Here is a 57671-nt window from a genome sequence, read left to right on the forward strand (position 1 = left end):
TTCTTTATCTTTGACATGGGCTGGCTTGCTTGTGCTTTAGTTGTGGTAAACCAAAGATATGGGCGCCAGCCCAACTTTACGAAACGAGCATTTATGCCCCTAGCCGCAAATGTTCATGCAACAACGCCAATCCATTCTGCTAAATCTGTCTCCGAAGAATAATCCTGAGCAGGTACGCATCGGCGTTCTGATTTCTGCAACCTGATGTTCACCCCATCAATCCTCCGCCCAGATGCCGGTCTTCAGTGTCCAATCATAGTCGGTGTATTTCCGTTTCATGTTCTTATTGTCTTCGGTGAGGATACCGTACTCAACGAGGAAGTCGTCTATACCGTCGTGATCACGAAAATCACCTTTAAACCAGGAGAAGAGCGGACTGGTGTAGAGTATTTTCTTTCCACCTTCTTCTTTTATTTCACTGTGTTTGGCGAGGTATTTACGGACACGGTCATCGACCTGTTCGTTAAAGGTTTCCGGCTCATAGACTTCTACCGGCGGGCAATCAGCAGCTCCGCAATTAAGTGCAAAATGAACCCGGGAGTCTCCTCCTTTAATCTTGAACGTTCGTTCAAATTTATTGGGAAAAAACTGAGGAATGAAGCCCAGCCCGAACCTGTTCTCGCCACCACGGATGATCCCGTGCTCCATCTCGTTGGGGCTAAAGAGATGACCAGCGACGGTATAGCTCGGTGTGCTGAAAAACGAACTTGAATCATCGAACAGTTCCGGATTACGGGTGAGCAGGTACTGTACCATTCCGTTGTACGTATTTACCCAAAAAGCCAGCTTTTTATCCCGGGTATCCAGTGCAGACAGCAAGTCGGCCGGCTCTAGTGCCCCCAGTTGATCAACCAGTGCGGTGGCATCCTGCCCGGCCTTGATGGTTTCCAGTATTTCTTCGCTGAGTGCGTTGGGCATCGGGCCGTTATAATCCGCCGGAGGAAAGTCATCCGCTGGTTGGTAGCGGCCGCAGGAAGTAATAGATAAAACGAAAAGCAGGAGTACTGGAAAAAAGCGCATGGATAGATATAATTTCCTCTTTAACAATTCCGGATAGTTTTTTGTGCTATCGTATGGAGACAAACCGAAGTAAACAGTAGGCATCAAACGGCCAATCGTAGCCTGCCGACAACTCACTTCATGCGAATTCACCGGAACACCACTACAACAAAACTACCTGTTCAGACACTCAACCAGATTTTCAAATCAATGTTTCAGAGCGGTTAAGATTAAACGGGTGCAAACCAGATTGTCGCGATTGCTCCTCCCCTACGTAGCGATGTGGGGTGGCTGGGAGGGGGTTGAGCGACAATCTACATTGCGCCCGATTAAACCTACCACTCTTGTATTTGGGCGGTAACGGCTCTGAGGTCGATATAGGTAATCGCTTCAACTTCGTGCAAAGCCTCCAGGTCAACCGGAAGAACGATTCGAAACCGGGAACCGGGAACAATCTCTGCAGCTGCCTCAAGAGGAATCATTGGTGGCGCACAAACCGGCAGCTCAATCTCTTCTCCGGTTCGTATATCCCGTACAAGTGCGGATCCGAATGATGGGTCAATCCCCTCGAGTGTACGCGGGAAAACCGGGCCTTCGAATATCGTCAGGTCACCATCTATGTTTCCCGGCAGCGAGAGCGATTTGGTTTGACTTACTTCCAACGAACCGATGGAACCGTTGCTTCCTCCTGCATCAAACGTACGGATGTAATTGACGGGAAGAGAGAGCAGCTCAAAACGGTCACTCTCTGCGATGTCCACTTCAATTGAGATACTCGCCATAGATTCCTGCTTCGTACATGAAGCGAGCGCAATGGTACAAAGCAGCAGGAAAGAAAGGAGCAATCTGCAAGACATCATAATAGAGATTCTTTAATCGTAAAGTTATCTATTCCTGCTGCCGAATGGGACCCGAATCGGGTTAAAGTAAGCTTAAAAGCTTCTCTTCGGATGCTTCCCGGGGCCACACACAGGCTATACCTCGTGCTTCAAGGGCTGCTCCGGTACTGGGGCCGATGGCAATCACTCTGGCTCCGGGTGCAAGAGGTTGATGATCCACGTAAGCAGCCACATTCAACGGACTGGTGAAGATGTACACGTCGGCGTTTACGGGCGCGGCCGCAGGTGCAGGCATGTTGTTGTAACAGACCGCGTCGAGCACCGTGATCTCGTCCGCAATAGCTTTCTGAACGCTCAGGCGGGATTGCCTGGCGCGGGGAAAGAAAACGCGCTGCCCTGCAGCGACCTCAAGAAAGGCCTCGGCAGTGCGGGCGGGGTTTCCGTCGCCGGAAAAATCAACACGACCTGCCGCTTTTCCCAGGTAGAGTGCCGTACCGCCGCCAATGGCGGCGAGCTTTGTTTCCGACGGAGGCACAATACCATCGCGCAGGGCAAATTCTACCGCACGAGGACTGTAGAAAAACCACCAGTCAGCATCCGTGGGCGGAGTGTAGGCGACAGGGGCGAAAGTCAGAAATGACCGGCTGATGATGGCATTACCTGTTTCTTCCGCCCAGCGGAGGAGCGGACTGTCTGGCTTTAACTTACGGGAGATGAATACGGTCATTGATGTTGTAAACGATGGACAGAAGTATCCGGTCAAAGGTAAGTCTTTCCGGTACGAACGTGCTGCTCAGCCACACTATGCACCTGCGACCGCGCCGCCAATACTGAAGACATAGTTTTGTGATCTCCCACCCGATTCAGCGCTCACAACCACCTGCAACTCATGCTGGTACAAAAAGCGTTACCATACCACTAAAGCAAGTCCTATCTTCGCAGCCGAATTGGTTCGATAGTTAAGATGGTTTTCTGCCCCCTAAGGGTCAATCTGCCACTACACTACCGGACCAAATTACCAACGAACCAACGAACGAAGCATGTCCGCCCCGAAGACCTACACCGCCAAAGACGTCGAAGCCAAATGGTACGCCCACTGGATAGAGAAAAACTATTTCCACAGTGAGCCCGATGAGCGTGAGCCTTTCACCATCGTCATCCCGCCGCCCAACGTAACCGGCGTGCTGCACATGGGCCACATGCTGAACAACACCATTCAGGACATCCTGATTCGTAAGGCCCGCCTCGACGGGAAAAACGCCTGCTGGGTACCCGGAACTGACCACGCAAGTATCGCCACCGAAGCCAAAGTTGTGCGTAAGCTGCGCGAGCAGGGCATCAAAAAGTCTGATCTGACGCGTGATGAATTCATGAAACACGCCTTCGCCTGGAAAGAGGAATACGGCGGTATCATCCTGAAGCAATTGCAGGAGCTTGGCGCGAGCTGCGACTGGGAGCGCACCCGCTTCACGATGGAGCCGGAGCTCTACAAGGCCGTCATCAAGGTGTTCGTCAACCTGTATAAAAAGGGCAAACTGTACCGCGGCCTGCGCATGACCAACTGGGATCCTGCCGCTCAAACAGTACTCTCTAACGAGGAAGTGATCCATACCGAGGAGAACAAAAACCTCTACCACGTCCGCTACAAAGTAGCGGGTACCGACGACGAGTACATCGTTGTTGCCACCAGCCGCCCGGAAACCATCCCGGCCGATACCGCACTCGCTGTTCACCCCGACGATCCGCGTTACACTAAGTACCACGGCCGTAAAGTGATCGTTCCGATTGCCAACCGTGAAATCCCCGTCATTGCCGACGACTACGTTGCGCTGGACTTCGGAACGGGCGCCCTTAAGGTTACCCCGGCCCACGACATGAACGATAACGCTTTGGGCGAGAAATACGGCCTCGAAGTTATCGACCTGCTCAACGCCGACGGAACCATGAACGAGAACGCCATCGAGTTTGTCGGCATGGACCGCGACGATGCCCGTGTTGAGTTCGTAAAACTGCTCAAGAAAACCGGCGATCTGCTGGAAACCAAGCAGTACCGCACCAGCGTTGGCCGCTCCGAACGGACCAACGCCGTGGTAGAGCCGCGCCTCACCCTGCAGTGGTTCCTCAAAATGGACGACATGGCCGCTACGGCCCTCGGTGCCGTGGAGTCCGGCGAGGTAAAGTTCCACCCCGAGAATATGGTCAACATGTACCGCTCGTGGCTGAAGGAAGAAAACGTCCGCGACTGGTGCATCAGCCGCCAACTGTGGTGGGGCCAGCGCATCCCGGCCTGGTACTACAACGAAGAAATTTTCGTCGCCGAAACGGCCGAAGAAGCCCTGCTGGAAGCCCAGCACAAGTTCCCGCTCGAAAACCTGACGATGGATGACCTGACGCAGGACGGTGACGTACTCGACACCTGGTTCTCCAGCTGGCTCTGGCCAATGTCCGTTTTCGACGGCTTCAAAGACACTAAAGAACTGGAGTACTACTACCCCACCAACGACCTCGTTACGGGCTGGGACATCATGTTCTTCTGGGTGGCTCGTATGGTGATGGCCGGCTACGAATTCAGCGAAGAATTACTCGGCGAAGAGTTTGTGAAGAAGAACGGAAAGATGCCGTTCAGGAACGTCTACTTCACGGGTATGGTCCGCGACGAGAAGCGCCGCAAAATGTCTAAGTCGCTGGGCAACAGCCCCGATGCACTCGAGTTGTTGAAAAACTACGGTGCCGACGGTGTTCGCTTCGGGATGCTTTCCAGCGCCGCAGCCGGCAACGATATCGTCTTCGATGCGCCCATCGATCCCAAGACCAAGGTCGCCCTCAACGAATCGGAGCTATGTAATCAGGGTAAGAAATTCTGTAACAAGATCTTCAACGCCAACCGCCTCATCCAGAGTTTCGAGGTGGCCGACGTTGTGCCCAACCCGACCGCAACCCTCGCGGCGAAGTGGCTCGAGGCAAAATTGAACCATACCATCGTTGAAGTGGACCGTATGATTGCGGAGTACCGCGTCAGCGAAGCGATGATGACGCTCTACAAATTTATCTGGGGTGATTTCTGCTCCTGGTACCTCGAGGCCATCAAGCCCGGTGAAGGCGAGGCCATCAGCCAGCAAACCTACGAAGCAACCATCTCCGCTTTTGAGCGCATGATGACGCTCCTGCACCCCTTCATGCCCTTCATTACCGAAGAGGTTTGGCACGACCTGCGCGACCGCGCCGAGGGCGATGATTGTGTTGTTTCCAGCTGGCCTAAAGCCGCTGAATACGACGCCGACATCGTTAAATCCTTCACTCTGCTGCAGGACACTGTTTCGAGCATCCGCGACATTCGCAACCAGCGCAAGGTGGGCAAGCGTGAACCACTCGCCTTTTTTGTTAGCCAGAGTGCCGACAGCGAGAAGCTTCTGGGCGCGACCGCAGGTGCAGTGGAGTTCCTCAAAAAGGCCGGCGCACTGAGTTCGGTCGAACTGACGACCGAGGCTCCGGCCAACGCCCTGCCCTTCCTTATCGGCAACGACAAAGCCTACGTTGTCCTCAACGAAGCCATTGACTTCGAAGCCGAGAACGCCAAGATCAACGAAGAGATCAAGCGCCTCGAAGGCCAGCTGAAAGGCGTGACCAAGAAGCTCGCCAATGAGCGGTTTGTTGCCAACGCTCCCGAAGCCGTTGTAACCCTGGAAAAGAAAAAACAGGCAGACTGGACCGCTAAAATCGAAAGTCTTAAAGCAATGTTGGTATAAACCCAACCGGTGCCAAAGCCGCTTGCGCGCAACGGCTTTGGCACCACTACCCGAACGGGGGCAGTTGCTGCCCCTATGCCGTTCGGACCGCCGGTTTACTCTGAGGGCATCTCGCGCTGGCGCAGGTGCTCGTCAAAAAACGTAATAGTTCGTTCCCACGCCAGTTTAGCTGCGGCTTCATCGTAACGCGGCGTGGTATCGTTGTGAAAGCCGTGATTGGCACCGGGGTAAACGTGTGCCGTGTAATTCTTATCGTTGGCCTTTAACGCGGCCTCGTAATCCGGCCAACCCTTATTGACCCGCTCATCCAATTCACCGTATTGAATCAGTAACGGGGCCTGGATAGCCGGTACATCTTCGGCTGGGGGCTGGCTGCCGTAAAAGGGAACGGCTGCGCCCAGCTCCGGTAACCGGACTGCCATCTGGTTAGAGATGGCTCCGCCGAAGCAAAAGCCGACAACGCCAACCTGGCCGGTACACTCCGGGTGATGGCGCAGGAACTCGTAGGCAGCAATGAAGTCTTCCAGCATTTCAGCCCGGTCACGCTTGCGTTGCATGGCCCGCCCCTCGTCATCGTTGCCGGGGTAACCGCCCAGAGGCGTAAGGGCATCGGGACCAAACGAGATGAAGTTGGCGACCGCTGCGCGTCGCACCACATCTTCGATGTAAGGGTTCAGCCCTCTGTTCTCGTGGACAACGATGATGCCAGGTAATTTGTTGGTGGCGTTCACCGGGCGGGCCAGAAGGCCCCGCATGGTGATTCCCGTCGCCGGGGTTGTGTATTCAACCGTATCCGCATCCAAGCGGGGATCATCGGCCCGCACCTGAATCTTGTTTTCGTAATCGGGTAAAAGGTGGTTGAGCAACCCAGACACCGTCAGCCCGCCAACCGCATAAACGGAAAGCTGTTTAACGAAGCCGCGCCGGTCCAGTTGGTTGTGGGCGTATTTGTCGTAAAGGTCGAAGACTTCCTGCGGAATTGGAGGCATGGTAGGATGGTTTGCAATTAGTTGAGGACCGTAAGTTAAGGCGTATCGGGCAGCCTTTTCAACTCTCCCGGCACCTGCGGCCGCGCCAAATAGAAAAGCCGCCACCAGACATTGTCCGGTAGCGGCTTTTCGTTGCTGAAGCAAAATGCTTATTCGGGCTTAGCACAAGACTTCGTCTTGTCTGCGCAGCAGGCGTCCGGCTTGGGCTTGCAGCATGCGGCAAGTGCTTCCTGCGCTTTGGGGCGGGCGGGCACGTCGTCGGCGTTGTAGCCAGTATTGGCGATCGCCTGACGCAGGGTGGCTGCATCGAGGACATCGTCGTCGTACTTGATTTTGACCTTCTTGGTTACCAGGTCGAGTTCAACCTTCTTTACGCCTTCAAGCGCGCCGAGGCTCTCTTCGATGTTGGTTTTGCACATCCCGCAGATGGCATTGGTCTGGATTACGATTTTCTTGGGGGGAGCCGCCATGGCGATGAAGCCGAAAAGAGCGACGAAAAGAAAAAGATTACGCATTAGTTAAGATTTATAATGTGAAGATAATAAAATGAAACATGTCAGAGAAGACTCCGGCGTGGTTTAAGTTTCTCTTAACCCACACGTTCTCAGAGACATGGAATTATTCCAACGTCCAACGGACGCCGACATAAGCTCTGCGCTGGAAGAGTGGTTGGTACACCTGGGTCGCATCAAAGTAGCCATCGAACGGAGACCAAGCACCGATGATCGCATCGCGTTGGGTACGATTGGTCAGGTTTTCGCCTCCGGCGTAGAACTCGGTTTTGGCGTTAGCGACGTAAGTCAGGTTGATGCCAAGCATGCCGAAGGCCGGCGACCGCTGCGGATGGGCAACGTAGATGTCGTCAGGAATCTCATCGAAGTCGATCAGCCGCTGTTCACCCGTCCAGTGGTAGTTCAGGTGAGCCTTGAACCGGGCTCCGTCGTAACCGAGGGTCGCAAGGGCACGGTGTTTGGGCGTAAGGGGAGCTTCGCGCAACCCTTCACCATCGTACGTCTGCCGCACATCGTTGTATTTGTACGCCAGTTTAATGTCGATCAGCGGGAGGATTTCGTAGTTTCCACTCACCATAAAGCTGTTGGCAAAGCTCTTGCCATCCAACTGGTAAATGCGCAAAGTTTCGATGTCCTGCTCAGCATCAACGATCAGTTGGTTCTGGAAGTCGGTCCGAAAAAGGTCAACGATGATCTGGCCCTCACGCCCGCCAAGGAAGAAGTCCTGCGTAAAGTTGACGCCATAGTTCCAGGCAGTTTCCAGACCTCGAAAGCCCGGGTTATCGGCATCCATTGCTTCTGCCCCGACGATACGATCGGTGACCGTCCGGCTGCTGGGCAGCCAGTTGAGGTTATCGACCAGCAGGTTCGGAGAGCGCCAGCCCCGGCCCATACTCAGGCGTACAGCAGACCGTTCGGTGGGGTTGTACTTCACGTTCAGGCGCGGGCTCAGTTGCGTCCCCCCCAGATTATGGTGGTCGGCACGAAGGCCCAGAATTACGGTCAGAGCCTTGAAGTCTCGTCCTTCCCGTGACTCTTCCCAGTTATAAGTGTATTCACCATGGGCACCAATGGTGTTTTCGGACCGGCTGTAATCGGTTTCATCGAAAACTTCAACAAAATCGTCTACGCGGGCAGTACCGCCAAAGCTCAGGCGGTGGTTATCATTTGCAATTCGCGTATGGTAGAGCGCATTGAAGTAACCTGATTTCTGCTCGCCTTCGTGCAGCTTCAGTCCGTAGCGGTTATTGAGTTCGTGGTAGCTACCACTATAGATGAACCCGATGCTCTGCCAGGGCTTGTTAAAACCGTAGTAACCGGTCTTCCCCCACGCTTCGATACGGCGATTGTCCTGATCGATGAGATAAGGATCGAGAACGTCCTGCCCGTGATCGTGAACGTCTTGCTGACCGCCGGTGCGGCGGTCGCGGGCACCGAGAATATTCCACTGGCCTTCCCAGTTATCGGTGCTTTGGCGGAATAACCGGACCAGACCAACGGCCGTGCGGCGATCGGGCATGTCCTTGAAGCGGTCGAAATCGTGGTCGTGCTTGTTCTCAGTAAAACTACCGTGGGCCGATCCGCCGAGCCACAGTGTTTTCCCGATTTTGGTGTTCCCCATCAGGTTTACCTCTCCCCTGCCCTGGCTACTGCCAAAAAGGTTCACGTACGCTTTGGGGCCGTGCGGTGGTTTGATCAACTCGGTATTGATCTGCCCGGTCAGGCCGTTTGCTCCGGATTCAAGGCTGCCACTTCCCTTGCCGATCTGGATTCCTTCGACCCACGGGCCGGGAATGAGATCGAGGGCAAACGGGCTCGCCAGGCCATCCAGCATCGGTCGTTTTTCGAGGGTCAGCATGGTATAGTTACCGCGCAAACCAAGCATCTGGATTTCGCGGCGACCGGTGAGTGGATCGCCGTAAGTCAGATCGACCACGGGGCTGTTCTCGAAGCTCTCGGCGAGGCTGCAGCAAGGTGCTTTACGCAGCTCCTTACTGTTGATCGACTCGATGTTGCGGTCGTTGAGCAGGCTGGCGGCGCGTCCGCCATCGCGGGCGGTTACTTCCACCTGGCCCAGCGACGTACCTTCCTCGGTCAGTACAATCGTCAGGGGAAAAGTGAGCGTATCGGTCATGAACTCGCGGGTTGCGAAGCCCAGGTAACTGATACGAAAAGTATTCTGTCCGTCCTCGTCGGCCAGGGTGAAGTTTCCTTCGGTATCGACGGTTGTTCCGCCGCCACCGATCCACTGTACGGTAGCGCCCGTGAGGGGATAATCGTCGGAATCGAAGACCTGACCCTGAATTTGGCCGTAAAGATCAGAGGATGGCAGTAAGGTTAATATGAAAAACGCGGTAAGCACGGGTAGTGCGTGCCTCCTTTTCAGGCGCGGCCGCAGGTGCAACAATGGTTGAAATAGCATTAATTGTAATGATTTAGCGATGTTGAAAAACACAGGTTTCCGCCCGGCCGAAAGGCCGGGGAACTACAGCCCTGAGGCTGCCAAAAATTCGCTAAATCAAAAAAGTCTGGTGGGCGACCAGTAAATCCCTCCCTGAGCGTCTGTCGGGCGGGTCGGGGCCACGGATCGGGCGTGTTTTAGCCACAACCTGCGCTGCGAGCGGGAGGTAAGCCGGCCACGAGGGCATGAGCCCGGCGGAGGGAACAATGCTGTAATCGCCAACGGTTTCGAGTAAAAAGTCGGCGTCGAGCGCAGCAACGACAACCTCGCTGGAGCCGCATTTGTGCTCAGACAGTTCTGGCGTCTGGCATTCTTTGGTTGCCAGACAACAAGCCATTCGATGGTGATCGTGCTCAGTTATCTTAGCAGAATGCGCCTCACAGTCGTGATCTCTCCCAGGCAGGCTGAGTTCAGATTCTCCGATGCAAGCACAGTACACCCGTTGCAACGGCAAGCCAATGCTGACTACCAGGAGGTAGAGCGTTAGCCATGGAGTTAACCGCCTTGTGAATTTACGGATGTGCACGTTGCAAATTTAAGGACTTACAGGTTAGAGTACAAGTCTTCTTACGCTAACGCCTTGTTAACGGCCTTTGTTGAACTTCCATTCCGGGTAAATACCCAAACCTTTGGGTGTGAAGGAATTCCAGGTTCCCCTGTGCTGGTCGGGAGCGCACTTTGCACCTGCGTTCGCGCCGCCTACTTCATTGCTTCAATCTCCAGCCGTCGTTTCTCCAGCCGTTCGGTGATCGTCCTGATCGTTTCCGTTTGCCCGGGAAATTCCAGAGTAAGAACGTCCCTGGCTTTCTGTAACGAAGCCAGTGCTTTGTCCTTCTCGCCCGTGAAATGGTAGATTTCCGCCAGGGTTTCGTAGATGTAGTAACGGTTCTCCTCCTCGAGCGAAACGATGTGCTCGGCGAACAGCACGGCTTTATCCATCGACAGCTTATTGAAGTTCAGGTAACTGACCGCCCGGTAGTATTCTTCCTGATCGTCTGAAAGCGGAGCAGCAGCCAGGCTGTCGATGAAGGCTTTGTTGTCTTCCTCCAACGATGTCTCGATCGGTACACTTACCTGAACGTCGGTCCAGGAGAGGTACATTTCGGCAGCGCCGGGCGTAAGGTCGAGTTCCACCGACCAGGCCTCGTAGAAGCGGCCCGGGTTGGTAACCGGGACGCATACCCGAACCTCCTTTTCCGGATCATAATCGGGGGAATCAGGCATCACGGAGTTTCGGCTCAGGATGATCGTCCACTCCTTTTTGGTTGGGATGACGTAGAGTCCGTACCTGCTTGCCGGGGCAAACTGCCCGGCGATCGTCACGTCCTGATTGATGGTGATGAACGTTCCTCCCGCCCCGGTGTGCCAGAGTTCGTCGTAAGGAACGAGGCCTCCGAATATTTTTCGCCCCCGGGCCATCGGCCGGGTTGTTTCAATGGTGACTTCGGCGTTCCCTACCTGCTGGCGTACCGTGGTTCTCATGCTGTACGGTCCGTAGGAATGCTGAGCGGTAAGACTGGCTCCGGCAATGAGGAGCAGGATGATGGTGTGTAGTATCGTTTTCATAATTATGGAAATATTGACACGTTCTACCCTCCTATTTACAGGCAGGGAGGTATAGTTGCGGCAGATTTAAATTGAAGTTTCGTGGGCAGTATTGCCCGGGAATTGCACCAAGGAACTGTGTGGACGAATCACTTCCACGGCCCACCTTGGGTTACATTGATGATCTTCTCTCCTTCCAGACGAAATAACCCGCCGGAGCAACCGATCCATAAATTGCCCCTGCTGTCTTCCAGCATACTTTGAATTCCTTTGAAGGGGATGGCGCTGCTCCCCTGCTCCGGTTTGAAGTTGGTGAATTGCTCTCCGTCGTATTTGTAGAGCCCGTCGGCGAGGGTGCTGATCCAGACGTTGCCGGATTTATCGGCGTAGGTGCTGTAGACGTCGTTTTCGCTCAGGCCGGGGTAGTCGGGGAAATAGGTGAATTGCTTGCCGTCGTAGCGGCTAAGACCGCCACCACCGAAGCGCTTTGCGGGGTCCGGATGGTCCTTCTGGGAGACGCGGGTGCCGAACCAAAGGTTCCCATTCCGGTCTTCGGTCACTGATGTTGCGCTGTTAGAAAGCAACCCTTCCTTTTTGGTGAAGTGTGTGAATTTCTCTCCGTCGTATTTTGTCGCTCCGTAGGCATCTACGGTAAACCAGACGTTGCCTTTGCTGTCGATCATGCTGACGGAGGTCCAGTCTTTCGTATCCTGGTTCCATACCGTATCTACTTCGGGTTTGGGCAGTTCAAATTTGCTGAAGGTGGAGCCGTCGTAGCGAAATATACCACCCCAGGTACCTATCCAGAAGTCTCCGGACTCCTCGATCAGGACGTTGCTGACCCGGTTGACGTCGGGGCCATAGTTTCCAGCGAAGTTACTGAAGGTCTCAAACGTATCTCCGTCGTACTTCACCAGGCCGCTTTCGGTACCGAACCAATAATTGCCCGCTTTGTCCTCGGTAATGCTCGCAACCCGGTTATCGGGCAGGCCATCGAATTCTGTGAGGTAGGTCAGTTTTTCACCATCGTAGCGGGCAACGCCCTTCGCGATGGTTCCGAACCAGAGGTCGCCCTTGCTGTCTTCGAAGATGTCTACGACGTAATTGGCCACTTGAGTAGGCTGCTTTGCATTCAGGCCAAGGTCGAACAATTCCTCCGTGTCGTCTTCGGCTTTGGCCGAAGCCTCGGGCGACTTATTCTGACTGCTGCAGGAGGGCTGCAGCAGAAGACCGCAGAGCAGCAGGGTAAGACATGGTATTCTTACTTTCATAGGTTGTTGATTTGAGTTAGGTCTCACCCCGTCATCCTTTGGCGGGTACGGTCGCGCGCTGCGCGAGTCGCAGGCGGAGTGATTGGCAGGTATGTTCGAGTACACGGCTATAGCCCGCTAGCAGCCCGCGGCTACGCCCAGGAACCACCCGACGGAGGTCTCGGTGATGGAGCGAACAGGCATTTTACTGTCGGGCGCGGGTTTGAAACCTCCCCACAGTGCAGCGGGCAGGTTTTTGCGGTTCATACCGGGGAGGGCTATGATTGGTTTTTCCCAGACCTGACCGGTTTTACTGCGCATGATACTTCCGTCTATTCCCAGGGCGTAGAGCCTCTCGGTGGTTGGCAACAACTTTGAGATGGTCCAGGGAGAATAGACAAAAGCCCAGCTTTTGCCGTCGTCGTCGCTGGCCAGAATCCCGTCCCTCCGGGCCGCGAAGAGCCTTCCGTTGAATTCGGTAATACTATTGACCTGTACCAGATCACCCGTCTGGTACCAGGTAGTTCCGTAGTCAAAAGAACGGTAAATGCCGTTATCGGTACCTGCGATCAGGATGTCGCCGTGAAAGTGCAGCGCCCTGACTGATCCGCCCATAAAATTGAAGACGAAGCTGTTCCAGTGCAGGCCCTGATCGCGTGAGGTAAAGACCCGGCCATGATAAGTACCGATCACGATCAGATCGCCCTTAGCGGCGATGGAGTTGATGTCGATCCGTTTGGGTAATCCTTGGTTACGGGCTTCCCACCTTTGCGCTCCGGCAGGAAGGACGAAGAAACCGTGGATGTCCGTACCGAGTAAAACCATGCCATTGTGCTCCAGCATTGCACCTGCGCCCGCGCCTTCCGGAAGGCCTTCGGCAAACGGAACCCAGCTCTCGCCCTGGTCCGTGCTCCGGTAAATGTTCGGCGGATCGGCCGGAGGCGTTGTATCGGGAGCAACAGCAAAGGCGGTCAGGCAGAGCAGAAAAGAGAAGATGTACATGCTTGTTTATTTTGGTATCCGCAAGGTATGGCCACCTTCAGTCCGGGCCTGAAAATAAATGTAAAAGGATGTAAAGGCCTGGTAAAAGTAAAGTTACGCCGTTTTCTACGTCGTACTTTTGCGTGTATGAACAAGTGGTTACTTCGCCTTTCCCGGGCAACAGGCCTTATGCTGGTCCTCCTGACGCTAACGAGTGCGTTGTGGCCGGCACCCCCTGCCACCAGGGATCAGAAGACGTCGCTCGCGCTACGGCAGATCGGGCACAACTACCTTTCGCTTTTAGGGGATTCAACGACCCGCATCCCCGCAGTTGAGGAAAACGAAGACGGAACCCTACTACTGCGACTCGAACAAAAAATAGCCTACGACACCCTCAACCGGATCGCACGAAGCGTGCTGGCCGACTACGACATACGCGCCGATTACACCCTGAGCCTCGAAGATTGCAGCTCCGGAGAGGTGTTCCTCGGGAGCCTCTGGCCCGGTGTCCGGGACGATGAATACACCGACGACAGCGAGCGGGCGTGTATGGGACGCGACCAGGAAAACCGTTGCGCGAACATCATCCTTGCTTTTGCAACTAAGCAGGAGGCAGGTACGCCCTTCCTCACCTGGTTCCTGGGCGGGCTTGGGGTTCTACTGTTCTTTGCAGGCCGGTTGTCTCCCGCGCCTCCACACGTTACAACGCCAGCACCGGAACCAGACCTTGTGCCGGAACAACCTGGCCAGCTACGGCTCGGCGAAGATTGTACCTTCGATGAAACCGCCCACCTGCTGACCATCGGAACCGTACAGCACGAACTCACTTACCGCGAAGCAAAACTGTTTGGTTTCTTCGCCAACCGTCCCAACGAAATTCTCGCCCGTGCCGACATCAACGAAGCTGTTTGGGGAGAAGAAGGCATCATCACCGGCCGAAGCCTCGATGTTTTCGTTTCCCGGCTGCGCAAAAAACTGGCAACAACCGAGCACATCGAAATCAAAACCGTGCACGGCGTCGGGTACCGTCTGCTGGTGGGCTGACCGGCAAACCAACGCACGAATTTCGGTCTCACTACTGCAGATAACACGTAAGGATACTCATTACTCCCGGTACGGTTTCAGCACCTGAATCCTCCCTTCCTCGTCGTAGGTTATTTCTGCCATTTTAACGCTGCGCAGGTGGGTAACGCCTTCGGAAAGAACGGAATCATGGTAAAACAGCCACCACTTACCGTTCCATTCTGCGATCGAGTGATGGGTCGTCCAACCAACAACCGGTTCGAGGATCCGGCCGGCGTAGGTGAACGGGCCGTAGGGGCTGTCTCCGATGGCGTAACAGAGAAAGTGGGTATCTCCGGTGGAATAGCTGAAGTAGTACTTCCCGTTGTACTTGTGCAGCCAGCTGGCTTCGAAGAAGCGACGGTCGGTGTCGCCTTCCAGTAGTAAATCACCGTTTTCGTCTACGATGTCTACGTACCGTAGCGGTTCGGCGTGCTCCAGCATGTCGTCGGTCAGGCGGGCAACGTAGGGGCGTAATGCGGGTTCGTTGGGGGCCGGCAGTTCGTTTCCAGCGTCCCACTTGTGGTTGCGGTACTGCTGCAACTGACCACCCCAGATACCACCAACGTAGATGTAATAACTGCCGTCATCGTCTTTGAACACCGCAGGATCTATGCTGTAGCTTCCTTTCATGTAGTGCGGTTCGGCTTTAAACGGCCCAACCGGGCTGTCGCCTACCGCTACCCCGATGCGGAACATCTGGTCGTGGTCGCGTGCGGGGAAATAAAAATAGTATTTGCCATTTTTTTCGGCACAATCCGGCGCCCACATCTGGCGGGTTGCCCACGGAACGTCCTTTACGTGGAGGGCAACGCCTTCGTCTTTTGCAACCAGGTTTTCGTTTACACTCAGCACGTGGTAGTCCTCCATCCCGAAGTGGTCACCGTTGTCGTTGAAGGGGATTCCCGCATCGATGTCGTGACTGGGATAAATGTAAAGTTTGCCACCAAACACGTGTGCTGAGGGGTCAGCGGTATAAATGTGCGTGACGAGCGGCTGAGAGATCGCCCGTTGAGCAAGTTCTTTGAAGTTAAGTTCGTTGGTCATTTTTTGTTGTTGTGGCGCGGACGCAGGTGCAGTACCGGTTTTTTGGAAGCCAGGTAGTTGCAGCGAGCCGGGGCAAGAGCTATTAAGATCCAACTCTCCGCCGGAGCAACGGGGTGCTCCAACCCAACTGTGAACCTGCGGCCGCGCCCATATGAATTCGTTTATGCTGCGTTTTCTCCCCTGCGGACAAGCAAATCACTTTCGATCTGCGTCTCCATCCTCTTATCGATCTCGTAGAAGAACAGCAAGCCACAACCGATCAGGAAGGGGATGGAGCAAAAGACGGAAACCAGCATCCGGATACCGGCAAGAGTTTCCGGAGCCTGCAGCGCCAGGTCTTTGGCGTAGCCGTAATAAGACAGCAAGCCCGCCACCAGCGCGCCGCCGATGCTGAGGCCCACCTTCAGGCCAAAAATCATGGCCGAAAAAATGATCGCCGTTGCCCGACGATTATTCTTCCATTCCGAGTAATCCGCCACATCGGCGATCATCGCCCACAAAATTGGTACGGTAACACCGTAAGCCAGTCCGTGCCCGATTTGCAACAGAAATACGCCCGTAACCGCCGTTGCCGGCATCGGCAGGTGCGCCAGCAGGAAAAGAGTGGACAGGAATAGAAAACTGCCGAACACGTTGCGCTTCCCGTATTTGTCGGCCAGCCCTTTGGAGAAGAAAATACCGATGATCTGGCAAATGATGCTCGTTGCGTTGTAGAGACTGAAGGTCGAAGAAGCCGGGTCCTCCACCGAGAATAAGTTGGCGAAGCCAACGCTGTCCAGAAAGGCGCTCATCGCTGCTTTGTCCATAAACTGCTCGAAGTAGTAGATGTAAGAACCTCCCTTCAGGGCGAGAGACACGAAAATGAGCGTGGTCAGGATCAGCATAATTACCCAGGGGCGGTTCCCGAAGAGATCCTTCAGGTCATTGATTACGCTGGACTCTTGCTCCGGTTTCGGGATCACGCGTTCCTTAGTGGTCAGGAAGGTGATCAACAGGCAAACGACACCAACCACAGCAAGTACCATCATTACTTTTTCGAAGCCGACGGCTTTGTCGCCGTCGCCCGCCCACAGCACGATGGGGTAAACGAGTACCTGGATGATGAACTGGGCCACCATCACCGCCACGAAGCGGTAGCTGGAGAGGCTGTTCCGCTCAGACATACTCCCCGTCAGTACGCCACTCAGCGCTGAATACGGCAGGTTGTTGGCCGAGTAGATCATTACCAGCAAGAGGTAGGTCACGCCGGCGTACCAAAGTTTGCCCGAAGGCGCAAAGTCGGGCGTTGCGAATGTGGCCATAACGATCGCCCCGAAGGGAACCGCCGTCCATAGAATCCACGGCCGGAACTTGCCCCAGCGCGTCCGGGTGCGGTCGGCAATGGCGCCCATTACCGGCGTAAATACAGCACCGCCAATGATGCCGGCCCAGAAGATGATGAAGGCCGCCCAGCCCGCTTCGATGCCGTACACATCGGTATAAAAGAAGGCGATGAAGGTAACCAGCGTCTGAAAGACGAGGTTGGCGGCAAGGTCGCCAAGGGCATAACCGACTTTCTCGGTTACGCTTAGTTTATGATTTATCGTTGACATGATCGGTGGTGGAAAGTGAAAAATAAACAGACGGCTGCAGCGTAGCCGTGCTTTACGAAACTCCGTTTTACTCGCTTCGCAGTGACATTACCCGGTGGTAGGCGGGCTTGGGTTCGTACTCGCGGTCGAACAGCAGCGGATAATTCGTTCTTCCCTTTATGGGCCAGCCGTTCAGCCAGGAATGACCGTCGTTGACACCCCAGAAGGTGATCCGCTCAATTTTATCGGCGTGGCTGAGGTATAATTCAAAAAGATCCTCGTACCGATCGGCGAGGACTGTTTGCATACTGTCGGTCAATCCGTCCGGGAAAGGGTTCATGAACGGGCTGTTCTCGAAATTCTGGCTTACTTCGGCGCCCACCAGATCCCAGGGGTTGGGCAGCACCGTTACGTCCAGTTCGGTCATCGAGACGGGCAGCCCCGCTGCTGCGTAAGCTGCAATAGATTGCTCGATGGTATCGAGCGTCGGGCCGCTGATGCTGTAATGGGCCTGCATCCCTATTCCGTCGACCCGACCTCCTGCTGCGCGGATTTTTTTGATCATCCGGATGGCGCCTTCCCGCTTATCCGCGTTCCACATGTTGTAGTCGTTGTAGTAGAGTTTGGTATCCGGGCCTGCGGCCTCGGCGGCCATCTTGAAGGCTTCGGCCAGGTAGTCCTCGCCAATAACTTTATAAAAGTAACTCTCCCGCAGGGTTCCGTCTTCGTTCAGTGCTTCGTTCACTACGTCCCAACCGTCGATGCGGCCCCGGTACCGCCCGGCAACCGAATCGATATGGGTTTTCATTTCGGCCAACAAGGCCTCGCGGTCATTTATTTCTCTGACGTATTCGCTGAGCTGGCTGTGCCATACCAACGCGTGGCCAACGATAAACATACCGTTGTCTTCGCCAAATTGTACGTAATCATCGGAGTCTTTCCACTCAAACTTACCTGGTTCGGGGTTAATCACCTCCCACTTCATGATGTTTTCGGGGGTGATCGTATTGTATTCCCGCATCAGCAGGTTCTTGCCCCGCATCCCAACGTTGTCGATGTGTTTAGGCGCAATCGCCGCACCAATCAGAAAGTCATCCGCGTAAGCACTTTTCAGGGTTGGCGTCTCCTTTTCGGGCGCGGCCGCAGGTGCATTGGGGGTGGAAGAAGAGCAGTGAAAGAGACTGAATGCCAGTGCTCCCAGGGCCCATAATTTTATGGTTTGCATGATCAATTTTTATTACCTGAGTCAAAAGATTGAGCCAAAGTAATTCGATTGATTTAATGCAATTGATTGCAGCGAAAAGAGAATTTTACGCCGGACGATGCGGAGCCAAAACAGCAGACAGCAGACTACCCTTCCGCCCCCTACCAATCTTCGGCGAAAGCCTTATTGAAGATTGCTTCGTTGATCTGATCGGTAATGTCTTCAATGGCTTCATCCTGAATAGACGCCAGGGTCTGAGTAGCCGGGAAGTCGTAATAATTCGAGAAGTTTTGTTTCCAGCCTTCGTCAGACTCATCCCGGAGGTTCTTGTACTCGATGGCGACAACAATGGTAAGACGGTTGAGTTTTGCAAAAGCTGCCGTCTCATCGCTCGGGCTCGCGCCCTCTGCCGATACTCGAAAATCTACCAATGTGCCTTTCACCTCAATGTCGGGCGCATCTTCTGTTATCTGTAACCGAGCCTGATCGCGGATCTTGTCGCGCAGCGCCTCCGTCATATCTATATACAAGGTAGGCGGAGCCCCCAGGGCGTTGTCTATGTACAGCGGCACGTACGCTTTCTCAACCCCGGTAGGGATCGAGATTCCACTGAGGGTATAACAGCCCGTCAGAGATACAGCAATCAACAAAGAGAATAAAAGGAATCTTGGCATAAGAAAGAGGAGGCTGATTAGAGGGGCGAAATTACTGAATGTACGCTTACCCCATTAAGGACACTATTCTCAGCTCCTTTAGTTGCCTCCGGCTTTCTTATGCATGGTAAGAACAGCGAATCAGGTCTTGCTTAGGCTGCGCTGGCTTTGAGGTTTTCCATATCCCGTACTAAAATACGGCCCCGGTTGAAGTAGATGAGGTTTTCCTTACGCAGTTCGTTGAGTACCAGCGTTACCGTCTGCCGGCTGGTGCAGGTAATGTTGGCGATGTCCTGGTGCGTAAGGCTGTGCTTGAGCAACATCTCGTAGCCAACCTGACGGCCGCGCTTCTGAACTACTTCGTAAAGGAAGTTAACGATGCGGCTGCGCGCATCTTTGAAGATCAGGTTCTCCAGTTTGTTTTCTGCAGCCATCATGCGCTGGCCGAAGAGCTGAAGCAACTGCTGGCTCACCGTGGTGTTCTGCGCCAGGATTTGCTGGAAGTCAGCAATGCGGATGGTGTAAAAATGCACCTCTTCCTTCAAGGATTGTGCCGTTTCGTTGCGCGTTTTTTCGCCAACGAGGGCCAATTCACCGAAAATAGCTTCCGGGTGGATTAGCTGCTTAATCACTTCCTTACCCTCGCTGCTATGGGTACTGATTTTTATGGCCCCTTTGCAAAGCAGGTAAATGTGCTCACTTGCCTCTCCTGGCTGGTAAATTACTGAGTAACGCGCCTTCTTGCGAAATTCCATTGCATCAGCTAATCTCTTCTTCTCCGACTCGGTGAGCGCGTCGAAAAGTGAGAATTGTTCCAACAGGTTAATTTTTGTAGCAGTAGTCATCTATAAAACCAATTTTGTGTCCCTAATAACAGATCAGATTCGGCCAAACAAGATTATTACACCCTATTCCTTGGCCGTTCTGTTGTCAGGACACCAAAATGAACTACTCCCCCCTACAAAGACGATAAAAAATTTCGGGCATCTGTTTTGTCGCCGGCAGTACGTTGGCAATCAACGTGTCCTTCAGGCACCCGGTTTGGACGCTTTAGCCACTCCTTTTTCGGGGAGCCATACCGCCTTGAAAGGGAGTTGATTCCTACTCCCCGCCCAACCTGTTTTCTCCACCAGAGTTCATCATCAAAGCAACCCGCTGTAGCGCTAAGATGCTGAGTGCGTCTTTAATACGCCCGTCCATGGTCATCCTGATCGCCTCAGTAAGTGGTATTCTGCGCAGGGTAAGTTCTTCGGTTTCTTCCGGCTCAGCGGCCTCCTGGGTGAGCCCCTTAGCCAGGTAAGCGACGCCGTACTCATCGGTCACCGAATTACTGAGGTGAAAGTCCATCAATTTAATCCATTCTTTGGCCACCAGACCGGTTTCTTCCTTTAGTTCCCGCTTGGCGGTGTCTAGTGTATCGGTTCCGACGGGGCATCCGCCTTCCGGAATTTCCCATTCGTAGGTATCCAGTGCATAACGGTACTGCCCTACCAGCCAGGTGTAGCCCTTTTCGTCGACGGGAACAATCCCGATAGCGTGATTTTTGAATTTTACGAGGCCGTACACTCCTGGGTTCCCCGCAGGGTTCAAGACTTCATGGTGTTCCACTCTTATCCAGGGGTTCTCGTACGGGACGGAGGCGCTAAGTTTCTTCCAGGGGTTTTCCGGCATATTATTCTTTTGTTCGTTGACCTACCTGACACACGGTAATCGTTTTTTGTTGCCTCACGTCACGTTTTCAGGCGCGGGCGCAGGTGCAAAAAATTGCTTTTTCAGCAAGGTGACGAAGCAACTCCGTCCCGGAAAACCAGTATTTATTGCGGATCGGGGAAAACTGGTAGGTTCGAAAAAGATCAGGTCTGGAAATTTGTGGCATCCCAATCAAAACCTATCCCATGTTCCGTTTGCTATTGCTTTGTCTGATCACTTCTCCCCTCTCCGCACAGATTATGGTGGACTGTGGTGAGACCTTCCACGACCCCGGCGGCGCTGCCGCCAATTACTCCGCATACGACTTTCAGTCCTACGAAATCTGCCCGACCAGCGGCTCCGCTGGTGATGTGGTAACGATCACCTTCACCGAAATCGATTTTGCGCCCGGCGCGGGCATCGATGTATATATCGGTGGCGATTTCATGGGCCCCATCCCCAGCGTCAACGGGCAAACCATTCGTTCCACGGCAGCCGATGGCTGCATTGCCATTGACTTTTACGAATTCGACGGCAACAGTGCCCCGGGTTTTACCGCCACGGTTTCCTGCGGACCGGGCAACGACTGCATCCAACCAACAACCTTATTTCGCGAAAGCAGAACAGCCTCTACCGCCACCATCGACTGGGAAGAGAACGGAACAGCCTCCGTATGGGACGTAGCCGTGCGCGCCTCCGGCGCTGCTTTCGACGAGGTCCCAACTACAACCGGTGCCGCAAAACCCTACACAGCAACGGGGCTGGTCACCGGGCAGACCTATGATTTCTACGTCCGTGCAAATTGTGGCAACGGAGAACTGAGTGTATGGACCGGGCCGTTCCGGTTTTCTCCCCTACCTCCGGCTCCCGACAACGATGAGTGCCTGCAAGCTACAGTCGTTCCTGTTGCTGCGGACGACAACTGCGCGGGTTCCGTTGCCGGTACCCTTACCAGTGCCACTCCTTCAGCCGCAGTAGTCAGCGATTGTGGCCCCAATGGCCAGGCGGATGTATGGTACGCGTTCTCCCCCTCCGGTTCCTCGGTCTTTGTGTCGGTCGCCACCTCAGGCGGCGGCGAGGGAGGAGGAAGGCCTCCGGAAGTCGAAATCTTCTCGGGCGCCTGCGGCGGCCTTGTATCCATTGCCTGCGGCAACGAAAGCCGGCTGACCGGCCTCACCAGCGGAGACACCTACTATATCCGGGTCTACGAAGCGCCGGGCGAAGAGATTGATTTCAACGTCTGCGTCTACGCACAACCGGAACCACCAACCAACGATGAGTGTTCCTCCCCAACCCTCTTAACGCCCTCTGCAACTTCTATCTGTAGTGGTCTTACTTCCGCTACTACCGCCGGAGCCACCAACACCCTGTCCGGGTGTGGCCTGATGGAGGCAGGCCCTGCCGATGACGACGTTTGGTTTACGTTTACCGCCACATCACCAACACAACTGCTCTACCTCGAGAATATCGTACCCGATGCCGGCTTCGATGATGATATGGGCTACGAAGTACTTTCGGGTGCCTGCGGCAGCCTCACTTCCGTCATCTGCAATACGTTCTTCAGCTACGATAATACGCCCATCTCACTAAGCGGCCTGACCACCGGCGCCCCTTACCTGTTACGGATCTATACCGACAATCCGGCGTACACCGTGGCCTTCGATATCTGCCTCGCCACCCCGCCGGTAAACGATGATTGCGGAGGTGCCCTTACGTTGCCGGTCAACAACAACGGTCTTTGCACCAGCGTCCTCGCCCAAACCACCCAGGGGGCTACCCGGTCGGGACCAGACTGTGGTACTGCCCGCGCCGACAACGACCTCTGGTATACCTTTACCGCTACCCATACCACGCATTTGTTGCAGGCACTGAACGTCGACAACCCCAACAGTAATTTCTTTCCTAACCTTTATTACGAGCTTAGCGAAGGGACCGATTGTGGCACGCGTATGGTAATTGAATGTGTAATCCTGACCAACACCGTCCGCAAGGAACTGACCGACCTTACCATCGGAGGGACCTATTTCCTCCGTATTTTCACCCGGTTCAGCTCGGATATTGCGGAGTTTGACCTCTGCCTTTCTTCTCCTCCCAATAACGACGACTGCGACGGGGCCTACCCCGCCGCCGTCAACCCCGACCTGAGTAACACGATCATCACTTCCGGTTCAACTCAGGGCGCAACGATGTCGCTGGCCGACCCGGCTTCTTTTTGCAGCACTTCGGCTAGCGATGACGACGTGTGGTTCTCCTTCACGGCACTCGCCGAGACCCACCTGGTCAACCTGCTCAACGTAGCCATCGCCTTCAATACCTACGATACCGACACGGACGCCATCGTCCGACTGTACGGCGGCGATTGCTCCGCGCCCACCGGCATTGCCTGTGACTTCATCGACAGCGATACCGACGAAGCGGTATTCGAGAACCTCACCCCCGGCGCGAGGTATTTTCTGACCGTTGAATCCCTCAGCTTCGACAATGAACTCTCCTTTGACCTCAGCATACGGACCGATCCGCTGCTGCTGCCCATACAATTGCTTTCCTTCAGCGGGCAGGCGATGGACAAATACAACCAACTAGAGTGGCGCACAGCCAGCGAAGAAAACACAGCGTGGCACATACTCCAGCGGAGCAATGATGGTGTTTCTGATTGGTACGAGGTGGCGCGAACGCAGGCTGCAGGGTATAGTAATGAGGAGCAGCGTTATCAAATCGTGGATCCGGCCCCGCCCGTCGTCAGTTTCTACCGTTTGGTGAGTAAAGACTACGACGGCAGTACGCAGCAGAGCGGGCTCTTGCGGCTGGAGCAGCAAATCTCTGCTGAAGCCGGTGTGCTTACGGCCTTCCCCAATCCCGCCGGCAGCACCCTCAACCTCAGCGTGACGCCGACGCAGGCAGGAACGTTGAACATCAGCATTTTCGACCTGACCGGCCGGGTGGTTGCCGAAACCAACCAAGCGGTGAGCCATGATGAAATTTCCCTTGCCGTAGACCTGACCGGCTTGGAGCCCGGAGCTTTCCTGATCGCCGTAACCGACGCTGGTGGAATGCGACAAACCACCCGTATAGTAAAGCAGTAAAATAACTTATTGAGTAATGATGGATCACGGGGGAGAAAAACAGCCTTCAGGAACTTTGCCCTGCACCTGCGACCGCGCCCGGATGTAAAATGTGATTTTCACAAAAGCAGTAGCAGGTTGATTCATTCAGCGCAGCCCTCCGGCCGGTAAACACAAAAACAGATCACCCGCGGGGAAACACCTTGCAGCTCATGGCCTTAAGCTTCGGCGAAAACCGATAAAACATCGATTTTTGACGCCTGTCCTTACCCGGGAGGACAGGCGCTTTTATTTGCGTGCTCACCGACAAGAAAATAAAAACCTTCCCCATAGAGCTTTATTTACGATTGCTAACCCTATCTTTCCGACCGCTAAGTGAACACTTTGTGCCCTGACAAGCTTTACAATGTACGTCTTTAGCGCCTTGCTACGACTCCACCACACTTATCTATTCGTAGCCTGGCTCATCCTCAGCCTTAACCAATACAAATAAACTTATGGTAACCACCGTTTCTCCAACGCCCAACGAAGAACAAATGGCGATGATTCGCCAAAGTGCCCGCGATTTTGCGGAATCCCGTATTCGTCCTAACGTGATGGATTGGGATGAGCGCGAGCACTTCCCCCGTGAGCTCTTCACCGAAATGGGCGACTACGGCTTCATGGGCGTCCTTGTTCCCGAAGAGTACGGCGGCACCGGCCTCGGCTACGCAGAGTACATCACGATCATTGATGAAATTTCGCAGGTGTGCGGTTCTATCGGTCTGAGCGTTGCTGCTCACAACTCTCTTTGCACCAACCACATTCTGACTTTCGGAAGCGAGGAGCAGAAGAAGAAGTACCTGCCCAAACTCGCCACCGGCGAGCACGTAGGTGCCTGGGGGCTGACCGAGCCGAACACCGGCTCAGACGCCGGCCGGATGCGCACCGTAGCCGAAAAACAGGAGGACGGCAGCTACATCCTCAACGGAGCTAAAAACTTCATCACTCACGGCCTGAGCGGAGAAGTTGCCGTTGTCATCGTTCGTACCGGAGAGCTACTCGACAGCCACGGGATGACCGCTTTCATCGTTGAACGTGGAGACAAAGGATTCCGTGGCGGCAAAAAAGAGACCAAACTTGGCATGCGTGCCAGTGAAACCGCCGAATTGATCTTCGAAGACTGCCACCTGCCCGCCGACCGTATTCTGGGAGAAGTGGGTGAAGGGTTCATCCAATCCATGAAAATCCTCGACGGTGGCCGTATCAGTATTGCTGCCCTTAGCCTGGGTATCGCCCGCGGTGCCTTCAACGCAGCGTTGGCTTACAGCAAGGAGCGCGAACAGTTTGGCAAAGCCATCAGCCGTTTCCAGGCGATAAGCTTCAAACTTGCCGATATGGCTACCGAACTGGAAGCCAGTGAGCTACTGATCCGTGAGGCAGGCCGCCTCAAGGACGCGCACCTGCCGGTTACCAAAGTATCCGCAATGGCAAAGCTGTTTGCCAGTGAAGTAGCGGTACGTTGCGCAAATGAAGGTGTCCAGATATTCGGAGGGTATGGCTTCACCAAAGAATTTCCTGCCGAAAAATTCTACCGCGACTGTAAGCTCCTCACCATTGGTGAAGGGACTTCTGAAATCCAGAAGTTAGTGATCAGCAGAGCTTTGCTGAAGTAATTCTAAAGACGGCAAGAGTTACCGGGGCAGCTGAAATAGCGCTATTTGCCACAGAATTAATAACCCCTGTCTCCGTAACTCTTGCCACTTTTGCAACTCTTGTTTCAACTCTTTGTATCTTGCCGCGGTATGTCAAGCTATCCGGTTTTAGATGTTTTAAAGGTTTTGCGGTTTCCCAATCTCGTTGTGGTTGCCGCTACCCAGCTATTGGTATTTTACCGTGTCCTTCTTCCTGCATTTCAGCAGGAAGGTATCGCCACCGTACTTTCCCCCTGGAAGCTTTTTGAAATGATCACCATAACTCTGCTAATCACAGCATCGGGTTATCTCATCAATGATTTACAAGACGAAACCACCGACGGCATTAACCGGCCGGGTGCAAACCCGGTAGCCAGGCTCGGGCGTCCTACCGTAATGTGGTTCTACGGGGTTTCTATTTTGGTTGCTTTCATGATCAGCCAACTCCTCGCCTACCGCCTCGGTGAGCTTCATCTTCTATGGATATTCCCCTTAGCTGTAGGGATGTTGTCTATCTACAGTATAGGAATGAAACGAGTGCCCGTTCTGGGGAACTTACTTGTTGCCGCTTATTGTGCCGGTGTACCGGGCATCCTTTTACTTACCGAACGCGCTGGCATGCGCCAGCTGATTTCCGTTAACCCTGAATCAGGGATGAACGCACTCAGGGTATCTGTACTTTTCATGGTCTTCGCCTTCGTTGCGACGCTCCTGCGCGAACTGGTTAAGGACCTCGAAGATATTCGTGGTGACAGGGAAGTCGGGCGACGTACCATCCCGGTTATGTGGGGCGTTTCTCTCAGCCGTAAGCTCGGCATTCTTCTGGGCCTGATGGTTATTGGCGCCATCCTGTGCCCTATTTTCCTTGGCTGGCCAGCTTTTCTGGCGCCACCGATGCTGGGATGTATTATCGTACTTATCATCGGCTTACTGTACATTCTTTTCCAACTATCCAGAGCACAGGACGCTCCTGATTATCACCGCCTCAGCGTTCAACTTAAGTTCTTCCTCTTGGGCGGACTAGGGTTACTGGCTTTTTTCTAGCTCCTTCCACCGGGCCTCCAAACCAATATTTAAAAGGCCTCAGGCCATCTGAATATGTCCTACTACGTCCACGAAACAGCAATAGTTGATCAGGGAGCTATAATCGGATCAGGCTCTAAAATATGGCATTTCTGCCACCTGATGCCGGGTTGTGAAATTGGCGAAGATTGTTCTTTGGGCCAAAATGTTTTCGTTGCTCAGCAAGTGAAGCTGGGGCGAAACTGCAAGGTTCAGAATAATGTGAGTCTCTACTCCGGCGTTACGTGCGGCGACGATGTATTTATTGGTCCTTCGGCCGTATTCACGAACGTAATCAACCCGCGCTCGGCTGTAAACCGTAAAAGTGAGTACTTACCTACCCGGCTGGACAAAGGAGTAACCATTGGAGCCAATGCGGTCATCGTCTGTGGCACCCACCTCGCTCAGTACGCTTTCGTTGGTGCCGGGAGCGTTGTCACCAAAGATGTTCCCGCCTACGCGCTCGTTGTCGGGAACCCTGCACGCCAGACAGGATGGATGAGTGCTGCCGGAGGAAAGCTCAGTTTCTCTCCCGACGGTAAAGCCTCCTGCCCCGAAACGGGAGAAATGTATCTGCTTGCCGATGATCAGGTGCTGCCCTTAAACTAACCCGTATTCATACCATCATTCTTAGCCCGCTAATCTGAACCTGCTATCGGACCATCAAATACAACCATCTCTTTTGCGGTCATCGGCCTTGGTCATATTGGCCGGAGACACGCATTACTCATCGATGCACAACCATCCGCCCGCCTGGTGGCCATCTGCGACCCCCTGCCTGAAAATAAGCTTAACCGCCCCGACGAACTGAGTAGTGTTCCCTTATTCAAAGATATGGCTGCTTTATTATCTTCAGATGTAGCGTTCGATGTAGCTTGCATCTGCACGCCTAACGGACTCCACGCCGGGCAGGCCATCGAGTGCTTGAAAGCTGGCAAGCACGTGGTGGTAGAGAAACCTCTGGCCCTCAATATCCGAGATTGCCTTGCCATCATCGAAGCTGCTCAAAATGCCAACAAGCATGTCTTTGGTGTAATGCAAAACCGCTACAGCCCAGCTTCCGATTGGCTCAAACAACAACTTGACGACGGCCGACTGGGGAAGATTCTCCAGGTTCACCTCAACTGTTTCTGGAACCGGGATCATCGCTATTACACCTCTCCCCCCGACGGAAAGCCGCACCCCTGGCACGGCGACGAAGCTCTGGACGGAGGAGTCCTCTTCACTCAATTCGCCCATTTCATTGATCTCCTTTGCTGGTGCTTCGGTGATGTTTCAGTGCAATCCGCCCGCTTTGCAAACCAAAAACACGAAAATATTCATGCGTTCCCCGATTCCGGCGTTGTCCATTTCTCCCTTGGCGATCAAACCCTTGGCAGCCTCAATTTCAGCACTGCTATCTGGGACCGGAACTTCGAGTCTACCCTAACGGTCATCTCCGAAAAAGGAACCGTAAAGCTTGGTGGCCAGTACATGAACGAAGTGAAATACTGTCACGTCGAAGGGCTCGAATTCCCCGAGCTTCCACCAAGTAGCCCCGCCAACAATTACGGCCCCTACACCGGTTCTGCCGCCAATCATCACTTCGTAATCGACAACGTGGTCGACGTACTGAACAACAAAGCCACTGTAGCAACACCCGCCACCGAGGGCCTCGCCGTCGTGCAAGTCATTCAGGATATTTACGCACTGGGCGCAAACGCAGGTGCAGTGAACGGTTAGGAGAACAGCGTTGTAGCCGATGCAACGCCTAACTTAAGTAAAGAGGAAACTCGCCGCCCCCCTTCCCTCTGCTCATGAGCCCTAACCAAATCCTCGTAAAGTATTTACCAGCTTATTAACCTCTTCCGTACTGTTGAATGCGTGCAGGCAAATCCTCAACCGCTCACTACCTTCCGGTACCGTCGGAGAGCGTATTCCTTTCACTAATAAGCCTGCTTTCCGGCAAGCGGCCTCGGCAAGCATCACCTCTTCGTTTCCGGGAAAACCGACTACCTGAATCGGTCCTTCGTTGGGGGGCAGACGATCTGCCATCCCAGTACTCAGCATACCTTCCCGAAACTGTCTGATTATTCGCTGGAGGTCAGACAGTCGTTCTTTGTGCAAAACAGCAAGCTTATTATAAGCGTCCGCCACCCCACGCCATTGGGAGGGCGCCGGCCCGGTGGTATAAATAAACGGTCGGCAGGTATTGATGAGGTACTCCCGCAAACTCTGTGTACCCAAAACGACTGCACCGTGGGCTCCAAATGCCTTACCGAAGGTGATTATAGTAGCGAACACCTCGCTTTGCAGTCCCAAAGCAGCCACTAGTCCTCGTCCTTCCGGGCCATCCAATCCTCCGGAATGGGCTTCGTCGACAATTAAGTGCGCACCGTACGCCTTACACAGGCTGGCCATCTCCGCCAACGGAGCCACGTCTCCGTCCATACTGAAGCGACCTTCGGTCAGTACGAACAATTGTCCGTTGTTTTTCCCTTGCTTGAGCGTGTGCGCAAGGGTTTCTTCCAGATCGTTATGAGGGAACCTCTTCCCTCTAGCGAAACCCAACCGGATACCGTCGCGACAACTCGCATGGATCAGCTCATCGTAAAGGATGGTATCCCCGCGCTTTAAAAGCGCGGAGAAAAGACCAAGGTTGGTCGTGTACCCAGCATTGAACATCAAGGCTGCAGGATACCCATGAAAGGCTGCGATGCTGCGCTCCAAGGCGTTGTACGAATCATCGTCTCCGGAGATGGACCGGGAGCCGGTCGCACCGGACCATACCGGATCTACCCAAACACCTTCATCCCCACGCTGCACCTGCGACCGCGCCAGGCCTAAATAATCGTTAGACCAAAAATCGATTCCGGTTACCGTTCCTGCCAGCGAGCGGAAGTTGCCCGCCGCTCGGATAGCATCCAGCCGGTCGTCAAGAAAGTTATCCATTTGGTCAGTTTTGCCGGGCTTCCTACCCAAAACAGCAAGTTACGACAGCTTACCCAAAGGTGCTTTTTGAATCTATCTGACTACCATTCTTCCATCTCGTGGAACAATCCCCATATCTGGTCTTCGCGCGGCACCTGAGCGGTAATCTTGACCTGTTCTTTCTTCACCGGGTGCAAAAACTCAAGGGAGCGGGCGTGCAGATTAATGTTCGTATCCTCGTTACGCAGGCGGGAGCCATACTTGATGTCACCCCGGATCGGGGTTTTTAACTGGTCAGCCAGCTGAACCCGGATTTGATGCGGGCGTCCTGTATCGAGCTTGATCGAGAGCAGCACATTAGTGCCAATACGCCCGAGCAGTTTATAGCTCAGTTTTGCCAGCTTTGCGCCTTTGTGGCGGTTGGAGTCGGCTTTGGGAACAATCTTGCTTCTGTTTTTGTCCGTGTCCTTATATATGTATCCCTTCAGTTCACCTTCAATCGGGTTGGGCTGATCGGTCGTTATGGCCCAGTAAGTCTTGGTGATTTTCCGGTTTTTGAACAGTTCGTTCATCCGGGTAAGCGCCTTGCTGGTACGCGCAAAAAGAATGACGCCACTAACCGGACGGTCGAGCCGGTGAACCTGGCCCAGGTATACCTCTCCCGGCTTATCGTAGCGGTGTTTGATATAGCTTTTGGCCCAATCCATTACAGTATTATCGCCGGTAGCATCGCCCTGGCTTAACACGCCGGCGGGTTTATTGATGGCAATTAGGTGATTGTCTTCGTAGAGTACCTGAAAATTCATTTTGGATCTTTAGTTCTTCGGATCTTTGATAAGGAGACAAAGATCGCTTTATTTCAACCAGTAAGTCTCAGACTGGTTCTATTAGCTCAAACTTTAGTCTCTTCCTGATGCATCTTACTCTCGGTTTCTCGCCCTGCCCCAACGATACTTTCATTTTTGACGCGTTAGTCCATAACCGTATCGATACCGAAGGCCTTTCCTTCGGGGTGCATTTGGGGGATGTAGAAGAGCTCAACCGGTTGGCTTTTGCGGGAGAACTGGACATAACAAAGCTCAGCTACCACGCTTTTGGCCATCTGACAAATACCTACAACCTGCTGAATTCGGGCAGTGCGCTGGGCCGGGGAGTCGGGCCGCTGTTGGTTACAAAAGACAAGGAACTGGCGGAGCGTTTCCGGGCGCGGACGCAGGTGCAGGGAAAGGACGAAAAAAGCAACGTACTTGCTTCAGGAGATCCGGTCGCGATTCCGGGAAAATACACTACCGCAAATTACCTGCTCGGCCTGGCCCAACCGCACCTCACCAATAAACAGGAAGTGTTGTTTTCAGACATCGAAGGACGGGTATTGTCCGGTGAATTCACCGCCGGGTTGCTGATCCACGAAAACCGTTTCACTTACCACGAGCGCGGCCTGCATAAACTTATGGACCTCGGCGAATACTGGGAATCGGCCACCGGATACGCAATCCCTTTGGGTGGCATCGTTGTCAGAAAATCCCTCCCCGACGAAGTACAGCGCACCTTTGATCGCGTCCTTGCCCGCTCGGTTCGGTATGCTTTCGATCATCCTGCGGCCTCCGCTGACTACGTTGCCGCCCACGCCCAGGAAATGGACGCCGAGGTTAGGCGTAAGCACATTGCCCTTTACGTAAATCAGTATTCACTCGATCTTGGTCCCGCAGGCCTTGCGGCAGTAAAAGGTTTCATCGAACAGGGTCGGGAGCGGGGCGTCATCCCCGCCGGACGAAAAGATTACATCGTCGGGTTTTCTCCCAAACAGTAATCAGGTGCCGAAAATTTTGTTCTGCGCCTGCTCATCAGCCATCATCCGGTACACTTCGTGCCCCCGTTTATAGAACTGCTCAATCTGGGCACTGGGGATCAGCGTTCCTTTACGGTAAAACAAGAGGTAAAAGCCCAGGCCTTCCATCGACCACCCTTTATTCATCGTAAAGTAATTCAACACTTCGTCCGTGAAATGGTGACGGATGTACTCTTCGTCCTCGCCCGTCAACCGGTAATGACCGGAAAACTTAGGAAACCGCACGAAGTCGATGTCCGTAAAGCCTACCAGTTCTCCCAACTTATGAACGATCGTTTCTGGCTGCAGCCATAGTTCGGGCAATCCCAGCTTAGCACTTTGCAGGAAAAATACGGTCTGATGTACGCGGTTATCCTTTGCGGAGCTTCCCCACATCTGGAAACTGTAATCGAAAATGGAGATGTCGAACTCCATCAGCCCGTCCTGCTTGCGCATTACACGCTCGATGGTTTTCTTTCTTCCTCCGCTGAACAGCCGAAAATCCTGCAGTTGCTGAAGGATGCCGTAATCGTCCTCTGCGTGAAATTCGAAGCCAAGTTTATGGGCCAATTCGGCCATGTTTCGTTCTCTGTAGGGATGAACCATTGTTAAATCTTTAGCGGGGAGAATGTTGAGTTACTGCCCGGGACGGGCGATCGGTGCACAGCGTCGTCAAGGTAATCTTAATGCCGGTGGTGTACAAATTTCTCAACAGCTTCCGGAACGGAAGCACCCAAAACTAAAATGCTCCTCATCCGCCGGGCGAATGAGGAGCATTTCAGCTAAAAGAGAATCAGGTTCCGGTTTATTTACCGCCACCGTTGTTGAAGATTCCCTGCTCGCTGGCAGGAACTGCAGCTGGCTCAGCTGGTTTTGGCTCAACCTTGCCTTTGATGGTGAGGATGATGGGGTCTTCGCCTACGTTGGTAGTCAGGGTAACGCGTTTGCGGAACTGACCGAGGCGGTGAGTGTCGTAACGTACCTTAACTTCGCTCTCCGCACCTGCTTCGATGGGAGCTTTGCTGTAGCTGGGTACAGTACAACCGCAGGAACCACGGGCGTTGGTGATCAGGAGCGCCTCAGAGCCTGTGTTCTTGAACTTGAAGATGCGGAAAGGATCAGAGTCCTGCTCAATGGTACCGTAATCGATTTCGAGGGTTTCGAAGGTCATCTGCGGTCCGTCGGCAACTGTCTGGTCGACAGTCTCGGTGGCAGGAGCTGCGCTTTCCTGTGCCTGCATAGCTACAGTAAAGCCGCATGCGAGTACGAGAAGGAGGAGAATGCGTTTCATGTGGGAGTTATTATTTGAGTTACAAATATAAAAACAATACCGGAGGGTCCGGTTTAATGAGGTGTTAACGAAAGACGGTTATCCCGAAGTGAGGTTTTTAAATCCCCGGCTCCAGTGTTGAGATGTCCAACGTTCCGTCGTTATAACGGATTTGAGACGGAGAAAGGTTGGTTTGGGTACACAGAATCATGTTAAGACTATGCAAAAGTTGGAAGGGAGGTGACTTAAAGCAGTACTAACCTGGCAGTTTGTTCTTTCTCAGCGTTTTGAGTTTTAACATTCTGAGTTCGTCCGCTAGCTCGTCCTCATCGGCAGATTGCAACCAGTTTTCCAGCCATGCGGCCAGTTTATCTGGCTGTCGGGTTCCGATCAGTAATCGTTCGCCGTCTTTCATTTCCAGTTGCAAGCCCATATTCCCCTGCATATTAAAGGCCTTGCCCGCCGGACCGATCCGGTATCCCCAACCTCCGAATTCACGCAAAGGAGAATACTTACGGACGCGCACATTTTTGATCTCGGACCGGAAAATCCGCCGTCGACCGAAGGGCCAGAATTTCACCTCGATTCCATCTTCGTTTATGACCGTCCGCAGCTCAATCGTTGCAAGTAAGATCATAACCAATGCCATTGAAAGTGGGCCTACTACCGATGCCATTAAATCTGCCCCGTTGCTCCAAGCATTGAAACCCGTGATCGCAAGGGCCACGAAAATAACAAGGTTTAGCAGCCACAACCACCACTGGTTGAATTTCTGCGATTCGCGATATTCCATAGTCGTCCGGTCCGTTTGCTCGAAATTTACGACTTTATTGGTGGGGAGACATCTGGCACGTTGCTGAGGTGTGTATCACGAGATGCACTACTATCACGAACTTGCCGCTTGTCACGTCTCCCCTCTCCCGAGGAGAGGGGCCGGGGGAGAGGGAGATTCCGTGCATCTCGTGATACACACGTTGCTGAGTGGGTACAACAAAATGCACAACGAAAACGTACGGGACTGGCCTCTACGCTACAAGAAACGGACCTCCGCTCCTAAGTAATACCGTTCAAGAAAGGTTGTTTGCGCAATTTGTTACACAACAGTCGTGATTGCTATCCGGAAGGCTTTGGTATAATTAGCCCAGGTCTGAGGTGATCAGCTTGAGGAACTCATTACGTGTGCGTTCCGCCTTGAAAGCGCCGGTAAAGGCCGAAGTGGTGGTAACCGAAGTCTGCTTTTGTACGCCCCGCATCATCATACACATGTGGCGGGCTTCGATGACAACCGCTACACCGAGGGGATTGAGGGTTTTATGGATGGCCTGTAGCACCTGATCGGTAAGCCGCTCCTGCACCTGGAACCGACGCGCAAAAACATCGATCACCCGGGGAATCTTACTCAGGCCAACGATGTAACCATCGGGGATATAAGCTACGTGTGCTTTACCGAAAAACGGCAAAAGGTGGTGCTCACAGAGGCTGTAGAGTTCGATGTTTTTAACGATCACCATTTCTGAATAATCCTCGGCAAACATAGCCGACCGGAGGATAGCCTCGGCGTCCTGCTCGTAGCCCTGGGTAAGGAACTGCATGGCCTTGGCTGCTCGTTCGGGCGTTTTGATCAATCCCTCCCGATCTTTATCCTCTCCTACCCCATCGATGATGTTAGCGAAGTTGTCGGATAGTTTCTCCGTGATTGCGTCGTCGTAATTCAGTTGCTGGCTAAAAGGCATAGCTTATTTTCTTCCGTTAGGGCCGAAGTACTCGGCGTAAATGTTTTCTGTTTCCCGTAATTTGATGGAATACAGAGTGGCTCCCCCTGCGTTAACCCGCTCTTCGATCCGGTTCCAGAAAAGAATCAGCAAGTTCTCGGTCGTAGGCTGAATGGATTTGGGAACCCACTCAACATCGAGGTTGAAGTTACGATGATCGACTTCATCGACTATTTCTTCTTTCATGATCGTAGACAGCAGCTTGGCGTCCATAACAAACCCCGTATTGGGGTCGGGATTACCTGCAACAGTTACAAACAGTTCATAGTTGTGGCCGTGCCAGTTAGGGTTAGAACATTTTCCAAAAACAGCACGGTTTTGCTCGTCACTCCAATCAGCGATGTGCAGTTTGTGTGCGGCATTGAAAGTTTCCCGACGGGTGAGGTAGAGCATTGTTTTTCAGTTTGGGGCGCAAAGATAAAGTTTTCAGCGGTCATGGCAGCAGAAGCAACCGAAAAGGGAGTATTACAAGATGCACTACAATCACGAATTTGCTGCCTGTCACGTCTCCCATCTCCCGAGAAAGCCGCGCAGAGAGAGAGGGGAATCCGTGCATTTGGCGTTATACACACCGGAAACCGAAGGTTGGTTCCCTGCTCGTCTACCTTGCCCTGCACCTGCGGCCGCGCCAGATACCTGAACGTTGTTTCAAAAAACAACGAAGCCTCACCGAAAATCGGCGAGGCTTCATCATTTGTTTATCCGGAGATGAAACGTTTAGACGTTCATGCCTTTGTATACTTCGAGAACACCACGAACAGCATCGGCAGATTTGTTCATATCGGCCATTTCCTCTTCGTTGAGGTTAAGTTCGAGCAGTTCGTTGATACCTTCTTTGCCCAGTTTCACCGGTACGCCGAGGAAGATACCTTCCTGACCGTACTCGCCTTCCAGCAGCGCACAACAAGGGAAGATTCGCTTCTCGTCGCGAACGATAGCAGCCACCATCTGAGCCGCTGCGGCACCAGGAGCGTACCATGCAGAGGTTCCCATCAGTTTAACGAGTTCTCCACCACCTTTCTTAGTGCGCTCAACAATCGCATCGAGCTCCTCTTTGCTGATCAGGTCGGTCACTGGGATTCCGGAAACGGTCGTGTAGCGGGGCAGTGGAACCATCGTGTCACCGTGGCCACCGAGCAGCATTGCCTGAATATCCTTGCCGGATACGTCGAGCGCCATGCTCAGGAATGCACGGTAACGGGCGGTATCCAGAATACCGGCCATGCCGAATACACGGTTTTTGGGAAGGCCGGAAGCTTTGTACGCTGCGTAGGTCATCACGTCCAGAGGGTTGGAAACGACGATGATGATAGGGTTCTTGCTGTGCTCCATGATGGAGCGGGTTACCATAGTAACGATCTTGGCGTTGGTGCTGATCAGGTCGTCGCGGCTCATCCCCGGCTTGCGTGGGATACCGGCTGTGATTACTACGATGTCGGAGTCTGCAGTGTCAGCGTAGTCGTCAGTTCCACGGAGTTGGGTACTGAAGTGATCAACGCTGGCCTGCTGGTAGCTGTCAAGTGCTTTGCCTTTGGCAAAGTCCCCTTTGATATCAAGGATCACTACTTCGCGGACAAGGTCTTTGTGGGCCAGAACGTTGGCTACGGTGGCACCTACATTTCCGGCGCCGACTACGGTTACTTTACTCATGGATTCAAAAATTTAATTTACTTGTTTTTTATTGTGGGGGTAACGCCCTGAAAATGGGGTTAGTTGGCTACTCCATCTTTAGCTTACCCTAAAAACCGTGCAAAAGTATAGAAAAACAGCCGGACTGCATGAAATGCCGTGGGCAAGACGGTTGACCAAACATCGTTTCCTTACTTTTGGGCTTTATAACTATCATCTTCGCTATGAAATCAATCAGATTCCTTTTTGCTGTGCTACTGCCAGCCTTGTTTCTTACCAGTGCTCTGCAGGCACAATCCGCTGATGGGCAATGGTGCGGCTACACCGGCAAATCCGAATGGCTTTCTAAATACCAGGCCGGCGAGTATTCTGCCGTCAACAAGTCTGATGAAATCCTATATGTTCCCGCTCGTTTCATCCTTCTCGGAGAGAATGACGGCAGTGGCTACATCGACCCCGTCAAATTGCTGCGCTCCTTCGAGTTGCTGAACAGCGATTACGAAGACATGAATATCCAGTTCTACATCAAAGAAGTTGACTACCTGAACCGTGGCAACTACTACGACCACTCCACTGCATCAATTGGCGGGCAGATGATGAGCCTGCACAACAACAGTGGTGTCATCAACAATTACATTGTGGGCAACCCTGCCGGCAACTGTGGTTACTACCTCTCTAGTGCCGACGGTATCGCACTCGGCATCAATTGCCTCGGTGCATCAGACCGTACCTGGAGCCACGAAATGGGACACCTCTTCACCCTTCCCCATACCTTTTACGGCTGGGAGAGTGTAGGATCAATTGACGAAATCGAGCTGACAGAGCGGGCTCCCGCAACCGTAAGCTACCGTGGTTCTAACGTCCCCGTAGAACGCGTCGATGGCAGCAACTGTGAAGATGCAGCTGATGGATTTTGCGATACTTCCCCTGATTATCTGATGCAGCGCTGGGCTTGTAACGGCGTACAGGAATACCAGGACAGCCTCACCGATCCGGACTCTATCCGTTTTGCAGTGCCGGCCACCAACATTATGTCTTACGCACTCGATGGTTGTATCGAAGGTTTCTCCGAAGAGCAGAAAACAGCAATGCAAACCAACCTCGCTGCCCGGCAGATTGCCGACAACAGCGGAGACGGACGCGTTGCCGCCGACGGAGACGAAATGAATCTCTTACTCCCTGAAGATAACGCAACCCTCGAAGTATCCGACTTCGTTGAACTCGTCTGGAACTCTGTGCCAAACGCAGATTACTACATCGTTCAGCTCAACACCAGCACCAACTTCAACGGCGCGGTACTGCAGTCGTTCATCGTTACCGACACCACCGCTATCATCGAAGACGACCTGAGCCCCAACACCCGCTACTACTGGCGCGTTCGGCCTTTCAACCGCTACGTAATCGACAGCGACTTCGGCGACCAGAAATTCCGCTTCAAGAACGGTGAGTTCCCAACCGCTACTATCGATGCCGAGCTCAACGCAGCCATCACAGTTGCTCCTAACCCTGTTTCAGGCGGGCAGGAACTGCGCATCGACGGGCAAGACCTCGGGCAGTCAGGTAACATGACTTACCAACTCATCGACGCTGCCGGCCGGGTGCTTGTTTCCCGCGAAAACGTTAGTGTTACTTCCGCTGGCTTCAACGAACGGATCGAGACAGCGGGAATGCCCGCAGGTGTTTACTTCCTTCGTATCCGCCTCAACGACAAGCTCGTCAGCCGTCGGGTTGTTGTTACTCCCTAAGGCCTGAATTTCAGGTCTCAAGCTTCAGGCCCGCTCCGGACAAAACCGGAGCGGGCCTGTTTTTTTTGCGCAGACGGTACTGCGCGGAAGTTTTCCTTTTTGTGTCCGGCTCAACAGCAGGTTTAGAGCGTGCTGTTACTCCGTAAGCTCCCCGGCCTGAATTTTCCGGGTCCCATCATCTTTATCCGGCGCGGACGCAGGTGCAGTGGCGGGGATGAGAGGCATAATCTGCGTTGGATCAGCAGGAGTACTACTACTTAATATAGTTACCTTCGCCCTATGAAGTCACAAAAGGAAATATTGATCAAGCTGGGCATCCAGTCGCTCAACCAGATGCAACAGGAAGCCCGTAAAGCCATTCTCCACGGAGACGAGATCGTGCTCCTCTCGCCCACCGGAACGGGAAAAACCCTGGCTTTTCTGTTGCCCATAATCAATGAACTAAGCCCCAAGGTGCCTACCGTGCAGGCGCTTATTCTGGTCCCCAGCCGGGAGCTTGCCATCCAGATCGAAGCGGTAATGCGGGAAATGGGTAGTGGCTACCGCGTCGACTCTGTCTATGGCGGACGCCCCGGCTCTAAGGAACGCGAAGACCTCAAAACGCCGCCCGCCATCCTTGTTGGCACTCCCGGCCGGGTAGCCGACCACCTACGGCGCGAAGCATTCTCCGTAAAAACCATCCGTACTCTCGTCCTCGATGAGTTCGACAAATCCCTGGAAACCGGATTCGAGAAGGAAATGAAGCAGATCGTTACCGCTCTCCCCTCTCTGAAGAAAAAAATCCTCACCTCCGCAACCAATGAGGTGGAATTCCCCGACTTCATGGGTCTCAAGGATCCCGTTACAATCGATTACCTCGGTACCCGCAGCAGCCAGCTGCGGATGGTCGACGTACCGGCACCGGAGAAAGACAAACTCATCACCCTCGAAAAAGTCCTGGGACAGACCGGTAGCGGCAGGGGGATCATTTTCTGTAACGTAAAAGGAACCCTGCGCTTCGTAGCCGACTTCCTCGACAGCCGGGGAATCGACTACGCAGTGTTTATGGGCGGACTCGAACAAACAGAGCGGGAGCGCGCCCTGATCAAGTTCCGCAACGGTACCCACCGCCTGCTTTTGTCCACCGACCTCGCAGCGCGTGGTATAGATGTTCCCGAGCTTGACTTCATTATCCATTATCAGATGCCTTCCAAAGAGGCAGAGTTCACCCACCGCAACGGCCGGACCGCAAGGATGCACGCCAACGGAACCGCCTACCTCATGCACTGGGATGGTTACCCACTCCCAGACTACGTCACCGAAACCGAAGACATCGATCTCGACCCCGAACCAGGCAACGTACAGAACAGCAAATGGGCTACGCTCTACGTCTCCGCTGGCCGCAAAGACAAGGTATCCAAGGGTGATATTGCCGGCTTGTTCTTCAAGCAAGGTGGGCTCGAAAAAGGTGAACTCGGGGTAATTGAATTGTTAGCGGATTGTACTTTCGTGAGTGTTCCCCGCGCAAAAACCGAAGGTTTAATTGCCCTGCTCAACAACGGGCGGGTAAAGAAAAGAAAGATCAGGGTCTCCGAACTCGAATAAATCGCAGTTCGTAAATTCCGAACGGATAACTTTCCTTCTGTTTATCGGCTAAACTCTCAATAAAACCAAAACGGTAATGGCAGACGAAACCCCAACACCCCCCGAGCAGCCCAACAATCCGCTTCACGGAGTAAAACTTATCGAAATCCTCGAGTATCTCGAACAGGCTTACGGCTGGGAAGAATTAGGCGAAATGATCAACATCCGCTGCTTTACGCACGACCCCAGCATTAAGTCGAGCCTGAAATTCCTGCGTAAAACACCCTGGGCTCGCGATAAAGTAGAAGCCCTGTTCGTAGCTTCGGTCCGTAAGGAGTAGGTGTTTTTGAAAACCTGCCTTTGCACCTGCGGCCGCGCCCCGATCCGCCGGCTACAAAAGCATTACAGCGCGGGTTCCCAACTGTTCAGGGCCTGGTACACGCCTTTATGCACTTTTCCTCTTATTTGCATTTGCTGAAAGCGCTCGTTTTTCGGGTCAGGGTGCACCCGGTTCGTCAATAAAACGAACACCAGATCATTTTCAGGGTCTGCCCAAACCGACGTCCCCGAAAACCCGAGGTGGCCAAACGTTTCGGGAGAAGCACCGGCGTTGATCACATTTTGCCAGCCACCGGTCAACCGGTCAAAGCCCAGCGCCCGGTAATTGAAGCGGTTTTTCGTCGTGAATAATGAAACCGTTTCGGGAGACAACAACTGCTGGTTTCCGACAGCACCTTCATCGATAAAGAGTTGGAACAAGCGACCAAGGTCGTGAGCATTCGCAAATAAGCCGGCATGACCGGCCACACCTCCCAACAGTGCCGCGCCTTCGTCGTGAACGTAGCCGCGCAGGAGTCCTCCCCTCATCCATGGGTCAGAAACGGTGGGTACCAACTGGTCGGCAGGGAAAGTTTCCGCAGGCCGGAAACCAAGCCGCCCCAGGCCCATGGGCTGGTAGAACTCACGTTCGAGCAATTCGTTCATCGGCTCTCCGGCGATCTGTTCCACCACGAGTTGCAGCAGGTAATAGTTCAGGTCGCTGTATTTGTACACCTGTCGTCGGGTGCGGCCAATTTTCCCCGTTAAGTTTTTTCGAATCATCCCGGGAACATCTGCGCTCAGCCAGCGCCCCGGCCCTACGGGCAGCTTAAAAGCGTCCTGCATCTCCTCTGCCACAAACTGCTTACCAATCAGGCCAGTCAGCGGTATTTCGGATTGCAGGCCGGTATGGTGGGCCAGTAACCGCTCGATCTTATAGCGGCCAATAACCTTCTTTTTCAGTTCAGGCAGGTAATCACGGACTTCGGCGTCCAGCGCAATCCGGCCATCATCGTAAAGCTTCATCACAGCCAGGGTCGTAGCTGCAGCCTTGGTTACCGAAGCGAGGTCGTACAGATCACCGGGGTTGACCGGTTGCTTACGGTACGTATGGTGGCCGTAGGCTTTTTCGTACACAACCTGCCCGTCTTTAAGGACCAGCAATTGCGCACCGGGCATTGCCCGGTAGCGGATTCCGCGGTTGATCTGGTAATCTACGTAATCCATTTTCCGCCGGTCTATACCAAGCTCCTCCGGCAGGCGGAACCCTTTGCGGACGGGCTCCAACCGGTAACCTGTTCCCGCGCGGAAGGCAGGCGTGGTTTGGGCCAGGCGGCCATCGATCAATTCTGCCCCAAAGATAGCCTGCCCCAGAAAGGCCTCGCTCTCTTTGCACCGCAAAGGCGTGTTCAGCACCGACCAGTTCTGGGGCACTCCGGTCACAACATTAGCATCTCCAAAGTGGATCAGGGTAATTCCGTCGCCCTCCAGTTCGTAGAGTGCGTGGTACCAGTCGCTGTTGAAAGCCGACTGTCCTTTGGGGTCGTCAGCCACGATTATTGTCGGTAAATCGAGCCCAACCGGAAGGGCGTAACCGATCACATCATCGAAAGGTACCTCCTGCACGTCGGCAAAGCGGCGGGCCATACCGATGAAGCGGGCCGGCCGCTGGTCTTGTCGGTAAATGACGCGAACGGCGGGAACGTCTTCCAGTGGGAGCTTGCCAACAGGGCTGGTCAGCAGTACCGTTTGCCGCAGCAAACGGCCGTGGCGTTCGAGGTCTCCGGCAGGATCGACGGACTCATAGGGCCAGGAAGTATTGATCGTAAGGGTATCTGCATCGGCGATTTCGTTGAGGAGCAGCCCGGTAGGGCTGGCCCGCAGGCTGTCGAGTTGCTGTGTACTAAGCAGATGCCGGGTTGGCTCGGCAGCATCGTCTCTGAAGAAACTGGCAAACCACTCAAACAGCTCATCGGTCCAGCTCGCAGCATGAACCGGAGTAGAAAAGAGAGACAAGCAGATAAACAGTGAAAAAGAAAGAGTTTTCATTCAGTCTGGGGTAAAATCGGGCACATTCAAAAATACAGAAGGGTGAAATTCAGGTGTGTCGTATCTAACGCCTTTTCTTACAGTCTATTGCATGCCCGGGCGCGGGCGCGGGTGCAAGGAAAGGTTAAAGGAGAAATAACGCCTCCCGTAATGCTTTTGTGCCCAGCAAAGGTAAGCACAGCCCCCAACAGACACACTTTGACACAGCTATTCAAAATCAAGGTGTTATTAATTTGCCGACAAGCCACAAAGAAGACGGCGGCAACTGCGCCATTTGATCCCGGGATCATCAACTCTCTCCGCAAATTATGGACAGACAGGTCAATATTCCGACAAATTGAATTTGCTGACTTCAGAAAAAGGGAAGAATAATGCTCTTCAAGTTAAAACATTCGCTGTATTTTGCATAAATTTTCAACATTTGCACCTTGCAATTAATCTGACTCCTCAATGCACCCACTATACCTTTTGCTGGCCGCCCTGCTTGGTGCTCTGATCTGTTGGCTCATTCTTCAGCTTCGGTTCCGGGGAAGTTATCTTCCGCTTACCGACGTAGAGAAAGATTACATCCGCAGGGAGGTGCACGAACAGGTCCGCAACGAAGCGGACCTTCACTACGAAAACCTGCAGGAGAAGTCCGCCTCCGAAAACCGCCTGAGCAGCGAACTCGCCGTCACCCGGGCTAACCTGCAAAACCTCGAAGAAAAACTCGCCAACAGTAAGGTAGAGATGGAACGTTTGCAGGCGGCCGGCCTTGCTCAGTTCGAGCAAACGGCCAACCGGTTACTTCAGGAGAAAGGAAAGATATTCAGCCACCAAAATGCCGAACAGCTCACCAGTATTCTCAGCCCTTTGCGCGAGCGCATCCAGGGCTTTGAGCAGCAAATTGAACGTCGGTTTCTGGAAGAAACCAAAGATCGTGTCTCTCTGCGTCAGGAGATCAAGCATTTGCAGCAACTCAATGCTCAGATAAGCACCGAAGCCAACAACCTGGCTGGTGCCCTCAGGGGAAACAGTAAAACCCAGGGGGACTGGGGCGAGTGGCAGCTCCTCACCCTGCTCGAAGCCAGCGGCCTCCAGCAAGGGATACATTTCGATGCCCAAAGCAGTTACCGCGACGAAGAAGACAAAATGAAACGGCCCGATTTTGTCATCAACCTGCCTGAAGGTAAGCACCTGATAATTGACTCCAAAGTCTCTCTTACTGCCTACGACCGGTACTGTGCCCTGGACCCCGATGATCCGGAAAGGAAACTTCAGGCTGTTGCCCACCTGCGAAGCCTCAAGAAGCACGTCACCGACCTGTCGGGCAAGAACTACACCCGCTTATATCAGATCAGCAGTCCTGACTACCTCCTCCTTTTTGTACCCATCGAACCTGCTTTTGGCCTCGCACTCGCCACCGACCAGGGAATTTTCCTGGAAGCGCTCGAACGGAACATCGTCATCGTTACCCCATCCACCCTGCTGGCTACATTGCGCACGGTCAGCTTCATCTGGAAGCAGGAAGACCAGAAGAGAAACGTCCTTGAAATCGCTAAACAAAGCGGTTTGTTGTACGATGGCTTTGTTGCCTTCACTGCGGAGCTCAAAGAAGTCGGTAAACAACTGGACCGAGCACAAACCTCTTACGGCAACGCTCTCCGCAAACTGTCGACCGGAGGCAAGTACGGCGCCACCCTCATCGGGCGGGCTGAAAAACTCCGGACGCTCGGCGCAAAGACAAAAAAACGACTGCCTAAAGACCTTCTTTCCGAAGAAGAATAAACCACCATCCCCCAGAGAGCAAAAGCACAAACCTTTTGCTTGCACTTGCCCAGGAAGGTATAACCACCTGAAAACCAATCTTTTTTTCTATCGCATAAGTACGAAGTCGCCCTTTACCAGGCGTTCAGAGCCATCCGCCATTTCAACTACTGCGTAGAATACGTATACAGCAGGTGGTGCCGAATCACCGGCAAACTCTCCGTCCCAGGCATCAATTCCATCATACATAATATTTCCCCAGCGGTTAAATATCTGAAAACTTCGCAGAGCCCGCACGTTGCGCCCCAGGCCGAGCTCGTAGAGATCATTAACACCGTCTCCATTGGGGCTGAAAGCTGTTGGAGCGTACACTGGCAGGCGTTCATCGACTGTAATATTAACCTGATGGGTGAAAAGGCACTGGGCGAGGGTCCGCAGGTGCAAAGTGACGGTAGAAGAACTGAGCGGCGTGGCCCACGTAGCAGATGAGTCGGGATTGGAAAGAAAGTCTGCTGGCGTCCACCAGGCACTATCTTGGTTCAGCAAGCTCCCGTCGAGAAAGAGGCTATCGCCCAAGAAAATCGTAGTGTCGGTTGGTAGATTGAAGTCAGGTGTCGGTGCGTCTTCTACTCTGAAATTCACCGCTACGGAACAATCGTTCGCTCCCTGAAAAACAGCGGTATGGTTCCCGACCGGTACTTCGAAATCCCCTACGTTTTCGATGGGCAGGTAAAATTGACCATCAATGCTTACTTCGTAAAATCCTCCGCCGCCGAAAACAGTGTCGATTTGCAGCCTGCCCGGGGCTCCCGGGCAATCAGGGGAAATCCCCGTCACTCTGGCGGTTAGTGGCTCCAGGTTGGAGAGCGTAACCGAATCGGTAAGTTCGCACCCCAGCGCATCGGTTACGGAAACCTGGTAGGTTCCCGCCAGAAGATTCCAGTTGATGCTGTCCGTCGGTCCGTTGCTCCACCGTACTTCGTACGGAGCAACACCTCCGGTATAACTAACGACAGCACGGCCCAAGGTATCCTGGCAGTAGTCTCCGGGATCAAGTGGCACCTCGGTTGCAATACTCAGGTCGTTAACCTCAACGGAAGAAGACCCTGCTACCTCCCCGGGGCATCCCCCGATTGCAGAGCTGAGCAATTGGTAGCTGGTTGATTCTGTAGGAAACAGTTCTACCCTGCTACCCTGCCGGATATCCGTCAGGTCGGAAATGTTCCCAGCAAGGTCCGTCATCCGGACATTGATGCTCCCCGGGCCATCGTACGTAAAGCGTAGTTCGATCGGTTCGCCAGGGCATATTTCAAAGTCTCCGAAAAGTCTCACTTCTCCGGTTCTCCGGAAGTTTGTACTAACGAAAACAACCGAGTCACAACCAGATGCAGCCATGCCGGGCAACCTGGCCAGGCCGCTGGTGTTCTCGGCGGTAAAGACCCGGTCGGCGTAGTAAATGGTATCTCCCACACAGGCATTCTCGGTGTAACTCCCTATGTACTCGGGCAGTATGTCGAGCCGAATGTACACAACGCTGTCACACAAGCCGGCACGAGGGTACCGCACCTCACCTTCAGGGCGGTTGGCGTCAAAGGTTTCTCCTCCTGTAGTGTAGGGCGTTGCTGGGCAGGCGGGTACGATAACGGTATCCGGCACCATAACCATCTGAAAATCCAGATCGACTTCATAGAGTACACCACAGGTGCTTCCGTCATCGAGAAGGAACGTGTCTGACGGAGTTTGGGGATCAAAAAAGCGCCCACCTATTTCGAGCGGTCCGTTTTCACAAACTACCTCGAAGCGCCGGACAGTATCCGGTTCTGTATACCGTACCGCAAACATTTCGATGATCTGGGCGTCGCAGTAGCGGTCAGTCAATCGCTCCATAGAAATCACTAAGTCCGGGTCGATGAAGTCAGACGGGGAGAGTAACAGTGTGTCAAATTGCTGGTTCGAATTAAACGTACGTGTCAGGGTTGTTCCTGGAGTCGGGGTAAGCGTGTACTCCAGGGTAAAAGGAGCTATCCCCTGCAGTTCGAGGGGAATCCGGACATCCTCACCCGGGCAGGCAGGCAGGTAACGGGGAACTTCCAGTACCAAATCTGCGCGGTTCATGATGTCCGGCACAAAAAAGGAGGTATCCAACGAGCAACCGTTGGCATCTTCGATGGTGACGGCATAATTGCCTTCGGCAATTACCGTTACTTCGGAGGAATCCCCGGTCACACCGGTTTCCCAGGTATAATTATAAGGTTCTGCCCCCCCGGAAAGCATCACCGAAATACCTCCCTGAAAGGAGTCAGAGCAAAAAATAGTATCGATCTCTGCTACGGCCGACAGGTTACAGGGAGAGAGCGGGATGGTGAACGTGCAGGTGTCCGACGTACACCCATTAGCGTCCGTAACCACTGCAGCGTAATCGCCCGGTTCCAGGTCGGGTATCACCTCATCGGGGCCAGTCAGGTTGAGAAAACCTTGTTGGTTCCCATCCCGGACCATAAATATAGCGTACGGTAGTACCCCGCCTCCGAAACTGATTTCGACGCTTCCTCCCTGCGAGCCAACGGCACTGGTAGTGGTCCCACAGCTGATGGTAGGCATTGTACCCTGCGGGACGACGACCATGGCTGTATCCATACAGCCGTTCATGTCCGTAAGCTCAATCGTGTAATTGCCCCCTGGCAAATCTGTCTGGTCTGGTCCTTCGGGGAGAATGCGTCCGGAGGCAAGCTGTGGGTAGTCGATCCAGCGGTACACATAAGGTGCGGTGCCACCACTGGCCAGTACGGAAAGAGAGCCCGTACTGTCTCCTGCGCAGGACGGCGAAGATATTTGCTGATCGGCCGGATCAAGAACAATGGCAGGTCCGGGAGTGGCCGTGATGGGATTGAACGTCCGATCGGTTTCGCAGCCCAACGCATCAATGACGTAGACGGCGTAATCCGGCGCGCCGCCGCCAGCGAGATCGTTAAAGCTGACGGTGCTTCCGGCAGCCTGATCCGTTATCCGGTCCAGTTCCACCATGCTGTTCCAGTCGATCAGTACGATAGAATACGGAGGGCTTCCGCCTCCGTTAACGGTCACATCAAGGCGGGCGTCGTTTTGGCAAGGGGACGCGGATAGATCTCCGCCAACGGTATAATCGATCACACCAGGATCAGTCACGACGATCGGGCCTTCGGTGATACCCGGGCATCCGCTTTGGTCTTCGACCATAACGAAGTAAATACCGGCAGGAAGCGGCCCGGCCTCCTGCATTCCGTCAAAACTCTCTATTCCGTTACCACCGCTCCAGGTAGTGGAAATCGCACCCTGGTTACCAGCAATGGTAAGGCGGATGATGGTATTGTCGGATCCGGAGCAGTCGTTGGCGAATTGTTGTACTTCAACGATCGTGAGCGGACAGGCGACCAAGGCAATCGTTATCGTACATTCTTCAGTTTGCCCGAACATATCCGTTACCGTAACGGTGTAATCGCCGGAAGGAAGATTGGGAATATTGGTGACGCCGTTGGGCCTGTTCGGGAAATTACTGCTGTTCCCGAGGGCATCAGTAACCGTAACCAGGAACGGTGCGTCACCTCCATTGATTTCAACCTGTCCGGAACCAAGTACATCAACATCATTTGAGTTGTTGCGGGTCCGGCAGGATATGGTCAATGGGTTGGGGGGAAGGACCGTGACGGTACATTCCTCGCTGGCACAACCGTTGGCATCCGTTGCGGAAAAAGTGTAGTCTCCCGCGGGGAGGCCGGTAATATTTACCGATGCTCCATTAACCTCCATTGCACCCGCGGCCGCGCCCGTATAGGTAAGCTGGTACGGGCTGCTGCCATCACTGAAGGTGATTTCTACAATGCCATCCGACGTACCCGGCCCTGAAGTCTCCTGCACCAGAGAACACCCGATTGCCAGCGGCTGCCCGTCTGCGACGTCGAAGCTTCTTTCTGTAGCGCAGCTGTACCGGTCGGTGACGGTGAGGTGGTACATTCCTGCCGGAAGGCTGGTGATACTGTCGTCACCATCGTACACGTCCACATCCCAATCGTAACTGAAAGATCCGAAACCTGATGATTCAACATGGATGCTTCCGTCAGACACACCAAAGCAGGATACGGGAGTCACAGTAGGGTTCACGTCTGGCCCCGGGATGAGTTCGAGCGTCACCGGAGCGGGATTTCCGGCACAACCGGCAAGGCCGGCAACGGCGTACACTGTTGTTTCGGGGCTCTGAAAATTTTCGGGGTTGCTGATTTCCTGGGTAGCAGCGGAGTTCGTATACCAGGTGATGGGCGCACCGTTGCCTATTTCAGCGTCTGCGATACGCAAATTGAAGGTTCCAATTCCCGTAGAAAGCGGGTCACAACCACGTACCGGTTCGGCGGGTGAGACGGCCTGCAGTGGATCATCGGAAAAACGAACAATCAGGGAGGCAACCGAGGTGCATAAATCGGCACTATAGATGACCCGGCTGTAAAGGGTGTCCGGTTCGCTTGTTGAGCCTGAGTATTCGGAGATGCGGTTTTGGTTTAGTTCAGCGTCTTCCGGGGAGTGATGAAAGGAAATTACCAGAATATCATCGGGAAAAAGAACTTCAAACTCAGAGACGGGAACGGGGGGATCAACCGTGTCGCCGTAGCCGCAGAGGTAGTGAACGGTATCGAGCGGAGAGCAGGTCGGGGGGATAAACGGGATGTCGCAATCCTGATTACCAGTAACACTTGTACCTACCAGATAGTAAGTTCCGTCGTCGGGGTCCAGCTCTGATGTATTGTACGTAAAAATCCGGGGGCCACAGGGCGACGAGACGAGAATACTCCGAAGAGGATCACCCTGTCCAGGTCCGTTGGCAAATGCTCCGGTCGTACGCTCACAGGCGCTTTGAAGGATGTACACGGGCCTTCCGTCGGTACAAATATTAGCGAAGTCGGTATCATCTACGTCTCCCGTTACGGTGGTTCCCGTCAGGAAGAGGACCACGAAAGCGTTGGCGGGGATCACATCATCGGGCCCCGCCGGGATAGCATCAGGACAACCGGGTAAGGTAGTGATTGTAGGTTCTTTGTAATCACAACCGTAAGGCAGACCGTCGGTATCGTAGCCGAGGTCGCTGTTCTCGGGGCCGAAGCCATTGAAAGGAAGGTCAACACCGATGGTGTTGACGGCTACGGGAACCAGCCCGGTTCGCATGATGATGATTTCGGATTCTACGTCTACCGGCCCTCCGTTAGGATTTGGGTGTTCGATACACGAGTTGATCATTACCAGCTCCGGAGAAATACACTGTGCGTGCATTGACAGAGGTAAACCTGCCAGCAGGATAAGGTAGAAGGAGAGACCGGCAAGCCGGACACGGGCAATAGTCATTCGGAATGGGATGTATGCGGTATGTTGTTCGGGTAATAAATGTAACCTGTAAGATGTCTCCTCTTTAACGTAGCCGGTCCTTTAATTCTTGAGATTATTGCTTGTAAGTTCGTAAGCTACTCACAAGGTAAGGAAAAGACATGAAAAAACCGTCCCCTCCGTAAAGGCAGAAGGGACGGTACTAAACAACACTTGAACACATAGATCTTTCATCACTCGTAAAAGAGTGCATGTACTGGTTTAACGGAGATATACCTTATAGAATTGCTGATGCAATAGAAAGCCAACGCAAAAGAATGAAGTAGGTATAATAGTTGTTCTCAAAATGCTCAAACCACATCCTGAATTTCAGGACGGGGCCAATTTACCATTACAATGATCTTATAAGCAAATATGTTTACTCTCTCAAGCGATATTTATGTAAAAAATACACTAAGTAGTCCAACTAATGACCATTTACCTCCGTTAGCGCAGCATGAAAAATCTCCAAAACATCTCCGCTTTCATTACCGGCGGCACCAAAGGTATTGGCTACAGTGTAGCAGAATCACTCATGACCGAAGGCGCTAATGTTGTCATCACCAGCCGCAGTCAGAAGTCTGCCGAAGCCGCAGCAGAAGAGCTCAACGCAAAGGGGCTTCCCGGAAAAGCACTTGGTGCAGAAGCCGACGTTCGTAACATGGACAGTCAGAAAAAAGCCGTTGCCCTCGGTGTTGAAAAGTTCGGCAAAGTAAACGTAGTAGTAGCCAATGCCGGCGTTGGCCATTTTGCTCCGATTCAGGAACTTACTGCTGAAGAATGGCAGGAAACGATCGACATCAACCTTACCGGCGTCTTCAACTCCGTAAAGGCAGGCCTCGATCAACTTATTGAACACGAAGGCTACCTCCTCACGATTGCCAGCCTTGCCGGCACTAACTTCTTCGCCAAAGGTTCAGCTTACAATGCCTCCAAGTTCGGCTTAGTCGGTTTCACGCAGGCCGTCATGCTCGACGTACGCAGCCAGGGTGTTAAAGTATCCACGATCATGCCGGGCAGTGTGGCTACTCACTTCAACGGTCATACACCGAATGAAAAAGACGCCTGGAAAATTCAGCCCGAAGACATTGGCCAAATGGTGGTTGACCTGCTGAAGATGCCGGCACGAACCTTACCAAGCAAAGTAGAGGTTCGGCCTTCTTTTCCTGGCTAGGAAGAACGAGTCTGCTCAATTAATTTACCGGAGCACTACCGGTTACTAAAAAAATGTTTCGGCGGGGCGTTTCTCTTCGACGAGGGGAAGCGCCCTGCTTAATTCAGGGTCTCGTAGTTTCCAGGCGGTCTAAAACGGCCTCCAGATACCTGCGGTGATTTGCCAGACGGGGCACTTTGTGCTGCCCTCCCATTCTGTTTTGGTCCTTCATCCAGTTGCGAAAAAAGCCGCAGGGAGCTACCGTAATTTCCTGCCGGCTGATGGCAAAGTCATTGCTCCGCTTCGCTGCGTAGTTGTAGTTCGCACAAATCAGTTCTTCGTCGAGCGCACGTTCAAAAGAGGCGAGATCTTCAGGAGGGCGTTCGAACTCAATCACCCAGTGATGGCGCCCGCTCCCCGCCAGGTTGATGTACACCGGGGCCACCATAAACTCACGGACCAAAGCATTGCTGCGTTCACAAGCCTTCAGCAGAGCTCCCTCGGCTTCCGAGCGGAGTAAGTCTTCGCCAAAGGCGTTGATGAACTCCTGCGTCCGGCCGAGAATCCTGATCCGGTAAGGGTCAGTTTCGGTAAACTCGATGAGGTCGCCCATCGGGTAGCGGTAAAGCCCCGCAACGGTAGTAATGAGCATGACGTAAGTCTCGTTGGTGGAAACGTCCTTCAGCGGTATTGCTCCTCCGTATTCGCCTTGCTGATAATCCTCCCAGCGGATAAACTCGTAGTACACGCCGGCGTTGAGCAGCAACAACATCGTTCTCAGGTGGTCTTTGTCCTGAACGCCGAAGAAACCCTCCGTTGCGTTGTAGATTTCCTGAAAGATGAAATCATCGGCCGGGAACAACTCTTCGAACTGGGCCCGGTAAGGGGCAAAATTCACTCCACCGTGTTTGAACACCCTGGCCTCCGGCCAGACGTCCAGCATGTTGTCGCCGCCGTGGAGTTCGAGTATCCGGCGGTAAAGTGGCAGGTTCCAGGTGGGAACACCACCCAGAACAGTAATTCCGGGTTCCTTGGCCGCCAGCCGGGCGATCTTCTCGATCTTCTCCTCATAATTCACCGCGGTGGCGAGCTCGATATCGGGGATATAAAAGCTACGCATGATGCGCGGGATAGAATTGATGATGACGGCAGAGATGTCTCCCTGCGGGAGACCTGCCGTGGGATGATCTCCCTTCAGAGATCCTCCAATCAGCAGGTTTTTATTGCCGAACACCTGAATTTCGGGATCTTTGGCGTAGAGGCAGGCCAGACTCATCCAGCTCCCCTTAAGGTGAATATCGCTGATGGCATTGTGCGAGAGCGGCAGGTATTTTGTAGCTCCGGTAGTTCCGCTGGTGGTGGAGATGTAGTCTGCATCTTCGTGCGTGAGGACTCTTCTTTCTCCGGCCAGCGCACGCTGCAAATAAGGGAGGTGCTCTTCGTAAGTCCGCACCGGTACGATTTCGGAGAAATGATCAGGGGATTTGATCAGGTCGTAAAAATTGTGTTCGCGGCCGAAGGCCGTGCTTCGGTTGGCCTTTAAGATAGTCTGGAGTACTTCCCGCTGAAGTTCCAACGGGTCATCGTAATGCATACGCAACTCCCGGCCATAACGACCAATATAGGTACGGAAGAGGGTGTTAACGACTTTAAGCATACATGAATAACCTTGGGAGACGTGCTAAAGTTAGCTAACAGAGGACAAAAAACGACCATCTTTCCCAACAGTACTGCCCTTCTACCCTGCCCTGCACCTGCGGCCGCGCCAAAATGATGCGCACACAACCCGTACTTTTGTACCTTCGCGCCAATAAAGATTATCTATGGGATGGTTCAAACGCCTGACTAGCGGCATTCAAACGAATACAAGAAACAAAAAAGAGGCTCCCGAAGGGGTTTGGTACAAGTGTCCGAAGTGCAACGAAACGGTATTGCGCAAGGACCTGGAGGCTAATTTTTACAAATGCCCCAGTTGTAACTACCACGACCGGATCGGCTCACGGGAGTATTTCAGCATCCTGTTCGATGGCTCTTTCGAAGAGTTCGAGGAAGACATGGAAGCAGTGGATATGCTGGAGTTCACCGACCTCAAAAGCTATAAAGACCGACTGAAGGCGGCAAAAAAGAAAACCGGCCTGACCGACGCCATCCGCGTTGCCCGCGGCAAGGTGAACCGTCGCCCGCTCATCATTGCCTGTATGGACTTCAGCTTTATCGGAGGATCGATGGGTAGCGTAGTTGGCGAAAAAATTGCGGTTGCAATTGACGAAGCCCGGACTTCGCGCACTCCTCTTCTCATCATTTCCAAAACGGGCGGCGCTCGGATGATGGAAGCGGCCTTCAGCCTGATGCAGATGGCTAAAACGAGCGTGAAACTCAGCCAGCTGGCGAAAGCAGGGGTACCTTACTTCAGCCTGATGACCGACCCAACCACGGGGGGGGTAACGGCGAGTTACGCAATGCTGGGCGATATTAACCTCGCCGAACCCGAAGCACTGATCGCTTTTGCCGGCCCCAGGGTCGTGAAAGAAACCATCAAAAAGGAACTTCCTGCTGGTTTCCAGACGTCTGAATTTCTGCTGGAACACGGGTTTCTTGACTTCATCATCGATCGTGCTGAACTGAAGACGAGGATCGGTGATTTGCTTTACCTCTTCGAATCCGCCCGCCAAGGTGCCTAATCGTCTCGTCGGTATAATCCTGTGCGTATTGCTGGCCAACGTGCTCAATTACGCTCTCGGAACCTGGCTGGACAGCCAGATCCCAAACCTGGTACCACCAGTAGCGGTTGCCGACGGGTCCACACTCAATACGAGCCGTTTTTTTGTGCAGCAGGCAGATACCGTTCTTGCCGGAACGCCCGATGCAGAAACACTGCTCGATTTTTATGCCTATCTCGATGAGGGCGGAACATCGGCGTACAGCAACTGGCGTACAGCGCGGGCCGACCTGAAAACCGCTTCGGCTCCTTTCCGCCTGCGTGCTTTGGAAATTGCGGATGCTTCCAATTCAGGAAGGTTTCTGTCGCTCCTGCTGCTCATCATCACTCTGCTTCTGTTTTTTGGCAGAGTGCTGAAGGAAACCTCGTTATTCACCCCTGTGCTTTACCTGCTGATATACGCGGGCACCACAATACTGTACGGAAGTCTTTCTGCACCACTCTTCAGCGCAACCGTTGTCGGCTCGTTGGTGGTATACTTTGGTGGATTGCGGTTGTTCCTGCCCATATATCATACGGAATGGGTGCGGCTGATGCGCCCCGGCCTCACATTTTGCCTTTTCCTGCTGGCGGTGATGGCCTGGCGGGGACCGGAGCTGGTTGATTACGGGTTCTGGACAAGTCCTCTTTTCCGGCTTTGCCTGGTGCTCGTCATCCTGCTTACGGTCTTTTTCCACTTATCGATTCTCAAGTCAGTGCTGACGTCCGCGAAGATGAACACCATAACCCAGACCTTTGCTATCGGTATGCCCCTTGGTTTCACCCTGCTGGTTGCGGGGCTCTTTCTCGGCTTTTACGGCAAGGAAGCTGGCGCAGCGCTGGGGACGCTGAACTATGAGTTGGTTCTTTTTCCGCCAGAAACCGTCATGGCATTCAACCCGGAGGCCCCTTTTTTCCTTTCCCTCATTGGCGTGCTGCTGCTGGTGATGGCCGGCATCGGATATTTCATCCAGAAGATCGCGCGTTAACCCTAAAGTGACGACCAGTAGCTCCAACTCTGGCTACTGGATCTCTGCTAACAATCCAGGGCGGGGACGCAGGATGCAATGCAGGTTTCAAAACTACGTTATCATCCTTAGTTATCTCTTCCCTGAACGTTTTTCACCAACTAACCAAATGAAACAATTTATTCTTGGCGTAGCAATATGCCTAACCTTTGGCCAACTTTCGGCCCAAAATATTCCCACAATGGATTCTACTTTTTACGCCCTCGGCATCCTGATGCACGGCAACCTGAGCAAAGACTTCGGCGAAATCAACGTCGATCAAATGGCCGAAGGCCTTAAGGCTGCTCAGGCCGGTACAGCGACTATGACCCCCGAAGAGGCAAACGCCAAAATTCAGGCGTTCATCCAAAACCGCCTGGCCAAAGACGGTCAGGACTTCCTTGACAAAAACGCTCAGCGCCCCGAAGTAAAAGTTACCGATTCCGGCCTTCAGTACGAAGTATTGAAAGAAGGAACAGGTGCCAGCCCTACCGCTACCGAAACCGTAGAGGTACACTACCACGGCACCCTCATCGACGGAACAGTTTTCGACAGTTCCGTAGATCGCGGCCAGACCATCGAGTTTCCCCTCAACCGCGTTATTCCGGGATGGACCGAAGGTGTACAGCTGATGAAAGAAGGTGCGAAATACCGCTTCTTCATCCCTTACAACCTTGCCTACGGTGCTCAGGGCTCACAGCCTAAAATTCCGCCGTACGCAGCGCTTATCTTCGACGTGGAACTCTTTCAGGTAAAGTAAGCCACCGAACGAGTCGCTCCGGATAACCGGAGCATTCAGACTGAACAGCAACGCCCCGGTCCATACTGAATGGATCGGGGCGTTCTTTTTTTCTTCGGGTTCGATTTAAACGTTAGCGACGGTGGTTGCAATTACCTCTGCTTCTTCGGGAGCCAGTAATGCATCGAAAGCACCAAAGGAGTAGGCAGCAAGGGCCATCAGGGTAAGGGTAATCGCGGCGGTCAGCAAACGAGCGGTACGGCGACGGCGGCGATCATTTTTGGCGGTGATGTAGTTAGTCATTTTCTCTGGCTTTGTTGAAATGTGTATCGGGTAGTAGAATGCGCTTGGTATACAAAACAACGCAGCAACCTGAGGCATTAGTTTTCAGAGAAAACATAAATTGACGTTAGCAAAGAATTAAAATGTCCGAAACAGAGAAAGTCTACCAGGAACTCAACACCACAATATCCGCTGCAGAAGCACAACTGATTGCTGTTTCGAAAACGCACCCCCAGGAACGCATCATGGAGTTGTACGAACTCGGACACCGCGACTTCGGCGAAAACCGGGTGGCAGAGCTCGTCGAAAAACACGAAGCCCTGCCAAAGGACATTCGCTGGCATTTCATTGGCCACCTGCAAAGGAATAAAGTGAAAGCCATCGCTCCCTTTGTTCACCTCATTCATGCGGTAGATAGTGAACGCCTCCTTCGCGAAATAGACAAGCAAGCTAAAGCTGCTGACCGAAAAATCTCCGTGCTTTTGCAATTCCACATTGCTGAGGAGGCAAGCAAGTACGGTCTCGACCGCGAGAAAGCCGGTGCCCTGATCACCTCGCTCAAAGAAAAACCGCTCACTCATACCACCATAAGCGGCGTTATGGGCATGGCGACTTTCACCGATGACGAAGCCCAGGTTACGGCCGAATTTGAATCGCTCGCCGAACACTTTAAATGGATCCAGGGCACCATCCCCGGCCAATCACCTGAGTTCCGGGAGATCAGCATGGGGATGTCGGGCGACTATCCGCTTGCGCTTGCTGCAGGCAGTACCCTGGTACGGGTCGGAAGTCTTCTTTTCGGCCAGCGTTATACCTAAGCACTTTGACTTAGGTATAATAACAGAGCAGAAGACATTCGGCGTTCCTGCCGGGGCTGGCCTTATCTCATGCGCCGGAGCTTATCCAGCAGAACGGCCATTTTCAGGTTAAGACGGGTTCCGGCGTTGAAGAATTGTCCGTCGATTTGCAGGTACCCCTGTTCGAGCGACAACTGTTCCATCGTCGTGAAGAGCGAACTACCCGCGGGCTGCAGTACATTCTTCCAGTAGACTCCGGCGTCCGTTACGGCAAATCCATTCTTCGCCTGGCTAATCAGGCTTTGATCGCAAATGAAGAAAATCCGTTCGTCCTTACCGGCGCTGAGGAATGCATTCGTGGCGTTACGAAGCGCCCTGGCCGGCATAGAAACAAAGTCAGTATACACCCGCTCGGTCTCGGCCTCGAAATCCAGGTAATCCATGATCAACTTGAAGAGGTTAACGGAGTCCCAGTCGACACTCTGGTGCCGCAGGAGGCGCTGCGGCAGGATATTTCCACTTAGGTCGCCCGCAGTCTCAACAATGAAATACTCCGTGAGATCGGCCATAGTATCGTTGATGCGCCGGGCAACTGCGGCGTAGGTACGTTCGCCACCGTTGATCCAGTTCAGAAGATTGGTAAGTGAACCGTCACGCAATTGCTGGAAAGAATTGCTTTCTTCCAGGGCACGGTAATAATCCTTTAATCTGTTTGCTCCGAAGTAAGCCACCACCCGTTCCTGAAAGTGTTCCCGGAAGGCCAGCCTCAACTCAGCCATGGTATATTTCTTGGTAGAAATAGCTCCGGAACCAGAGGTGGATTGCCGGGTTTCGTGAGCCGTCTTTTGCTGCTCGGAGTTTCCGATTTGCTCATCATTTCCAACCGAACCAGCGGAGTTTTCAAACCGGAAAAAATCCTTCTCATCGTCTGCCTCAGAATCCGTCGCCTCCGGGCCATCGACAGCAGAAGGAAGTTCTTCGAGGATGAGCACGTCTTCTTCGGGGGCCTGTGCTCCGGCAGTCGGCAACTCTTCTTCTTCCGGCTGCGGATAACCGCAACTGAAACAAAAGCGCGCAGCGAAGGGGAGCACAGTAGAGCAGTCAGGACAATCCTTTGTTTTCCGGCCCTGCGGGGCAACGGTGGCTTCTGGTTCTGATTCGCTGACGGCAAGCGCTACCGGTTCTTCCATCGCGCTTTCCGTTGCCGTGGATTCCTGCACTTTGGTCTCCGAGGAAGGTACCGTTGTTTCGAAAGCAAATTCGAAGGATGGCTTCGGGCGCGGAGAAACTTTAGCAGCAGGCTCCTCGATCGGCTCTTTGGCGGACCGAATTTCGGAAGCGCCTTCTACCTTTCCGTCTCCAAAATCCACCTCGAAGGGGATATCCCGAGGGCTGTAGACCTGTCCGGATTTTGGAATTGGAGGAGCCGCCGGTTCAGGATTTGAGGCTGGCTTAGTTGTTTTCACCTTCAGCCCGGGTGATACAGGGCTGAACCCATCGGCCGGAGCGGAGGTTCCTTTCAGCGCACGGGCCCGGGCAATGAAAGCTTCAAGCTCAGTGAGGGTTTTCTCATCGAGCGTCGTCTCCGGAAACAGCCGCTCCTCAGGAGCGGCGGCGGAGAGTTTGTTTTCTCCCGTCTGGTAGAGAGGAGCTTCGTCGGTGGCGAGCCGGTAATCCGGCAGCGCCTCGAAAACTGGCTCGTTGGCACTGGAGGGAAAATCATCGGCGTAGCCGGTTTTATTTTCGTCTTCCATAATTGGGGTTTCCGCTGCTTCGTAAGCCTCGCGCAACATAAGGGTGCGGGAGATGGCAAAATTGCCGGTGGTTTCGCCCGTATCGGAGAAACCGTGTTTTTTGAAAAATGCTATTGCCCTGCCGTTATAATGGCGAACCGCCAGAGAAACGGCACGGTCGTCACCGATGAAATTGGTGGCCTCGTCAAGGAGTTTTTCGGCCACGCCTTTACCCCAGAAGGATCGCTTCACGATCAAAAGCCTGATTTCTGCGTAGGCCATCGGGGCGGCATCTACGATGATGAAACCCGCGAGCGCTCTAGTCTTTGAATCGATAGCAACAAACACCGCCGAATCGCGCTCATCCAAAGCCGTAAGGACCGCCTGGCGGGCAGTTTCCACCAACGCATCATTCTCTGCCCGCTGGGCAGCAGACAGGTCCGGCTGGTCAAAAGCCGGGAAGATGGCTTGCCAGACAAAGGTTTCCAGATGAAGGAAGTCGGATTCCCGGGCGGGGCGGAAGTTCATTAGTCGGTTAGTCGGTTAGTCGGTTTAAGGATAGGCATTTAAGTCTGGAATTGTAGCAAATATACGAATTAAACCCCAAAATGTTTAAACGCAACATTGTTTGCTACAAACTTTTCAATCTTAGCGTACATTTGCGTTCTTCTTTGCTCAAATCGCAACTATGAATCACAAGAC

Annotated in this window: 47 protein-coding genes (1 of these 47 running past the window's edge); 18 read left to right on the forward strand and 29 right to left on the reverse strand. The window is 53.4% G+C overall.

All coding sequences use genetic code 11. From position 1 onward, the window contains the following. Window positions 1-216: 216 nt before the first annotated feature. The 3 genes from FUA23_RS04405 to FUA23_RS04415 all read right to left on the reverse strand — a co-directional run bounded on the left by FUA23_RS04405 (window position 217) and on the right by FUA23_RS04415 (window position 2565). Window positions 217-1020 carry a DUF547 domain-containing protein gene (locus FUA23_RS04405; protein ID WP_187270882.1) on the reverse strand — a complete coding sequence of 268 codons (804 nt, stop codon included), beginning with the start codon at window positions 1018-1020 and terminating at the stop codon, window positions 217-219. 314 nt (window positions 1021-1334) lie between these two features. Further along, window positions 1335-1859: a hypothetical protein gene (locus tag FUA23_RS04410; RefSeq protein WP_147929516.1), complete on the reverse strand. Its 525-nt coding sequence runs from the start codon at window positions 1857-1859 to the stop codon at window positions 1335-1337. 61 nt (window positions 1860-1920) lie between these two features. Then, the gene (locus FUA23_RS04415; RefSeq protein WP_147929517.1) at window positions 1921-2565 is read right to left on the reverse strand and encodes a uroporphyrinogen-III synthase; all 645 of its coding nucleotides are present in this window, start codon (window positions 2563-2565) and stop codon (window positions 1921-1923) included. 313 nt (window positions 2566-2878) lie between these two features. Here FUA23_RS04415 and FUA23_RS04420 point away from each other — a divergent pair, with 313 nt between their 5' ends. Next, window positions 2879-5584, forward strand: coding sequence for a valine--tRNA ligase (locus FUA23_RS04420; RefSeq protein WP_147929518.1), 2706 nt, complete (start codon window positions 2879-2881; stop codon window positions 5582-5584). A 95-nt stretch (window positions 5585-5679) separates the two neighbouring features. On the opposite strand, the gene FUA23_RS04425 is transcribed toward FUA23_RS04420, so the two are convergent. The 7 genes from FUA23_RS04425 to FUA23_RS04455 all read right to left on the reverse strand — a co-directional run bounded on the left by FUA23_RS04425 (window position 5680) and on the right by FUA23_RS04455 (window position 13343). Beyond that, complete coding sequence (locus FUA23_RS04425; protein ID WP_147929519.1) at window positions 5680-6573, reverse strand: dienelactone hydrolase family protein; 894 nt, start codon at window positions 6571-6573, stop codon at window positions 5680-5682. A gap of 149 nt (window positions 6574-6722) precedes the next feature. Then, window positions 6723-7088 carry a heavy-metal-associated domain-containing protein gene (locus FUA23_RS04430; RefSeq protein WP_147929520.1) on the reverse strand — a complete coding sequence of 122 codons (366 nt, stop codon included), beginning with the start codon at window positions 7086-7088 and terminating at the stop codon, window positions 6723-6725. A gap of 103 nt (window positions 7089-7191) precedes the next feature. Next, the gene (locus FUA23_RS04435) at window positions 7192-9507 is read right to left on the reverse strand and encodes a TonB-dependent receptor (RefSeq protein WP_147929521.1); all 2316 of its coding nucleotides are present in this window, start codon (window positions 9505-9507) and stop codon (window positions 7192-7194) included. A 91-nt stretch (window positions 9508-9598) separates the two neighbouring features. Continuing rightward, window positions 9599-10072, reverse strand: a complete 474-nt coding sequence (locus FUA23_RS04440) for a hypothetical protein (RefSeq protein ID WP_147929522.1) — start codon at window positions 10070-10072, stop codon at window positions 9599-9601. A gap of 173 nt (window positions 10073-10245) precedes the next feature. After that, a complete protein-coding gene (locus FUA23_RS04445; RefSeq protein ID WP_147929523.1) occupies window positions 10246-11112 on the reverse strand; it encodes a DUF2911 domain-containing protein in 867 nt (288 codons plus the stop codon). 128 nt (window positions 11113-11240) lie between these two features. Continuing rightward, window positions 11241-12362: a ligand-binding sensor domain-containing protein gene (locus FUA23_RS04450; protein WP_147929524.1), complete on the reverse strand. Its 1122-nt coding sequence runs from the start codon at window positions 12360-12362 to the stop codon at window positions 11241-11243. A gap of 117 nt (window positions 12363-12479) precedes the next feature. Continuing rightward, window positions 12480-13343 (reverse strand): WD40/YVTN/BNR-like repeat-containing protein, encoded by an 864-nt coding sequence (locus FUA23_RS04455; RefSeq protein WP_147929525.1) that lies wholly within the window; start codon window positions 13341-13343, stop codon window positions 12480-12482. A gap of 126 nt (window positions 13344-13469) precedes the next feature. Here FUA23_RS04455 and FUA23_RS04460 point away from each other — a divergent pair, with 126 nt between their 5' ends. Then, window positions 13470-14366, forward strand: coding sequence for a winged helix-turn-helix domain-containing protein (locus FUA23_RS04460; protein WP_187270883.1), 897 nt, complete (start codon window positions 13470-13472; stop codon window positions 14364-14366). A gap of 60 nt (window positions 14367-14426) precedes the next feature. Here the strand turns inward: FUA23_RS04460 and FUA23_RS04465 are convergent, their stop codons facing one another. The 6 genes from FUA23_RS04465 to FUA23_RS04490 form a co-directional block, all read right to left on the reverse strand. Next, the gene (locus tag FUA23_RS04465) at window positions 14427-15431 is read right to left on the reverse strand and encodes a glycoside hydrolase family 43 protein (RefSeq protein WP_147929527.1); all 1005 of its coding nucleotides are present in this window, start codon (window positions 15429-15431) and stop codon (window positions 14427-14429) included. Between the two features lie 161 nt (window positions 15432-15592). Then, window positions 15593-17023, reverse strand: a complete 1431-nt coding sequence (locus tag FUA23_RS04470) for an MFS transporter (RefSeq protein WP_147929528.1) — start codon at window positions 17021-17023, stop codon at window positions 15593-15595. Window positions 17024-17090: 67 nt separating this feature from the next. Then, the gene (locus FUA23_RS04475; RefSeq protein ID WP_147929529.1) at window positions 17091-18227 is read right to left on the reverse strand and encodes an endo-1,4-beta-xylanase; all 1137 of its coding nucleotides are present in this window, start codon (window positions 18225-18227) and stop codon (window positions 17091-17093) included. Between the two features lie 140 nt (window positions 18228-18367). After that, complete coding sequence (gene lptE / locus FUA23_RS04480; RefSeq protein WP_147929530.1) at window positions 18368-18880, reverse strand: LPS assembly lipoprotein LptE; 513 nt, start codon at window positions 18878-18880, stop codon at window positions 18368-18370. Window positions 18881-19011: 131 nt separating this feature from the next. Continuing rightward, window positions 19012-19704, reverse strand: coding sequence for a Crp/Fnr family transcriptional regulator (locus FUA23_RS04485; protein ID WP_147929531.1), 693 nt, complete (start codon window positions 19702-19704; stop codon window positions 19012-19014). A 256-nt stretch (window positions 19705-19960) separates the two neighbouring features. Continuing rightward, window positions 19961-20530, reverse strand: a complete 570-nt coding sequence (locus FUA23_RS04490; protein ID WP_147929532.1) for an NUDIX domain-containing protein — start codon at window positions 20528-20530, stop codon at window positions 19961-19963. Between the two features lie 224 nt (window positions 20531-20754). On the opposite strand from FUA23_RS04490, the gene FUA23_RS04495 reads away from it, so the two are divergent. The 5 genes from FUA23_RS04495 (at window position 20755) to FUA23_RS04515 (ending at window position 28067) form a co-directional block, all read left to right on the forward strand. Further along, window positions 20755-23631, forward strand: a complete 2877-nt coding sequence (locus FUA23_RS04495; RefSeq protein WP_147929533.1) for a T9SS type A sorting domain-containing protein — start codon at window positions 20755-20757, stop codon at window positions 23629-23631. A gap of 476 nt (window positions 23632-24107) precedes the next feature. Beyond that, entirely contained in the window at window positions 24108-25265 is a 1158-nt protein-coding gene (locus FUA23_RS04500; RefSeq protein WP_147929534.1) for an acyl-CoA dehydrogenase family protein, read from the forward strand. Window positions 25266-25394: 129 nt separating this feature from the next. Beyond that, entirely contained in the window at window positions 25395-26327 is a 933-nt protein-coding gene (locus FUA23_RS04505) for a UbiA family prenyltransferase (protein ID WP_147929535.1), read from the forward strand. 54 nt (window positions 26328-26381) lie between these two features. Next, window positions 26382-26954: an acyltransferase gene (locus tag FUA23_RS04510; protein WP_147929536.1), complete on the forward strand. Its 573-nt coding sequence runs from the start codon at window positions 26382-26384 to the stop codon at window positions 26952-26954. A gap of 45 nt (window positions 26955-26999) precedes the next feature. Continuing rightward, on the forward strand, window positions 27000-28067 hold the full coding sequence (locus FUA23_RS04515; RefSeq protein ID WP_406603406.1) for a Gfo/Idh/MocA family protein: 1068 nt from the start codon (window positions 27000-27002) through the stop codon (window positions 28065-28067). A gap of 81 nt (window positions 28068-28148) precedes the next feature. On the opposite strand, the gene FUA23_RS04520 is transcribed toward FUA23_RS04515, so the two are convergent. Both FUA23_RS04520 and FUA23_RS04525 read right to left on the reverse strand, forming a co-directional pair. Further along, on the reverse strand, window positions 28149-29276 hold the full coding sequence (locus FUA23_RS04520; protein WP_147929538.1) for an aminotransferase class I/II-fold pyridoxal phosphate-dependent enzyme: 1128 nt from the start codon (window positions 29274-29276) through the stop codon (window positions 28149-28151). A gap of 80 nt (window positions 29277-29356) precedes the next feature. Next, entirely contained in the window at window positions 29357-30061 is a 705-nt protein-coding gene (locus tag FUA23_RS04525) for an RluA family pseudouridine synthase (protein ID WP_147929539.1), read from the reverse strand. Window positions 30062-30168: 107 nt separating this feature from the next. Between FUA23_RS04525 and FUA23_RS04530 the strand changes: the two genes are divergently transcribed. Then, window positions 30169-31065, forward strand: coding sequence for a 1,4-dihydroxy-6-naphthoate synthase (locus FUA23_RS04530; protein WP_147929540.1), 897 nt, complete (start codon window positions 30169-30171; stop codon window positions 31063-31065). Here FUA23_RS04530 and FUA23_RS04535 read toward each other — a convergent pair whose 3' ends face one another. The 6 genes from FUA23_RS04535 to mdh form a co-directional block, all read right to left on the reverse strand. Further along, complete coding sequence (locus tag FUA23_RS04535) at window positions 31066-31689, reverse strand: hypothetical protein (protein WP_147929541.1); 624 nt, start codon at window positions 31687-31689, stop codon at window positions 31066-31068. It abuts the gene before it with no gap. Window positions 31690-31888: 199 nt separating this feature from the next. Further along, window positions 31889-32374 (reverse strand): DUF1573 domain-containing protein, encoded by a 486-nt coding sequence (locus FUA23_RS04540; protein ID WP_147929542.1) that lies wholly within the window; start codon window positions 32372-32374, stop codon window positions 31889-31891. Between the two features lie 235 nt (window positions 32375-32609). Beyond that, a complete protein-coding gene (locus FUA23_RS04545; RefSeq protein WP_147929543.1) occupies window positions 32610-33146 on the reverse strand; it encodes a PH domain-containing protein in 537 nt (178 codons plus the stop codon). Window positions 33147-33489: 343 nt separating this feature from the next. Beyond that, window positions 33490-34086: a GTP cyclohydrolase I FolE gene (folE, locus tag FUA23_RS04550; RefSeq protein ID WP_147929544.1), complete on the reverse strand. Its 597-nt coding sequence runs from the start codon at window positions 34084-34086 to the stop codon at window positions 33490-33492. A gap of 3 nt (window positions 34087-34089) precedes the next feature. Beyond that, window positions 34090-34518, reverse strand: coding sequence for a 6-pyruvoyl trahydropterin synthase family protein (locus tag FUA23_RS04555; RefSeq protein WP_147929545.1), 429 nt, complete (start codon window positions 34516-34518; stop codon window positions 34090-34092). 324 nt (window positions 34519-34842) lie between these two features. Continuing rightward, entirely contained in the window at window positions 34843-35775 is a 933-nt protein-coding gene (gene mdh, locus FUA23_RS04560; RefSeq protein WP_147929546.1) for a malate dehydrogenase, read from the reverse strand. 203 nt (window positions 35776-35978) lie between these two features. Between mdh and FUA23_RS04565 the strand changes: the two genes are divergently transcribed. The 3 genes from FUA23_RS04565 (at window position 35979) to FUA23_RS04575 (ending at window position 39402) form a co-directional block, all read left to right on the forward strand. After that, on the forward strand, window positions 35979-37499 hold the full coding sequence (locus FUA23_RS04565; RefSeq protein WP_147929547.1) for a zinc-dependent metalloprotease: 1521 nt from the start codon (window positions 35979-35981) through the stop codon (window positions 37497-37499). 279 nt (window positions 37500-37778) lie between these two features. Beyond that, window positions 37779-39083: a DEAD/DEAH box helicase gene (locus tag FUA23_RS04570; RefSeq protein ID WP_147929548.1), complete on the forward strand. Its 1305-nt coding sequence runs from the start codon at window positions 37779-37781 to the stop codon at window positions 39081-39083. 76 nt (window positions 39084-39159) lie between these two features. Then, entirely contained in the window at window positions 39160-39402 is a 243-nt protein-coding gene (locus FUA23_RS04575) for a VF530 family protein (protein ID WP_147929549.1), read from the forward strand. A gap of 62 nt (window positions 39403-39464) precedes the next feature. Here the strand turns inward: FUA23_RS04575 and FUA23_RS04580 are convergent, their stop codons facing one another. After that, on the reverse strand, window positions 39465-41429 hold the full coding sequence (locus tag FUA23_RS04580) for a serine hydrolase domain-containing protein (protein ID WP_147929550.1): 1965 nt from the start codon (window positions 41427-41429) through the stop codon (window positions 39465-39467). A 450-nt stretch (window positions 41430-41879) separates the two neighbouring features. Here FUA23_RS04580 and FUA23_RS04585 point away from each other — a divergent pair, with 450 nt between their 5' ends. Further along, entirely contained in the window at window positions 41880-43196 is a 1317-nt protein-coding gene (locus FUA23_RS04585; protein WP_147929551.1) for a DNA recombination protein RmuC, read from the forward strand. A gap of 87 nt (window positions 43197-43283) precedes the next feature. Here FUA23_RS04585 and FUA23_RS04590 read toward each other — a convergent pair whose 3' ends face one another. Then, entirely contained in the window at window positions 43284-48542 is a 5259-nt protein-coding gene (locus FUA23_RS04590; protein ID WP_147929552.1) for a T9SS type B sorting domain-containing protein, read from the reverse strand. Between the two features lie 475 nt (window positions 48543-49017). On the opposite strand from FUA23_RS04590, the gene FUA23_RS04595 reads away from it, so the two are divergent. After that, window positions 49018-49734, forward strand: a complete 717-nt coding sequence (locus FUA23_RS04595; protein WP_147929553.1) for an SDR family oxidoreductase — start codon at window positions 49018-49020, stop codon at window positions 49732-49734. Window positions 49735-49837: 103 nt separating this feature from the next. Here FUA23_RS04595 and FUA23_RS04600 read toward each other — a convergent pair whose 3' ends face one another. After that, window positions 49838-51370 carry a GH3 family domain-containing protein gene (locus FUA23_RS04600; RefSeq protein WP_147929554.1) on the reverse strand — a complete coding sequence of 511 codons (1533 nt, stop codon included), beginning with the start codon at window positions 51368-51370 and terminating at the stop codon, window positions 49838-49840. Between the two features lie 166 nt (window positions 51371-51536). Between FUA23_RS04600 and accD the strand changes: the two genes are divergently transcribed. The 3 genes from accD (at window position 51537) to FUA23_RS04615 (ending at window position 54178) form a co-directional block, all read left to right on the forward strand. After that, complete coding sequence (gene accD / locus FUA23_RS04605; RefSeq protein ID WP_147929555.1) at window positions 51537-52394, forward strand: acetyl-CoA carboxylase, carboxyltransferase subunit beta; 858 nt, start codon at window positions 51537-51539, stop codon at window positions 52392-52394. Beyond that, complete coding sequence (locus tag FUA23_RS04610; RefSeq protein ID WP_147929556.1) at window positions 52387-53400, forward strand: hypothetical protein; 1014 nt, start codon at window positions 52387-52389, stop codon at window positions 53398-53400. Before accD ends, FUA23_RS04610 begins: the two co-directional genes overlap by 8 nt. Before the next feature lie 220 nt (window positions 53401-53620). Next, entirely contained in the window at window positions 53621-54178 is a 558-nt protein-coding gene (locus FUA23_RS04615) for an FKBP-type peptidyl-prolyl cis-trans isomerase (RefSeq protein WP_147929557.1), read from the forward strand. Window positions 54179-54283: 105 nt separating this feature from the next. Here FUA23_RS04615 and FUA23_RS22225 read toward each other — a convergent pair whose 3' ends face one another. Next, on the reverse strand, window positions 54284-54460 hold the full coding sequence (locus tag FUA23_RS22225) for a hypothetical protein (protein ID WP_187270884.1): 177 nt from the start codon (window positions 54458-54460) through the stop codon (window positions 54284-54286). A 122-nt stretch (window positions 54461-54582) separates the two neighbouring features. On the opposite strand from FUA23_RS22225, the gene FUA23_RS04620 reads away from it, so the two are divergent. Further along, window positions 54583-55257 carry a YggS family pyridoxal phosphate-dependent enzyme gene (locus tag FUA23_RS04620; RefSeq protein WP_147929558.1) on the forward strand — a complete coding sequence of 225 codons (675 nt, stop codon included), beginning with the start codon at window positions 54583-54585 and terminating at the stop codon, window positions 55255-55257. Window positions 55258-55319: 62 nt separating this feature from the next. Here the strand turns inward: FUA23_RS04620 and FUA23_RS04625 are convergent, their stop codons facing one another. Further along, window positions 55320-57497 carry a GNAT family N-acetyltransferase gene (locus tag FUA23_RS04625; RefSeq protein WP_147929559.1) on the reverse strand — a complete coding sequence of 726 codons (2178 nt, stop codon included), beginning with the start codon at window positions 57495-57497 and terminating at the stop codon, window positions 55320-55322. Window positions 57498-57657: 160 nt separating this feature from the next. On the opposite strand from FUA23_RS04625, the gene FUA23_RS04630 reads away from it, so the two are divergent. Next, window positions 57658-57671: the beginning of a glycoside hydrolase family 16 protein gene (locus tag FUA23_RS04630; RefSeq protein WP_246144023.1), read on the forward strand. 847 nt of this gene lie beyond the right edge of the window; 14 of the gene's 861 nt are visible here — the first part of the coding sequence; it begins with the start codon at window positions 57658-57660; the stop codon falls past the right edge of the window.

This window comes from Neolewinella aurantiaca (genome assembly GCF_008014675.1).
Classification (GTDB): Bacteria; Bacteroidota; Bacteroidia; order Chitinophagales; family Saprospiraceae; genus Neolewinella; species Neolewinella aurantiaca.

Bases quoted from the DNA above. Each gene is read 5' to 3' on its own strand.
- FUA23_RS04625 (WP_147929559.1), bottom strand. From the start codon at position 57,497: ATGAACTTCCGCCCCGCCCGGGAATCCGACTTCCTTCATCTGGAAACC.
- FUA23_RS04465 (WP_147929527.1), bottom strand. From the start codon at position 15,431: ATGACCAACGAACTTAACTTCAAAGAACTTGCTCAACGGGCGATCTCT.
- FUA23_RS04510 (WP_147929536.1), top strand. From the start codon at position 26,382: ATGTCCTACTACGTCCACGAAACAGCAATAGTTGATCAGGGAGCTATA.
- FUA23_RS04455 (WP_147929525.1), bottom strand. From the start codon at position 13,343: ATGTACATCTTCTCTTTTCTGCTCTGCCTGACCGCCTTTGCTGTTGCT.
- FUA23_RS04410 (WP_147929516.1), bottom strand. From the start codon at position 1,859: ATGATGTCTTGCAGATTGCTCCTTTCTTTCCTGCTGCTTTGTACCATT.
- FUA23_RS04430 (WP_147929520.1), bottom strand. From the start codon at position 7,088: ATGCGTAATCTTTTTCTTTTCGTCGCTCTTTTCGGCTTCATCGCCATG.
- FUA23_RS04570 (WP_147929548.1), top strand. From the start codon at position 37,779: ATGAAGTCACAAAAGGAAATATTGATCAAGCTGGGCATCCAGTCGCTC.
- FUA23_RS04450 (WP_147929524.1), bottom strand. From the start codon at position 12,362: ATGAAAGTAAGAATACCATGTCTTACCCTGCTGCTCTGCGGTCTTCTG.
- FUA23_RS04600 (WP_147929554.1), bottom strand. From the start codon at position 51,370: ATGCTTAAAGTCGTTAACACCCTCTTCCGTACCTATATTGGTCGTTAT.
- FUA23_RS04470 (WP_147929528.1), bottom strand. From the start codon at position 17,023: ATGTCAACGATAAATCATAAACTAAGCGTAACCGAGAAAGTCGGTTAT.
- FUA23_RS04530 (WP_147929540.1), top strand. From the start codon at position 30,169: ATGCATCTTACTCTCGGTTTCTCGCCCTGCCCCAACGATACTTTCATT.
- FUA23_RS04555 (WP_147929545.1), bottom strand. From the start codon at position 34,518: ATGCTCTACCTCACCCGTCGGGAAACTTTCAATGCCGCACACAAACTG.
- FUA23_RS04535 (WP_147929541.1), bottom strand. From the start codon at position 31,689: ATGGTTCATCCCTACAGAGAACGAAACATGGCCGAATTGGCCCATAAA.
- FUA23_RS04425 (WP_147929519.1), bottom strand. From the start codon at position 6,573: ATGCCTCCAATTCCGCAGGAAGTCTTCGACCTTTACGACAAATACGCC.
- FUA23_RS04590 (WP_147929552.1), bottom strand. From the start codon at position 48,542: ATGACTATTGCCCGTGTCCGGCTTGCCGGTCTCTCCTTCTACCTTATC.
- FUA23_RS04540 (WP_147929542.1), bottom strand. From the start codon at position 32,374: ATGAAACGCATTCTCCTCCTTCTCGTACTCGCATGCGGCTTTACTGTA.
- FUA23_RS04415 (WP_147929517.1), bottom strand. From the start codon at position 2,565: ATGACCGTATTCATCTCCCGTAAGTTAAAGCCAGACAGTCCGCTCCTC.
- FUA23_RS04485 (WP_147929531.1), bottom strand. From the start codon at position 19,704: ATGACTACTGCTACAAAAATTAACCTGTTGGAACAATTCTCACTTTTC.
- accD (WP_147929555.1), top strand. From the start codon at position 51,537: ATGGGATGGTTCAAACGCCTGACTAGCGGCATTCAAACGAATACAAGA.
- FUA23_RS04615 (WP_147929557.1), top strand. From the start codon at position 53,621: ATGGATTCTACTTTTTACGCCCTCGGCATCCTGATGCACGGCAACCTG.
- FUA23_RS04500 (WP_147929534.1), top strand. From the start codon at position 24,108: ATGGTAACCACCGTTTCTCCAACGCCCAACGAAGAACAAATGGCGATG.
- FUA23_RS04575 (WP_147929549.1), top strand. From the start codon at position 39,160: ATGGCAGACGAAACCCCAACACCCCCCGAGCAGCCCAACAATCCGCTT.
- FUA23_RS04525 (WP_147929539.1), bottom strand. From the start codon at position 30,061: ATGAATTTTCAGGTACTCTACGAAGACAATCACCTAATTGCCATCAAT.
- FUA23_RS22225 (WP_187270884.1), bottom strand. From the start codon at position 54,460: ATGACTAACTACATCACCGCCAAAAATGATCGCCGCCGTCGCCGTACC.
- FUA23_RS04505 (WP_147929535.1), top strand. From the start codon at position 25,395: ATGTCAAGCTATCCGGTTTTAGATGTTTTAAAGGTTTTGCGGTTTCCC.
- FUA23_RS04420 (WP_147929518.1), top strand. From the start codon at position 2,879: ATGTCCGCCCCGAAGACCTACACCGCCAAAGACGTCGAAGCCAAATGG.
- FUA23_RS04520 (WP_147929538.1), bottom strand. From the start codon at position 29,276: ATGGATAACTTTCTTGACGACCGGCTGGATGCTATCCGAGCGGCGGGC.
- FUA23_RS04435 (WP_147929521.1), bottom strand. From the start codon at position 9,507: ATGCTATTTCAACCATTGTTGCACCTGCGGCCGCGCCTGAAAAGGAGG.
- FUA23_RS04405 (WP_187270882.1), bottom strand. From the start codon at position 1,020: ATGCGCTTTTTTCCAGTACTCCTGCTTTTCGTTTTATCTATTACTTCC.
- FUA23_RS04620 (WP_147929558.1), top strand. From the start codon at position 54,583: ATGTCCGAAACAGAGAAAGTCTACCAGGAACTCAACACCACAATATCC.
- FUA23_RS04585 (WP_147929551.1), top strand. From the start codon at position 41,880: ATGCACCCACTATACCTTTTGCTGGCCGCCCTGCTTGGTGCTCTGATC.
- FUA23_RS04565 (WP_147929547.1), top strand. From the start codon at position 35,979: ATGAAATCAATCAGATTCCTTTTTGCTGTGCTACTGCCAGCCTTGTTT.
- FUA23_RS04460 (WP_187270883.1), top strand. From the start codon at position 13,470: ATGAACAAGTGGTTACTTCGCCTTTCCCGGGCAACAGGCCTTATGCTG.
- mdh (WP_147929546.1), bottom strand. From the start codon at position 35,775: ATGAGTAAAGTAACCGTAGTCGGCGCCGGAAATGTAGGTGCCACCGTA.
- FUA23_RS04595 (WP_147929553.1), top strand. From the start codon at position 49,018: ATGAAAAATCTCCAAAACATCTCCGCTTTCATTACCGGCGGCACCAAA.
- folE (WP_147929544.1), bottom strand. From the start codon at position 34,086: ATGCCTTTTAGCCAGCAACTGAATTACGACGACGCAATCACGGAGAAA.
- FUA23_RS04495 (WP_147929533.1), top strand. From the start codon at position 20,755: ATGTTCCGTTTGCTATTGCTTTGTCTGATCACTTCTCCCCTCTCCGCA.
- lptE (WP_147929530.1), bottom strand. From the start codon at position 18,880: ATGCCAAGATTCCTTTTATTCTCTTTGTTGATTGCTGTATCTCTGACG.
- FUA23_RS04445 (WP_147929523.1), bottom strand. From the start codon at position 11,112: ATGAAAACGATACTACACACCATCATCCTGCTCCTCATTGCCGGAGCC.
- FUA23_RS04545 (WP_147929543.1), bottom strand. From the start codon at position 33,146: ATGGAATATCGCGAATCGCAGAAATTCAACCAGTGGTGGTTGTGGCTG.
- FUA23_RS04475 (WP_147929529.1), bottom strand. From the start codon at position 18,227: ATGCAAACCATAAAATTATGGGCCCTGGGAGCACTGGCATTCAGTCTC.
- FUA23_RS04490 (WP_147929532.1), bottom strand. From the start codon at position 20,530: ATGCCGGAAAACCCCTGGAAGAAACTTAGCGCCTCCGTCCCGTACGAG.
- FUA23_RS04580 (WP_147929550.1), bottom strand. From the start codon at position 41,429: ATGAAAACTCTTTCTTTTTCACTGTTTATCTGCTTGTCTCTCTTTTCT.